At 56.2% G+C, this 57,671-nt stretch carries 53 protein-coding genes and 4 tRNA genes (1 of these 57 running past the window's edge); 42 read left to right on the top strand and 15 right to left on the bottom strand.

Annotated features, from left to right (window positions below; translation table 11 throughout):
* The 7 genes from wecF to QSK07_RS19420 form a co-directional block, all read left to right on the top strand.
* On the top strand, positions 1-1,026 hold the 3' portion of the coding sequence (wecF, locus tag QSK07_RS19450; protein ID WP_285722432.1) for a TDP-N-acetylfucosamine:lipid II N-acetylfucosaminyltransferase. It extends 42 nt beyond the left edge of the window; only the last 1,026 of its 1,068 coding nucleotides appear in the window; its start codon lies off the left edge, out of view; its stop codon occupies positions 1,024-1,026.
* On the top strand, positions 1,023-2,366 hold the full coding sequence (gene wzyE / locus QSK07_RS19445) for an ECA oligosaccharide polymerase (RefSeq protein ID WP_285722430.1): 1,344 nt from the start codon (positions 1,023-1,025) through the stop codon (positions 2,364-2,366). The genes wecF and wzyE overlap by 4 nt, the downstream gene beginning before the upstream one ends.
* Before the next feature lie 25 nt (positions 2,367-2,391).
* Entirely contained in the window at positions 2,392-3,132 is a 741-nt protein-coding gene (wecG, locus tag QSK07_RS19440) for a lipopolysaccharide N-acetylmannosaminouronosyltransferase (protein ID WP_098051861.1), read from the top strand.
* A 158-nt stretch (positions 3,133-3,290) separates the two neighbouring features.
* A tRNA-Arg gene (locus tag QSK07_RS19435) sits at positions 3,291-3,367 on the top strand.
* A 98-nt stretch (positions 3,368-3,465) separates the two neighbouring features.
* Positions 3,466-3,541: transfer RNA gene (locus tag QSK07_RS19430), tRNA-His, on the top strand.
* Between the two features lie 16 nt (positions 3,542-3,557).
* A tRNA-Leu gene (locus QSK07_RS19425) sits at positions 3,558-3,644 on the top strand.
* 20 nt (positions 3,645-3,664) lie between these two features.
* A tRNA-Pro gene (locus QSK07_RS19420) sits at positions 3,665-3,741 on the top strand.
* A 1,016-nt stretch (positions 3,742-4,757) separates the two neighbouring features.
* Here the strand turns inward: QSK07_RS19420 and hemY are convergent.
* From hemY to QSK07_RS19395, 5 genes are read right to left on the bottom strand one after another with little or no spacing between them, the layout of a single operon-like run.
* Positions 4,758-5,954: a protoheme IX biogenesis protein HemY gene (hemY, locus tag QSK07_RS19415; RefSeq protein WP_285722428.1), complete on the bottom strand. Its 1,197-nt coding sequence runs from the start codon at positions 5,952-5,954 to the stop codon at positions 4,758-4,760.
* A 2-nt stretch (positions 5,955-5,956) separates the two neighbouring features.
* Positions 5,957-7,090: a uroporphyrinogen-III C-methyltransferase gene (gene hemX, locus QSK07_RS19410; RefSeq protein ID WP_098051859.1), complete on the bottom strand. Its 1,134-nt coding sequence runs from the start codon at positions 7,088-7,090 to the stop codon at positions 5,957-5,959.
* Positions 7,091-7,115: 25 nt separating this feature from the next.
* Complete coding sequence (gene hemD, locus QSK07_RS19405) at positions 7,116-7,844, bottom strand: uroporphyrinogen-III synthase (protein WP_285722426.1); 729 nt, start codon at positions 7,842-7,844, stop codon at positions 7,116-7,118.
* Positions 7,841-8,782: a hydroxymethylbilane synthase gene (hemC, locus tag QSK07_RS19400; RefSeq protein ID WP_098053107.1), complete on the bottom strand. Its 942-nt coding sequence runs from the start codon at positions 8,780-8,782 to the stop codon at positions 7,841-7,843. Before hemC ends, hemD begins: the two co-directional genes overlap by 4 nt.
* A 4-nt stretch (positions 8,783-8,786) precedes the next feature.
* Positions 8,787-9,077: a hypothetical protein gene (locus tag QSK07_RS19395; protein ID WP_127645034.1), complete on the bottom strand. Its 291-nt coding sequence runs from the start codon at positions 9,075-9,077 to the stop codon at positions 8,787-8,789.
* A 22-nt stretch (positions 9,078-9,099) separates the two neighbouring features.
* Here QSK07_RS19395 and QSK07_RS19390 point away from each other — a divergent pair, with 22 nt between their 5' ends.
* The 10 genes from QSK07_RS19390 (at position 9,100) to QSK07_RS19350 (ending at position 19,898) form a co-directional block, all read left to right on the top strand.
* Entirely contained in the window at positions 9,100-11,658 is a 2,559-nt protein-coding gene (locus QSK07_RS19390; protein WP_098051857.1) for a class I adenylate cyclase, read from the top strand.
* A gap of 147 nt (positions 11,659-11,805) precedes the next feature.
* Positions 11,806-12,006 carry an LPS translocon maturation chaperone LptM gene (gene lptM, locus QSK07_RS19385; protein WP_013359686.1) on the top strand — a complete coding sequence of 67 codons (201 nt, stop codon included), beginning with the start codon at positions 11,806-11,808 and terminating at the stop codon, positions 12,004-12,006.
* A gap of 28 nt (positions 12,007-12,034) precedes the next feature.
* The gene (gene dapF, locus QSK07_RS19380) at positions 12,035-12,859 is read left to right on the top strand and encodes a diaminopimelate epimerase (protein ID WP_098053106.1); all 825 of its coding nucleotides are present in this window, start codon (positions 12,035-12,037) and stop codon (positions 12,857-12,859) included.
* On the top strand, positions 12,856-13,560 hold the full coding sequence (locus QSK07_RS19375; RefSeq protein WP_098051855.1) for a DUF484 domain-containing protein: 705 nt from the start codon (positions 12,856-12,858) through the stop codon (positions 13,558-13,560). The genes dapF and QSK07_RS19375 overlap by 4 nt, the downstream gene beginning before the upstream one ends.
* On the top strand, positions 13,557-14,462 hold the full coding sequence (gene xerC, locus QSK07_RS19370) for a tyrosine recombinase XerC (RefSeq protein WP_098051854.1): 906 nt from the start codon (positions 13,557-13,559) through the stop codon (positions 14,460-14,462). The genes QSK07_RS19375 and xerC overlap by 4 nt, the downstream gene beginning before the upstream one ends.
* A complete protein-coding gene (yigB, locus tag QSK07_RS19365) occupies positions 14,459-15,175 on the top strand; it encodes a 5-amino-6-(5-phospho-D-ribitylamino)uracil phosphatase YigB (protein WP_275222148.1) in 717 nt (238 codons plus the stop codon). The genes xerC and yigB overlap by 4 nt, the downstream gene beginning before the upstream one ends.
* Before the next feature lie 154 nt (positions 15,176-15,329).
* The gene (gene uvrD / locus QSK07_RS19360; RefSeq protein WP_285722420.1) at positions 15,330-17,492 is read left to right on the top strand and encodes a DNA helicase II; all 2,163 of its coding nucleotides are present in this window, start codon (positions 15,330-15,332) and stop codon (positions 17,490-17,492) included.
* 67 nt (positions 17,493-17,559) lie between these two features.
* The gene (ysgD, locus tag QSK07_RS22885; protein WP_352230973.1) at positions 17,560-17,616 is read left to right on the top strand and encodes a YsgD/CorL family protein; all 57 of its coding nucleotides are present in this window, start codon (positions 17,560-17,562) and stop codon (positions 17,614-17,616) included.
* 178 nt (positions 17,617-17,794) lie between these two features.
* On the top strand, positions 17,795-18,748 hold the full coding sequence (gene corA, locus QSK07_RS19355) for a magnesium/cobalt transporter CorA (RefSeq protein WP_013359692.1): 954 nt from the start codon (positions 17,795-17,797) through the stop codon (positions 18,746-18,748).
* 97 nt (positions 18,749-18,845) lie between these two features.
* On the top strand, positions 18,846-19,898 hold the full coding sequence (locus QSK07_RS19350) for an AbrB family transcriptional regulator (protein WP_285722417.1): 1,053 nt from the start codon (positions 18,846-18,848) through the stop codon (positions 19,896-19,898).
* Here the strand turns inward: QSK07_RS19350 and rarD are convergent.
* Together rarD and QSK07_RS19340 are read right to left on the bottom strand one after the other, a co-directional pair.
* The gene (gene rarD, locus QSK07_RS19345) at positions 19,869-20,768 is read right to left on the bottom strand and encodes an EamA family transporter RarD (RefSeq protein WP_285722415.1); all 900 of its coding nucleotides are present in this window, start codon (positions 20,766-20,768) and stop codon (positions 19,869-19,871) included. The genes QSK07_RS19350 and rarD overlap by 30 nt on opposite strands.
* Before the next feature lie 23 nt (positions 20,769-20,791).
* Entirely contained in the window at positions 20,792-21,262 is a 471-nt protein-coding gene (locus tag QSK07_RS19340; RefSeq protein ID WP_098051849.1) for a thioesterase family protein, read from the bottom strand.
* Positions 21,263-21,456: 194 nt separating this feature from the next.
* Here QSK07_RS19340 and pldA point away from each other — a divergent pair, with 194 nt between their 5' ends.
* From pldA to QSK07_RS19320, 4 genes are all read left to right on the top strand, one after another.
* Entirely contained in the window at positions 21,457-22,335 is an 879-nt protein-coding gene (gene pldA, locus QSK07_RS19335; protein WP_285722412.1) for a phospholipase A, read from the top strand.
* Between the two features lie 24 nt (positions 22,336-22,359).
* Positions 22,360-24,189, top strand: coding sequence for an ATP-dependent DNA helicase RecQ (gene recQ / locus QSK07_RS19330; protein ID WP_098051847.1), 1,830 nt, complete (start codon positions 22,360-22,362; stop codon positions 24,187-24,189).
* A gap of 12 nt (positions 24,190-24,201) precedes the next feature.
* A complete protein-coding gene (rhtC, locus tag QSK07_RS19325) occupies positions 24,202-24,825 on the top strand; it encodes a threonine export protein RhtC (protein ID WP_285722409.1) in 624 nt (207 codons plus the stop codon).
* 211 nt (positions 24,826-25,036) lie between these two features.
* Positions 25,037-25,846, top strand: coding sequence for a DUF1460 domain-containing protein (locus QSK07_RS19320; RefSeq protein ID WP_285722588.1), 810 nt, complete (start codon positions 25,037-25,039; stop codon positions 25,844-25,846).
* Positions 25,847-25,891: 45 nt separating this feature from the next.
* On the opposite strand, the gene rhtB is transcribed toward QSK07_RS19320, so the two are convergent.
* Positions 25,892-26,515 carry a homoserine/homoserine lactone efflux protein gene (gene rhtB, locus QSK07_RS19315; RefSeq protein ID WP_010257290.1) on the bottom strand — a complete coding sequence of 208 codons (624 nt, stop codon included), beginning with the start codon at positions 26,513-26,515 and terminating at the stop codon, positions 25,892-25,894.
* 112 nt (positions 26,516-26,627) lie between these two features.
* On the opposite strand from rhtB, the gene pldB reads away from it, so the two are divergent.
* Complete coding sequence (gene pldB, locus QSK07_RS19310) at positions 26,628-27,620, top strand: lysophospholipase L2 (protein WP_285722405.1); 993 nt, start codon at positions 26,628-26,630, stop codon at positions 27,618-27,620.
* Between the two features lie 52 nt (positions 27,621-27,672).
* The gene (gene yigL / locus QSK07_RS19305) at positions 27,673-28,473 is read left to right on the top strand and encodes a sugar/pyridoxal phosphate phosphatase YigL (protein WP_285722587.1); all 801 of its coding nucleotides are present in this window, start codon (positions 27,673-27,675) and stop codon (positions 28,471-28,473) included.
* A gap of 48 nt (positions 28,474-28,521) precedes the next feature.
* On the opposite strand, the gene glpT is transcribed toward yigL, so the two are convergent.
* Positions 28,522-29,862: a glycerol-3-phosphate transporter gene (gene glpT, locus QSK07_RS19300; RefSeq protein ID WP_033734825.1), complete on the bottom strand. Its 1,341-nt coding sequence runs from the start codon at positions 29,860-29,862 to the stop codon at positions 28,522-28,524.
* A 374-nt stretch (positions 29,863-30,236) separates the two neighbouring features.
* Here glpT and QSK07_RS19295 point away from each other — a divergent pair, with 374 nt between their 5' ends.
* Positions 30,237-31,100 carry a carboxylate/amino acid/amine transporter gene (locus QSK07_RS19295; RefSeq protein WP_107320144.1) on the top strand — a complete coding sequence of 288 codons (864 nt, stop codon included), beginning with the start codon at positions 30,237-30,239 and terminating at the stop codon, positions 31,098-31,100.
* 438 nt (positions 31,101-31,538) lie between these two features.
* On the opposite strand, the gene QSK07_RS19290 is transcribed toward QSK07_RS19295, so the two are convergent.
* A complete protein-coding gene (locus QSK07_RS19290) occupies positions 31,539-32,018 on the bottom strand; it encodes a YehS family protein (RefSeq protein ID WP_013359705.1) in 480 nt (159 codons plus the stop codon).
* 83 nt (positions 32,019-32,101) lie between these two features.
* Positions 32,102-33,028 (bottom strand): HTH-type transcriptional regulator MetR, encoded by a 927-nt coding sequence (gene metR, locus QSK07_RS19285; protein ID WP_013359706.1) that lies wholly within the window; start codon positions 33,026-33,028, stop codon positions 32,102-32,104.
* A 144-nt stretch (positions 33,029-33,172) separates the two neighbouring features.
* On the opposite strand from metR, the gene metE reads away from it, so the two are divergent.
* A complete protein-coding gene (gene metE / locus QSK07_RS19280; RefSeq protein ID WP_285722397.1) occupies positions 33,173-35,443 on the top strand; it encodes a 5-methyltetrahydropteroyltriglutamate--homocysteine S-methyltransferase in 2,271 nt (756 codons plus the stop codon).
* A gap of 71 nt (positions 35,444-35,514) precedes the next feature.
* Here metE and QSK07_RS19275 read toward each other — a convergent pair whose 3' ends face one another.
* A complete protein-coding gene (locus QSK07_RS19275; RefSeq protein ID WP_098051842.1) occupies positions 35,515-36,348 on the bottom strand; it encodes a dienelactone hydrolase family protein in 834 nt (277 codons plus the stop codon).
* Between the two features lie 304 nt (positions 36,349-36,652).
* Here QSK07_RS19275 and udp point away from each other — a divergent pair, with 304 nt between their 5' ends.
* The 10 genes from udp (at position 36,653) to tatD (ending at position 46,143) form a co-directional block, all read left to right on the top strand.
* A complete protein-coding gene (gene udp / locus QSK07_RS19270; protein ID WP_033734831.1) occupies positions 36,653-37,414 on the top strand; it encodes a uridine phosphorylase in 762 nt (253 codons plus the stop codon).
* A gap of 92 nt (positions 37,415-37,506) precedes the next feature.
* Positions 37,507-38,775 carry a tetratricopeptide repeat protein gene (locus QSK07_RS19265; protein WP_285722395.1) on the top strand — a complete coding sequence of 423 codons (1,269 nt, stop codon included), beginning with the start codon at positions 37,507-37,509 and terminating at the stop codon, positions 38,773-38,775.
* A gap of 85 nt (positions 38,776-38,860) precedes the next feature.
* Complete coding sequence (rmuC, locus tag QSK07_RS19260) at positions 38,861-40,360, top strand: DNA recombination protein RmuC (protein ID WP_285722393.1); 1,500 nt, start codon at positions 38,861-38,863, stop codon at positions 40,358-40,360.
* Positions 40,361-40,435: 75 nt separating this feature from the next.
* A complete protein-coding gene (ubiE, locus tag QSK07_RS19255; RefSeq protein WP_008926452.1) occupies positions 40,436-41,194 on the top strand; it encodes a bifunctional demethylmenaquinone methyltransferase/2-methoxy-6-polyprenyl-1,4-benzoquinol methylase UbiE in 759 nt (252 codons plus the stop codon).
* Positions 41,195-41,205: 11 nt separating this feature from the next.
* A complete protein-coding gene (gene ubiJ, locus QSK07_RS19250) occupies positions 41,206-41,811 on the top strand; it encodes a ubiquinone biosynthesis protein UbiJ (RefSeq protein WP_285722383.1) in 606 nt (201 codons plus the stop codon).
* Entirely contained in the window at positions 41,808-43,445 is a 1,638-nt protein-coding gene (ubiB, locus tag QSK07_RS19245; protein WP_033734835.1) for a ubiquinone biosynthesis regulatory protein kinase UbiB, read from the top strand. Before ubiJ ends, ubiB begins: the two co-directional genes overlap by 4 nt.
* Positions 43,446-43,554: 109 nt before the next feature.
* Complete coding sequence (tatA, locus tag QSK07_RS19240) at positions 43,555-43,809, top strand: Sec-independent protein translocase subunit TatA (RefSeq protein WP_009088506.1); 255 nt, start codon at positions 43,555-43,557, stop codon at positions 43,807-43,809.
* 3 nt (positions 43,810-43,812) lie between these two features.
* Positions 43,813-44,514 (top strand): Sec-independent protein translocase protein TatB, encoded by a 702-nt coding sequence (tatB, locus tag QSK07_RS19235; RefSeq protein ID WP_285722378.1) that lies wholly within the window; start codon positions 43,813-43,815, stop codon positions 44,512-44,514.
* Complete coding sequence (gene tatC, locus QSK07_RS19230) at positions 44,514-45,272, top strand: Sec-independent protein translocase subunit TatC (protein WP_013359715.1); 759 nt, start codon at positions 44,514-44,516, stop codon at positions 45,270-45,272. The genes tatB and tatC overlap by 1 nt, the downstream gene beginning before the upstream one ends.
* Before the next feature lie 88 nt (positions 45,273-45,360).
* On the top strand, positions 45,361-46,143 hold the full coding sequence (gene tatD, locus QSK07_RS19225) for a 3'-5' ssDNA/RNA exonuclease TatD (protein WP_285722376.1): 783 nt from the start codon (positions 45,361-45,363) through the stop codon (positions 46,141-46,143).
* On the opposite strand, the gene rfaH is transcribed toward tatD, so the two are convergent.
* On the bottom strand, positions 46,140-46,628 hold the full coding sequence (gene rfaH / locus QSK07_RS19220; protein WP_033734838.1) for a transcription/translation regulatory transformer protein RfaH: 489 nt from the start codon (positions 46,626-46,628) through the stop codon (positions 46,140-46,142). The two genes, tatD and rfaH, sit on opposite strands and share 4 nt — an antisense overlap.
* 206 nt (positions 46,629-46,834) lie before the next feature.
* Between rfaH and pepE the strand changes: the two genes are divergently transcribed.
* The 3 genes from pepE (at position 46,835) to fre (ending at position 49,868) form a co-directional block, all read left to right on the top strand.
* Entirely contained in the window at positions 46,835-47,560 is a 726-nt protein-coding gene (gene pepE / locus QSK07_RS19215) for a dipeptidase PepE (RefSeq protein WP_285722374.1), read from the top strand.
* Positions 47,561-47,640: 80 nt separating this feature from the next.
* Positions 47,641-49,125, top strand: coding sequence for a 4-hydroxy-3-polyprenylbenzoate decarboxylase (gene ubiD / locus QSK07_RS19210; RefSeq protein WP_098051835.1), 1,485 nt, complete (start codon positions 47,641-47,643; stop codon positions 49,123-49,125).
* A gap of 41 nt (positions 49,126-49,166) precedes the next feature.
* Positions 49,167-49,868 carry an NAD(P)H-flavin reductase gene (fre, locus tag QSK07_RS19205; RefSeq protein WP_008926461.1) on the top strand — a complete coding sequence of 234 codons (702 nt, stop codon included), beginning with the start codon at positions 49,167-49,169 and terminating at the stop codon, positions 49,866-49,868.
* A 70-nt stretch (positions 49,869-49,938) separates the two neighbouring features.
* Here the strand turns inward: fre and fadA are convergent, their stop codons facing one another.
* The gene (gene fadA, locus QSK07_RS19200; RefSeq protein ID WP_285722370.1) at positions 49,939-51,102 is read right to left on the bottom strand and encodes an acetyl-CoA C-acyltransferase FadA; all 1,164 of its coding nucleotides are present in this window, start codon (positions 51,100-51,102) and stop codon (positions 49,939-49,941) included.
* Positions 51,103-51,112: 10 nt separating this feature from the next.
* Positions 51,113-53,296 carry a fatty acid oxidation complex subunit alpha FadB gene (gene fadB / locus QSK07_RS19195; RefSeq protein ID WP_285722368.1) on the bottom strand — a complete coding sequence of 728 codons (2,184 nt, stop codon included), beginning with the start codon at positions 53,294-53,296 and terminating at the stop codon, positions 51,113-51,115.
* 187 nt (positions 53,297-53,483) lie between these two features.
* On the opposite strand from fadB, the gene pepQ reads away from it, so the two are divergent.
* From pepQ to hemG, 4 genes are read left to right on the top strand one after another with little or no spacing between them, the layout of a single operon-like run.
* Positions 53,484-54,815 (top strand): Xaa-Pro dipeptidase, encoded by a 1,332-nt coding sequence (gene pepQ, locus QSK07_RS19190; RefSeq protein ID WP_285722366.1) that lies wholly within the window; start codon positions 53,484-53,486, stop codon positions 54,813-54,815.
* Complete coding sequence (locus tag QSK07_RS19185) at positions 54,815-55,432, top strand: IMPACT family protein (RefSeq protein WP_285722364.1); 618 nt, start codon at positions 54,815-54,817, stop codon at positions 55,430-55,432. The genes pepQ and QSK07_RS19185 overlap by 1 nt, the downstream gene beginning before the upstream one ends.
* A 32-nt stretch (positions 55,433-55,464) precedes the next feature.
* Entirely contained in the window at positions 55,465-56,916 is a 1,452-nt protein-coding gene (gene trkH / locus QSK07_RS19180) for a Trk system potassium transporter TrkH (RefSeq protein WP_098051830.1), read from the top strand.
* A 17-nt stretch (positions 56,917-56,933) separates the two neighbouring features.
* Positions 56,934-57,467, top strand: coding sequence for a menaquinone-dependent protoporphyrinogen IX dehydrogenase (hemG, locus tag QSK07_RS19175; RefSeq protein WP_275222138.1), 534 nt, complete (start codon positions 56,934-56,936; stop codon positions 57,465-57,467).
* Positions 57,468-57,671 lie beyond the last annotated feature (204 nt).

Below are 57,671 nucleotides of genomic sequence, written 5' to 3'. Positions count from 1 at the left end.
AATCTTACAGTGCTGCGCTTTTTCAACGACGTTCTCAGCGTTGAGCAGCCTGCGGCTTCGCCACGCCATTTTATGGTCGTGACGCAGCAGCCAGAAAGCCTGTCTCCGTTCAGTGCGTTACAGATCGAGTGCTTCGCCAGCAAGAAAGCGCTGGCAGAGGCAGTATTGCAGCGGGCCAGAAATCCGCAGCAGCGTTTCTTCTGCCATGGTCAGTTTAATCCCTGGATCTGGCTGGCATTACTCAGCGGTAGGCTGCGCCGTTCCCAGCTGTTCTGGCATGTCTGGGGCGCCGATCTCTATGAAGATTCGCGCAGCCTGAAGTTCCGCCTGTTCTATCTGATTCGCCGTATAGCGCAGGGACGGGTTGCACAGGTGTTTGCGACCCGTGGCGACCTGCATCACTATCAGCATCGCCATCGCCGGGTGCCTGGTTCACTGCTCTATTTCCCGACCAGAATGCCCGATGCTGCCGTTGAGTCGGCGCCGTCAGAGCTGTTTACGCTGCTGCTGGGCAATTCAGGCGATCCGAGTAATCGGCACATCGAAGGCTTAAAGGCGATTCACGCACAGTTTGGCGAGCAGGTGCGCATCGAAGTCCCATTAGGTTATCCGCCGGGAAATGAGGCTTATATCAGCCAGATTCAGGCCGCAGCAGAGACGCTGTTTCCGAAGGGGCAGGTGAATCTGCTGCGTGAAAATCTGGCGTTTGATGACTACTTAGCCCTGCTGGCGCGCTGCCATGTCGGCTATTTTATGTTTGAACGTCAGCAGGGAGTGGGCACACTTTGCCTGCTGATCCAGGCCAACGTGCCGTTTGTTCTGACCCGAAAAAACCCATTCTGGCGTGATGTGGCAGAGCAGCAGCTTCCGGTACTGTTCAGCGAAGATACGCTGTCGCCTGCAGTAATTGCCGAGGCACGCCGGCAGCTGATGCGCTGTGATAAACAGGCTATCGCCTTCTTTGCGCCGGGTTATCTGGCAGGCTGGCGCGCAGCGTTACAACTCAGCGAAGGGGAGTTGTCATGAGTCTTATGCAGTTTGGCGGCCTGCTGGTGGTCTATTTGCTGTCGCTGGTTTTTATTCTGACGCTGACATGGCGGGAGTTTAAGCGCGTCCGTTTTAACTTCCATCTGTTCTTTACGCTGCTGTTCTTGCTGACTTTTTACTTTGGCTTTCCGCTGACCTCCGTGCTGGTGTTTCGCTTTAACGTGGACGTGATGCCGGTTGAGAATCTGCTTGAGGCACTGCTGTCGGCCACGGCGTTTTACGCCATTTATTACGTCAGCTATAAAGTGCGGCTGAAACCTGCTGGTGCGCCGCCGGCGAAGCCCTGGCTGCAGATGAACAGGGTTGAAACCCACCTGACCTGTGTGATTCTGGCGCTGGTCGCGCTGGGTACCGTGACGGTGTTCTTTATTCACAACGGTTTTCTGCTGTTCCGCCTGACCGCCTACAACCAGATTTTCTCCAGCGAAGTATCGGGAGTAGCGCTTAAACGTTTCTTCTATTTCTTTATTCCGGCGATGCTGACCCCCTACTTTTTACGGCCGACCCGCCGCAACTGGCTGCTGTTTTTGGTCGTGACGGTGGCCTTTGGTTTACTGACTTACGCACTGGTGGGCGGAACCCGCGCCAATATCATTATTGCGTTTGCCCTGTTCCTGTTTATCGGGATTACCCGTGGCTGGATCACATTGTGGATGCTGGCAACGGCGGGTGTGATGGCGATTGGGGGGATGTTCTGGCTGGCGCTGCGCCGCTATAACCTCGACGTGATGGGCGATGAAGCGTTCTATACCTTCCTGTATCTGACGCGTGATACCTTCTCGCCGTGGGAGAATCTCGCCCGGCTGCTGGATAACTACGACAAAATTGAGTTTCAGGGGCTGGCACCACTGTGGCGTGATTTCTACGTGTTTATTCCAACCTGGCTCTGGCCGGATCGGCCGCTGGCGGTGTTGAACAGTGCCAACTACTTCACATGGGAAGTGCTGAATAACCATTCGGGCCTGGCGATTTCACCCACGCTGATCGGCTCCCTGGTGGTAATGGGCGGCGTCTGGGCCATTCCAGCTGGCGCTGTTGCGGTAGGGATGATTATTAAAGCCTTTGATGCGATCTATCAGCGTGGCTGCCTTGAGGCCAACCGGTACACCGGCGCCATCCTGCAAAGCTTCTGTTTTGGCGCAGTGTTTAACATGATCGTACTGGCACGCGAAGGTCTCGATGCGTTCGGCTCACGAGTGGTGTTTTTCTGCCTCATTTTTGCTGCCTGTCTGGGCATGGCTAAATTACTTTTCTGGTTACTGGATCGCGCAGGTTTGATTCGCGACCGCAGCAGGCGGGTGTTGCACAGCCCGCTCTGATTAACCTCTGGGATTGACGGAAGATATGACAACGTTAACTGAGACGCCGCAGTACCGTATTCGCGGCGTTGATTTATATGGTTTCGAAAACATGCCGTCGGCAGTGAATTTTCTGATGCCGCCGCAGAGCGTTCGCAGCGGTATTTTAGTGGCCATCAATGCGGAGAAGATCCTGACCGCTGAGCGGGATGAAGGATTGCGCACGCTGTTAGCGCAGGCGGAATATGCGTATGCCGATGGCATCAGCATCGTGCGTTCGATTCGTAAAAAGTATCCGCAGGCGTCAGTGCAGCGCATTGCGGGGGCCGATTTATGGGAAGCGCTGATGGAGCGCGCCGGGCGGGAAGGGACGCCGGTATTTCTTATCGGCGGTCGCCAGCAGGTGCTGGATGAAACCTGCGATAAGTTACGTCGTCAGTGGAATGTGAATATTGTCGGGGCGCAGGATGGCTATTTTGCGCCAGCCGATCAGGATGCGCTGTTTGCCCGGATTGCGGCCAGCGGTGCGAAGCTGGTGACCGTGGCGCTGGGCTCGCCACGTCAGGAGCTGCTGATGCTGGCGTGCCGTGCATACTGGCCTGATGCCCTCTATATGGGCGTAGGCGGAACCTACGATGTTTTCACCGGCCATGTGAAGCGCGCGCCTAAAATCTGGCAGCGGCTGGGGCTGGAGTGGCTCTATCGTCTGATTCGGCAGCCGAGTCGCCTGCGCAGGCAATTAAAACTGCTTAAATATTTGCGCTATCACTGGCGCGGCGAACTCTGATATTGCTGATAAATGCCGCATTTTCAGGCATCACGAAAGTGGAAGTGTACTATTTGTCGACGAAATGCACAAAGCGTAATCAAACGCGTCTTTTTATTTAAAAAGCACTAGACACGATGGGCGCTTATCTCTAGTATGCACATCCGCAACGGCGCTACGCGCCCGTAGCTCAGCTGGATAGAGCGCTGCCCTCCGGAGGCAGAGGTCTCAGGTTCGAATCCTGTCGGGCGCGCCATATCGTTTGTGCGCATGAGCTTCGGTGGTTGATTTACCGCGGTTGGCAGTAAAGATTTAAATGCTGCAGATTTTAAACCTGTAACATTGAGAATAGTGGTGGCTATAGCTCAGTTGGTAGAGCCCTGGATTGTGATTCCAGTTGTCGTGGGTTCGAGTCCCATTAGCCACCCCAGATTTTGCTGGGAAACGCGAAGGTGGCGGAATTGGTAGACGCGCTAGCTTCAGGTGTTAGTGTCCTAACGGACGTGAGGGTTCAAGTCCCTCTCTTCGCACCAGGCAAAACAGTTAAAAAAATCGGCGAGTAGCGCAGCTTGGTAGCGCAACTGGTTTGGGACCAGTGGGTCGGAGGTTCGAATCCTCTCTCGCCGACCATTTTTAGAAACCTGTCTGAAAAGACAGGTTTTTTTTCGTCTGTAGAAAAGTGGGTGAGGACCTTTGCAGAAGGTTTAGGCAGGTACGGCGAGATAAGTTTGCTGTAAATCTGAGCCTGCGAAGGGAACACGGTCAGATCGGAAAGTCGCTTAAGCCATCCATGGGCGCTCGGCCCACGCCATCCCTGGCGTGGGACGCTTTCCTCCTCTGCCCGTGTTCCCTGCGCATTGAGCTTCTTCATTGCTGTAAACCCTCTGAAGCTTATGTAAGTAGTTAATGCGTCTGCCAGACTTAAAGCGAAGGGAGCATACGCCTGTAGCAAAGCATCGCGGGCCAGGGACGGCACGCGCTGAGCCCGCCAGGGATGGCGTCTTTTGCGTCTTTGCGAAAGGCGTATGCTCCCTGAAGCCCGCACTGTGGTGAGAGCGGGCTGCTTGTTAGCTTATCCTTTGATGCCAGCTTACCCGTTTTGATTTCGCCAGTTGTCAGATAAGATTGCTTAAGCAGGGGTAGCAACGTCGTGAATCGCAGACAAATAAGCCATTGTTATTGTTGAAATCACCGTAAGAATTACCTTGCTGTCTCCATCCAGAGACAGAGAAAATGCCAGCTGTCGCCGGATACCGACACTTCATGCCATATCCCGCTATGATCAGACTTGTCGATCTGTTTAAGACATTGATTTATAGTTATTTTAAAAATAAATCTTAACCTGGCACGGCTTGTGCAATACTTCTGCTGTAGATGCTCATTCCACCTCTTATGTCTGCTGATGCTACATAAACCTGGGAATGATGCAGAGCCAATTTTAGGTACCTGTTGTCTGCCTGCCTGTATCGCGTAAGTCTTACAGGGTTAACAGACACCACGTTGAGTCAGGTACCTCCCGGTTGTCTTACCGACCTGATCTTACACCTGCCAGTGGCAGGTGTTTTTTTTGCCTGCGAAAACAGGATGGCAGATTGCAGGCACAAAAAAGCCGGGCGAGCCCGGCTTTGTCCTGTCTGGAAACAGCATCAGACGTCAGGATTATTCTTCAGCGTCAGCAACAATCCTTCACGGCGCATTTTCGCGGCCTCTTCCGGACGATGCAGACGATCATAGACATCCGCCAGCCACGCATAATCGAACGCATCCGGACGCTGTGCCAGCGCCTGCTGCAGCGCGTCTGCTGCCTGCTGCCATTCACCATGACGCATCAGCAACTGTCCCAGCGTACTGTGCAGCAACGGCGTTGCGCCATGCTGTTTGATTTGCTGGCGTAATGCCTTCTCCAGCGCTTCCGGATTGCCGCTTTTGATGCGCGGCATCAGCAGCACCAGACGATCGTCATAATGACGCTTGAGGCCTTCCAGCACGATCGACTGTGCGGTGTCGTGATCGTTGCATTCAATCAGATGATCCGCCATAGCGACCTGCAGGGTTGTATCCTGACGGGTTTTGCGGCTCAGCGTGCTCCACCAGCGCTTCAGGCCATCGCTGCCCTGATCGGCCATTGCCTGATTCATCAGTCCCAGCCAGGCCTGCTGCTGTAACGCATCACGATGGAGCTCATCGCCAACCTGCGCCTTCTGCATAGCAGGCAGAATATCCAGCAATGCACTCCAGGCACCGGTGCGGATATACGCCTGTTCGGCCAGACGCAGCACTTCAGGGTGACGCGGAGCCACTTCCAGCAGACGGTCAATGCTGTGACGCGCAGCGTGATCTTCGTTACGGGCCAGCTGAATACGAGCGCGGGCAATTTCAACCGGGATGGTATTGCTTTCGGACAGCTCAGCGGCACGTTCAAGATGCTGATTGGCACGAATTTCATCGCCACGCTGCTGGGCGGCTTCCGCGGCCAGCAGATAGTTGGCTACCGGCACATCGGCGTGATCGGCATCTTTAGACAGCAGTTTCTCCACCTGACGGTGATCGCCTTCTGCCAGCTTCATCAGCGCAGACTGAGTATGACGCTGGGCGCGACGGCGCTTACGGCCGGTAAACCAGCCGCGGGTACGCGCCCCGGTGTGCAGCACGCGGCGCAGCAGCCATTCCATCGCCAGAATCACCAGCAGGCTGATGATCAGGATAATCACCAGGCCGGTGACACTGGTTTCGATATTCCAGTTATCGGTCTGAATCAGCACGTAGCCCTGATGACCGGCAATCATCGGTCCCAGTACCACGCCCGCAATCAGCAGGATAAAGAGGATAAATACCTTAAGCATGCTTAGCCTCCCTGCTGATTAGCAGCGGCAGACGGTTGCGCCAACAGGTTCCGCACGCGGGTCTGCATCAGCTGTTCCAGCAACGGCTGACTTTCCAGGTTATCCGGCAGATCCATATTGATGTTCTGCTGGCTCAGCTCATCCAGCTGGGCAAGGAAGGCTTTGGTAGCGGCATCATTGGTGTCGTACCAGGCGCGAACCCAGGCGGACACGGTGTCGATAGATTGTTTATAAATCTCATCCTGATGACGCGGTACGGCCTGCGCAGCGATCAGCAGACGCGAGCGGATATTCTCACGCAGGTAAACATCCTGATTCGGGGCCAGCAGCGGCTGTGCGGTGTTATCGCGGCGGCGGATGGTAATAAAATCATCCATAAAGTTATGCCAGCTTTTCACCAGATTCTGACGCCATTCGCGCACTGAACCTGAGAGTTCGCCGCCATCGCTGTCCATCGGCGCATCATCGCTGTCGTTGTCGGCCAGACGCAGATTATCAACGTTGTTCGACAGCTGATTCAGCTTGAGGATCACGCCGTCGTAGTCAACCTGCGTAACGGAAGAGAGGTTACTGATATCCTGGGTCAGCGCACGACGCACATTCATGACGCTGGGATCGTTCATGTCAGCCAGGCTGGCATCGGCGCTTTTCAGCAATGCCGCGGCGGTAGTGACATCCTGATCGCTCCAGAGTTTGCGGCCAGCCAGTTTCACCAGATAGTCCGCCTGTGCCAGCAGCCAGCTACGCACGTCGTTGCCAGAAATCACAGCCACTTTTTCACGCAGCGTTTCCAGCTCTTTTGCTGACGCGGTCTGCTGCTGCTGTGCCGTCTGCAGGGCTGTTTCAGCGCCACTCAGTTGCTGTGTCAGCTGCTGTTTATCGCTGCTGGCCTGCTGCTGCAACGCGCTTAACTGATCGCTCAGCTTCTGATTGGTTTGTGCCTGTAAATCAGCCTGATGTTTCCCGTTAAGGTATAAACCCGCACCTGTCGCCAGCGCGATGACAATCGCAACGGCACCCAACACCATACCACCATTTTTCGCATTGCGTGATGGCGTGCTGTTGCTGGAAGGAGAGCGGTCGACCGCTGGGGTGGTTTCTTCAACCATGGCGGAGGAGTCTTTTTGTTCCGTCATATGTGGCACATCCCATTGTTAAAGTTCAGCGTAACGCGCGCAGCAGCGCATCGTTATCGGCACCATCGGCTACCTGAATATCCTGCCAACCCAATCCTGCGGCCAGGGTAGCCAAACGTTCACTGACGACTATCAGTCGGCAGTTGAGCAGCCATTCCTCGCGATCAACCGCGGGGAACAGCGAAAAAAGCTGTTGTAACATTTCACCGCTGGTCACCACCAGCACAGAGATGCCGCGATCGCGCCAGCGGCGGCCTTCAACCGGCCCGTCATAATGCTTCTGGCAGCGCTGGTAGCAGGCAGCAAACGTTACCTCAGCACCTCGCCGGGTTAATGTCTCCGCCAGCAATTCACGTCCAGGATCGCCTCGCAGAATCAGCGCACGTTTACCGGCAACCTGCTGAAGCGTGTTTATCCTGATTAATTCCTCACTGGTTTCATGCGCATGAGGCCAAATTACCTGCTGTCCGCTGACGGTGTGAAACGCCAGCGCGGTGCTGCGACCAATTGCATAATAGTCCAGCTCAGTGGGCCATGCTTTAATCGCGTGCTGTGCGTAGTGAATAACCTGCTGAGAAAGAATAAAGACGAGGTCACCAGCACAAAGTCCGGCGAGCCTGTGAGGCAGGGAATCGAGGTCAGCGCCCGGTGCAAATTCGATTAGCGGCAGGCTCCATGCCTGTTTGCCAAGGGCATGCAGGCGTGACACCAGCTCTGCCGCTGCGGGTTCCGGGCGCGTCACCAGGATGGTCATGCCGGCGGCTGCCCCTGGTAGACCTCTTTCAGAATTTCACGCGCGCCGCCATTCAGCAGTTCATCGGCCAGTGAAATGCCCATCTGTTCAGCCTGCGCGCGGGGTCCACGACGTTCACCGCTGACCATAACCCGGCCATCGGGCGCGCCGACCATACCGCGCAGCCAGAGCTCATCGCCTTCCAGCACCGCGAAGCTGCCGATGGGCACCTGACAGCCACCCTCTAAGCGCGTATTCATGGCGCGTTCCGCTCTGACACAGACTTCAGTGTCATCGTGATTCAGCGCCTGTAACAGGCTGATTAAGGTAGTGTCGTCCAGACGGCATTCAATGCCCACCGCGCCCTGACCCACGGCGGGCAGGGAAACGTCGGCAGGCAATGCCTGGCGAATGCGATCTTCCAGCCCCAGACGCTTCAGCCCGGCGACGGCAAGAATAATCGCATCATAATCGCCGGCATCAAGTTTGCCGAGGCGGGTGCCGACGTTGCCACGCAGCGAGCGGATCACCAGATCCGGACGGCGCGCGCTAATCTGGCACTGACGACGGAGGCTGGAGGTGCCGACAACGGCACCCTGTGGCAGCGCGTCAATAGAATCATAATGATGAGAAACGAACGCATCGCGCGGATCGTCGCGCTCGCAGATGGTCACCAGGCCCAGACCTTCAGGGAAACTGACCGGCACATCTTTCATAGAGTGCACCGCCATATCGGCACGGCCATCCTGCATTGCCAGCTCAAGCTCTTTGACAAACAGCCCTTTGCCACCGACTTTTGCCAGCGGCGTATCAAGGATAATGTCACCTTTGGTGACCATAGGCACCAGCTCAACGCGCAGTCCCGGATGGGCACTCATGAGTCGCTGCTGTACATAATGTGCCTGCCATAATGCGAGCGGACTTTGTCTTGTAGCAATTCTGAAAATTTTGTCTAACATGCTGTTAACCATTTTTATCGTTCACTGAATATCCTATCATCTCTGGGTGAATACTGTCAGTTTCAACGGATTGAAAACGGCCTGTGTACGGTTTCAGGCCCGGTTTATCAAGCCATAGCGTGGCAACCAGTGCCGAAAAGGCGGGAAGCTGGTAAGAACGTGCTAAACTGTTAAGTAGCGCAACTTTCTTTACGGTCAATCTGCCGAGTGATAGATTGATCACGTTTCCAGCAATTATCTGCCCACTTTTTACTTTTAATAAGCGGCAGAGCATGGAAACAGGGTGCTTAAACACTGGGACAATCAGGCGAAACGTCTTGTACCTCTACATTGAGACACTGAAACAGAGACTGGATGCAATCAACCAGCTGCGCGTTGATCGTGCGCTGGCTGCCATGGGACCCGCTTTTCAGCGCGTCTACAGTCTGCTGCCAACCTTATTACATTATCAACATCCGCAGATGCCGGGTTACCTTGAAGGTAGCGTTCCACATGGCATCAGCTTCTTCACGCCTGATGAAAATCAACGCCAGCTGCTGGCCGACCTCACCGGCGACAGCGATCTGCGCCATGCCGATGCGCCGAAAGGCGAAATGCCGATCACCGCTATCTACTCTATGGGCAGCACCTCGTCTGTTGGCCAGAACAGCATCTCGGATCTTGATATCTGGGTCTGCCATCAATCCTGGCTCGATAATGAAGAGCGCCTGAATCTGCAGCGCAAATGCACGCTGTTGCAGAAGTGGTGCGTCTCGATGGGCGTGGAAGTCAGTTTCTTCCTGATTGACGAGAACCGCTTCCGTCACAACGAAAGCGGCAGCCTGGGCGGTGAAGATTGCGGTTCAACCCAGCACATTTTATTGCTGGATGAGTTTTACCGTACCGCGGTTCGTATGGCGGGCAAACGCATCCTGTGGAATATGGTGCCGGGCGAAGAAGAGCATCACTACGACGACTACGTGATGTCGCTGTACGCCAAAGGCGTGCTGACGCCCAACGAGTGGCTTGACCTGGGTGGCCTCGGCACGCTGTCGGCGGAAGAGTATTTCGGTGCCAGCCTGTGGCAGCTCTATAAAAGTATCGACTCGCCCTATAAAGCCGTACTGAAAACGCTGCTGCTCGAAGCCTACAGCTGGGAATACCCGAACACGCAACTGCTGGCGCTGGATATCAAACAGCGCCTGCACGACGGCGAAATCATCTGCTTCGGCCTCGATCCTTATTGCATGATGCTGGAGCGCGTCACGCACTACCTGACCAGCGTTGACGATCAGCCGCGTCTTGACCTGGTGCGTCGCTGCTTCTATCTCAAAGTCTGTGAAAAGCTCAGCACCGACGATCATCAGCAACGCACTGGCTGGCGTCGTGAGATCTTATCGCAGCTGGTGAAAGAGTGGGGCTGGAACGAAGAGAAGATCGCCATTCTGGACAACCGTGCCGGGTGGAAAATCGAGCGGGTGCGCGAAGCCCATAACGAATTGCTGGATGCGATGATGCAGAGTTATCGCAACCTGATCCGCTTTGCCCGTCGCAATAACTTAAGCGTCAGCGCCAGTCCGCAGGATATCGGTGTATTGACCCGTAAACTGTATGCCGCGTTTGAAGCGCTGCCGGGCAAAGTGACGCTGGTGAATCCACAGATTTCTCCCGATCTCTCTGAACCGAATCTGACCTTTATTCATGTACCACCTGGCCGCGCCAACCGTTCCGGCTGGTATCTCTATAACCAGGCACCAGACATGGATTCGATCATCAGCCATCAGCCGCTGGAATATAACCGCTATCTGAACAAGCTGGTGGCGTGGGCGTGGTTTAATGGTCTGCTGACCCGCAAAACCCGGCTGCATATTAAAGGCAATGAGATTTGCGACCTGGCGCGTCTGCAGGAACTGGTCAACGATGTTTCCAGCCACTTCCCGCTGCGTCTGCCAGCACCCACGCCAAAAGCGCTCTACAGCCCGTGCGAAATCCGGCACCTCGCGATCATTGTTAACCTTGAGCACGATCCGACGGCGGCCTTCCGCAATCAGGTGGTGCACTTCGACTTCCGCAAACTGGATGTCTTTAGCTTTGGTCAGCAGCAGCAGTGCCTGATTGGCAGCATCGATCTGCTCTATCGCAACTCCTGGAATGAAGTGCGTACGCTGCACTTCAGCGGGGAACAGGCGATGATTGAAGGGCTGAAAACGATTCTCGGCAAGATGCATCAGGATGCTGCACCGCCGGATACGGTAGAAGTGTTCTGCTACAGCCAGCATCTTCGCGGGCTGATTCGCACGCGCGTCCAGCAGCTGGTCTCTGAATGCATTGAGCTGCGCCTCTCCAGCACGCGTCAGGAGCCGGGCCGATTTAAAGCGCTGCGCATGGCCGGTCAGACCTGGGGACTGTTCTTCGAGCGCATGAGCGTCTCGGTGCAGAAGCTGGAAAATGCCGTAGAATTTTATGGCGCGATTTCCAATAACAAGCTGCATGGGTTGTCGATCAAAGTCGAAACGAATCAGACGCCGCTGCCACCGGTGGTGAACGGCTATGCCAGCGAAGGCATCATTCAGTTCTTCTTTGAAAACACCACGGATGAGCGCGGCTTCAACATCTATATCCTCGATGAGAGCAATCGGGTTGAGGTTTATCATCACTGTGAAGGCAGCAAAGAGGAGCTGGTGCGCGACGTCAGCCGCTTCTACTCCTCGTCACACGATCGCTTTACCTATGGTTCGAGCTTTATCAACTTCAACCTGCCGCAGTTCTACCAGATTGTGAACACCGGTGAGCGATTCCAGGTGATCCCGTTCCGGAGTCAGACGCTTACGCAGCTCTGTACAACACAGCCTGACAACGACAACAGCGACTATCAACCGCGCTATCAGGTGCATTGATGCTGACGGGCTGCCTGCGCTATGCAGGTGGCCGCTATCTTCCTGGCCTGTCACCCGGTTCACGCTATTTGCGGGGATTTCCTGTTGCTTTTCCACCTTCAACTGCGATGATAAGCATCCAGGTAAAGGACATTAAGAGCATAAAGAATGAAGAAAGTAATAAGCCTGTTGGCCATGACACTGGCAGTAATCAGCCTTGCAGGTTGTGGTCTGAAAGGACCGCTCTACTTCCCGCCGAAGGACCAGCCGAAGAAACAACAAGCCCCAACCGAACGCCAGAAAGCGGATGCCACTAAAGCCGATGTCGGCGGGCTGGTGACCGGCAATTCAGGCGTAAAAGCGAACTAATCTGATGGCTTATCCGGCGGAGCAAAAAATGCAGTTCTCCAAAATGCACGGTCTCGGCAACGATTTTATGGTTGTAGATGCGGTGACACAAAACGTCTTCTTTTCGCCGGAGTTGATCCGCCGGCTGGCCGATCGTCATCTGGGGATCGGTTTTGATCAGCTGCTGATTGTTGAACCGCCCTACGATCCCGATCTCGATTTTCACTATCGCATTTTCAACGCTGACGGCAGCGAAGTCGCCCAGTGCGGTAACGGTGCGCGCTGTTTTGCCCGCTTTGTTCAGCTGAAAGGGCTGACCAACAAAAGCGATATCCGGGTCAGTACCCAGAATGGTCGCATGGTGTTAACCGTGACGCCTGATGACCACGTGCGCGTGAATATGGGCGAGCCCAACTTTGAGCCACAGCAGGTGCCGTTCCGCGCCAATAAAGCCGAAAATCTCTATCTGCTGCGCGTGGCCGAGCAGACGGTGATGCTGGGTGCGGTGTCGATGGGAAATCCCCACTGCGTCATTCAGGTGGAAAGCGTTAGAACCGCGCAGGTTGAACTGCTTGGCCCGATTCTGGAGAGTCATGAGCGCTTTCCGGATCGCGTCAATGTTGGTTTTATGGAGATCATTAATCCCGAACATATCCGACTGCGCGTCTACGAACGCGGAGCGGGGGAAACGCAGGCGTGCGGCAGCGGCGCCTGTGCTGCCGTTGCATGCGGCATTCAGCAGGGCATTCTGGCACCGAAAGTGCGTGTCGATCTGCCTGGCGGGACGCTGCATATCTCCTGGAAAGGCGCCGGTCAGCCGCTTTATATGACCGGGCCTGCGACACACGTCTACGATGGGTTTATTCATCTATGAAAAATATCGAAGAGCAGGCTGACAGTACGGTTCTGCTGGACGATCAGGCCGTCAGTGATTATCTGCGGCAGAATCCCGATTTCTTTATCCGCAATGCCCGCGAAGTTGAACAGATGGCGGTGCCGCATCCGGTGCGCGGCAGCGTATCACTGGTCGAGTGGCATATGGCGCGGCAACGCAACCACATTCAGCGGCTGGAAGAAGAGATCACACTGCTGATGGAGCAGGCCAGCGCGAACCATGAGCTGTTTGACCGTCTGCTGTCGCTGGAAAGTCATCTGGCCGCGGCTGATTCGCTGCAGGATATGCTCAACCGTCTGCATCGCTGGGCACGTGAGCTGGGCCTGGCGGGCGCCAATGTGCGGCTGTTCAGCGACAAATGGCTGCTGGGTGCCCCCTCCGATTTCTTCCAGCTGAGCCTGTCGCGTCAGGCGTTTGAGCCGCTGCGTATTCAGCGTTTCGGCAACCAGCACCACTATCTCGGTAATATCAATGGGCCGGAACTGCTGCTGCTGCTGCCACAGGCCAAAGCAATTGGCTCGGTGGCGATGTCGCTGATGGGCGAAGAGGGCGATCTCGGCGTGCTGGTATTCAGCAGCCGTGACAGCCAGCACTATCAGTCGGGCATGGGGACGTTGCTGTTGCAGCACCTGTCACAGATGATGCCTGGCCTGCTTTCCCGCTGGGTTGAGCGCGCATGAGCAGCGGACTGCAGGAGGCCGTAGACGGATTTCTGCGCTACCTGAAAGTGGAGCGCCAGCTCAGTCCATTAACCCAGAGCAGCTATGCGCGCCAGCTTGTCGCGCTGGTGGCGATTGCGGATGAGATGAAGCTTGGCAGCTGGGCACAGCTGGAACCGGCGCAGGTGCGCAGTATGGCGGCACGCAGCCGTCGCGCCGGACTCTCAGCCAGCAGCCTTGCGCTGCGCCTCTCTGCCCTGCGCAGTTTTCTCGACTGGCAGGTGAGCCAGGGTTTTCTCTCCGCCAATCCGGCCAAAGGGGTAATGACGCCACGTAAAGCGCGCCATCTGCCTAAAAATATCGATGTGGATGAAGTGAATCAGCTGCTGGAGATCGACCTTAACGATCCGCTGGCGGTGCGCGATCGCGCGATGCTGGAAGTGATGTATGGCGGCGGTCTGCGTCTCTCCGAGCTGGTGAATATGGATTGCCGCCACGTCGACCTCGATTCCGGCGAAGTGTGGGTCGTGGGTAAGGGCAGCAAAGAGCGCCGGGTGCCGATTGGCCGCACGGCGGTCACCTGGATCCAGCACTGGCTGCCGCTGCGTGAAACCTTTGGCGGCCAGGATGATGCGCTGTTCCTGTCGACGCGCGGCAACCGCATATCGCCACGTAACGTGCAGAAACGCTTTGCCGAGTGGGGCATCAGGCAGGGTGTGGCGAGCCATATCCATCCGCATAAGCTGCGGCACTCTTTTGCCACGCATCTGCTGGAATCCAGCGGCGACCTGCGCGCCGTGCAGGAGTTGCTGGGCCATGCGAACCTCTCGACGACCCAGATCTACACCCATCTCGACTTCCAGCATCTGGCTTCGGTGTATGACGCTGCGCATCCCCGCGCCAAACGAGGAAAGAACGAATGAAGTTTTATCGTCCGCTATCGGCCATTAAAGCCATGACCTTCGACCTTGATGACACGCTCTACGATAACTACCCGGTGATCCGTCGCACCACGCTGGAGTCTCACGCCGCTTTGCAGGCTTTTCATCCGGCGCTGCGTCACTTCACGCCGCAGGATTATCAGCAGCTGCGCGATCAACTGCTGCAGCGCGAGCCTGATATCTATCATGATGTTTCGGAGTGGCGACGCCGTTCGGTAGAGCTGGCGATGCTCAATATCGGCCTCTCTGCTGCGGAAGCCACCGCGGGCGCCACAGAGGTGATGGCGGTATTCCATCAATGGCGGAGTCAGGTCGAGATGCCGGATGAGACGCATCAGACGCTGAAGGCGCTGGCGGAAAAAATCCCGCTGGTGGCGGTCACCAACGGCAACGCCTGCCCGGAAAAAATGGGCATTGCGAAATACTTTCAGTTCACGCTGCGGGCCGGACCCGACGGGCGCGCCAAGCCGTGGCAGGATATGTATCAGCTTGCCGCGCAACGCCTTGATATCGCGCCACAACACATTCTGCATGTGGGCGACGACCTGACTACTGATGTCGCCGGCTCACTGCGCTGTGGCATGCAGGCCTGCTGGATTAACCTGCGGCAGGGCAGCCTGATGCATATCCCGGATGCGCGCCTGTTGCCGCATGTCGAAATTTCGCGGTTGGCATCACTCACCTCACTGCTATAATGGCTGTAAATTTATCCAGTCGTCTCCCTTTTTTCTGCCAGGCCGCTGTGCTTTATCCGGCGTCCGTGACGCAGCCTGACTGGCCGCGACAATGCCTTACGGCAGGCGCAGTAAACAGCGCGGCGACGGCGTTTTTCTCTGGTAAACGGTGCTTATGGACGTTTCTGAACTGCTCGACGGTTTGAATGACAATCAGCGCGCGGCCGTTGCGGCTCCGCGCAGTAACCTGCTGGTGCTGGCAGGCGCGGGCAGTGGTAAAACGCGGGTGCTGGTGCATCGCATCGCGTGGCTGATGTCAGTAGAGAACTGCTCACCCTATTCGATTATGGCGGTGACGTTTACTAACAAAGCGGCAGCAGAGATGCGTCACCGTATCGAACATCTGATCGGCACCAGTCAGGGCGGGATGTGGATCGGAACTTTCCACGGTCTGGCGCACCGCTTACTGCGTGCCCACCATCTTGACGCCGGTCTGCCGCAGGATTTTCAGATCCTCGACAGCGAAGACCAGCTGCGTCTGCTCAAGCGCCTGATCAAATCGATGAACCTTGATGACAAGCAGTGGCCTGCGCGCCAGGGCATGTGGTACATCAACGGCAAAAAAGATGAAGGCCTGCGGCCAAAGCACATTGAAAGTTATGGCAATCCGATTGAGCAGACCTGGCTGCGCATCTATCAGGCCTATCAGGAAGCCTGTGACCGTGCCGGTTTAGTCGACTTCGCCGAGCTGTTGCTGCGCGCCCATGAACTCTGGCTCAACAAGCCGCACATCCTGAATCACTACCGCGAACGCTTTACCAACGTGCTGGTGGATGAGTTTCAGGATACCAACAACATTCAGTACGCCTGGATTCGGATGCTGGCGGGCGACAGCGGCCGGGTGATCATCGTGGGCGATGATGACCAGTCGATCTACGGCTGGCGCGGTGCACAGGTCGAGAATATTCAGCGCTTCCTGCAGGATTTTCCTGGTGCAGAAACGATCCGTCTGGAGCAGAACTACCGCTCAACCAATAACATCCTGAAAGCGGCCAACGCCCTGATCGCCAACAACAATGGCCGTCTGGGTAAAGAGCTCTGGACCGAAGGCAGCGATGGCGAACCGATCGCTATCTACTGCGCCTTTAATGAGCTGGATGAAGCGCGCTTTGTGGTCAACCGCATCAAGGTCTGGATGGAGAACGGCGGTGCGCTTAACGACTGCGCCATTCTCTATCGCAGTAACGCCCAGTCGCGCGTGCTGGAAGAGGCGCTGCTGCAGAGCAGCATGCCTTACCGTATATATGGCGGCATGCGCTTCTTTGAACGCCAGGAGATCAAAGATGCGCTCTCCTACCTGCGTCTGATGGCGAACCGCAATGACGACGCCGCCTTTGAACGCGTGGTGAATACCCCGACCCGTGGTGTGGGCGATCGCACGCTCGACGTGGTGCGTCAGACGGCGCGTGAACGTCAGATGACGTTGTGGCAGGCCACGCGCGAACTGCTGCAAAGTCGCGCTCTGGCGGGCCGCGCCGCGTCTGCGCTGCAACGCTTCTGTGAGCTGGTCGATTCACTGGCTACCGAAACCGCCGAATTACCGCTGCATGTTCAGACCGATCGGGTTATCAAAGACTCAGGCCTGTGGCTGATGTATGAGCAGGAAAAAGGCGAAAAGGGTCAGGCGCGTATCGAAAACCTTGAGGAGCTGGTGACGGCAACCCGTCAGTTCAGCTATCAGGATGAAGATGAAGATCTGATGCCGCTGCAGGCCTTCTTATCTCATGCGGCGCTGGAAGCGGGCGAAGGTCAGGCGGACAAATGGCAGGATGCGGTTCAGCTGATGACGCTGCACTCGGCCAAAGGGCTGGAGTTCAGTCAGGTCTTTATCGTCGGTATGGAAGAGGGGATGTTCCCAAGCCAGATGTCACTGGATGAAGGTGGCCGGCTGGAAGAGGAGCGTCGTCTGGCGTATGTCGGTGTGACCCGCGCGATGCTTAAGCTGACGCTGACCTACGCTGAAACCCGCCGACTCTATGGTAAGGAAGTGTATCACCGGCCTTCCCGTTTTATCGGCGAACTGCCCGAGACCTGCATTGAAGAAGTGCGTCTGCGCGCCAGCGTCAGCCGTCCGGTCAGCCATCAGCGGATGGGTGCGCCGGTGACCAAAAATGACAGTGGATTCGCGCTGGGCCAGCGTGTTCATCATGCAAAATTTGGCGAAGGCACCATCATTAATCTGGAAGGCAGCGGTGAGCACAGCCGCCTGCAGGTGGCGTTCCAGGGGCAGGGAATCAAGTGGCTGGTGGCGGCTTACGCGAAGCTGGAAACGCTTTAGCGCGCGGTTGACGGCTTTTTCGTCTCAGCGTAACATGCGCCCACTATTATCATGAGAGGACAATGCCTTGGACACGCCCAGTCGATGCTGGCTCAATGACCTGGATATCAGGCATAACATCTAAGGCTACCTCTTTACGCGGGTAGCCTTAGCGGTTATCAGCGACCTCCCTTTTTGATTCCGTCGCGCGAGTCAGCACTGATTTATCTTTGAAACTCTGTTTCCGTGTTCAGGCTGCCTGTTCCTTTTAAAGGAACGGCGGACCGCTTTGTCCCATTTAGTCTGCAATGGGGAGTATTGCTATGCTGAGCGCATTTAAACTGGATCACAGCCGCCTGACGCGACTGGAGCTGGAAGACGAAAACGACAAACTGACCACCTCCGTCTGGGTCGATCTGATCGAGCCGGAAGAGGGCGAACGTGACCGGGTGCAAACCGAGCTGGGCCAGAGCCTGGCAACGCGGCCAGAGCTGGAAGATATCGAGGCCTCGGCACGCTTCTTCGAAGATGAAGATGGTCTGCATATCCACTCCTTCTTCTTCTATGAAGATGCTGACGATCACGCCGGTAACTCCACCGTGGCGTTCACCATTCGTGAAGGCCGCCTCTACACGCTGCGTGAACGTGAACTGCCCGCTTTCCGCCTCTATCGTATGCGTGCCCGTAACCAGACCCTGATCGACGGCAACGCCTTTGAGCTGCTGCTGGACCTGTTTGAAACTAAAATCGAACAGCTGGCGGATGAAATCGAGAACATCTACAGCGCGCTGGAGAAACTCAGCCGGGTAATTATGGAAGGTCAGCAGGGCGAAGAGTACGATCAGGCGCTATCGCGGCTCGCAGAACTGGAAGATATCGGCTGGAAGGTACGTCTCTGCCTGATGGATACCCAGCGCGCGCTGAACTTCCTGGTGCGTAAAGCGCGGTTGCCGGGCAATCAGCTGGAGCAGGCGCGGGAAATTCTGCGCGATATCGAATCGCTGCTGCCGCATAACGAATCACTGTTCCAGAAGGTCAACTTCCTGATGCAGGCGGCGATGGGCTTTATCAACATCGAACAGAACCGCATCATCAAGATCTTCTCGGTGGTCTCCGTGGTGTTTCTGCCGCCGACGCTGGTCGCTTCCAGCTACGGGATGAACTTCGAGTTTATGCCGGAACTGAAGTGGAGCTTTGGTTATCCCGCGGCTATCGGCCTGATGATTCTGGCTGGACTGGCGCCTTATCTCTACTTCAAGCGTAAAAACTGGCTTTAAAACACGCGCGGGTCATCTCAGATGGCCCGTTCTGCTGGCTCCCGTTCCCATTTCTGCGTACTCTGACCCTCCTGTTTTTACAAATAATTAACTTCTTATGGATGCTTTTTCGTTGCGTACGCAGTGGACGCTGCTGCTGCTGATCTCCGTGTTACTGGGTGCGGTGCTGCACTATTTTCATGTACCCGCCGCGCTGTTACTGGGACCGATGATGGTGGGTGTGGTGATGGGCCTGTCGGGTGCCACACTGCGGATTGATAAACGGTTCTTCCTGCTTGCCCAGGCGGTACTGGGTTGCATGATTGCCCAGAGCCTCTCGCCTTCGATTCTGACACCGCTGATTCAGGAGTGGCCGATCGTGCTGGCGGTGCTGCTGCTGACGCTGGCGGCCAGCGGCCTGTCCGGCTTTCTGCTGGTGCGCTTCAGCCATCTGCCTGGTCCGACCGGCGCCTGGGGCTCGTCGCCGGGCGGTGCTTCGGCCATGGTGGCGATGGCGGGTGACTTCGGCGCTGATGTACGGCTGGTGGCGTTTATGCAGTATCTGCGGGTGCTGTTTGTCGCCTCGGCGGCCGCGCTGGTCGCGCGTATCGGGCTGGGCGATGAAGCGCACAGCATCTCGCTGCTCTGGTTTCCCACGCTGAATTATGGCTTTGCGATTACGCTGGTGGTGATGCTGACGGGCGCGTGGCTGGGCACACGACTGCGCATCCCCTCTGGCGCATTACTGCTGCCCGCGCTGGCGGGTGCGGTACTGAACAGCAGCGAAATCGCAGTGTTACAGGTGCCGGAATGGCTGCTGGCCCTGGCTTATGCGCTGATTGGCTGGAGCGTGGGTTTACGTTTTACCCGCCCGATTTTTCTGCTGGCACTGCGCACGCTGCCGCAGATGCTGGCCTCAATCTTCGGGCTGATGCTGTTGTGTGGCGGGCTGGCGTGGATACTGACGCGCATGATGGATATCGATCTGATGACGGCCTATCTCGCCACCAGCCCAGGCGGACTGGACACGGTGGCGATTATTGCTGCGGGAACCCAGGTCAACATGGCATTTGTAATGGCAATGCAGACGTTGCGTCTCTTTACCATCCTGCTGACCGGCCCGGCTTTAGCGCGCTTTATTTCACGCTATGCGCGCGCGGGAACGGAATGAAAACGCCACCGCATCGCAGACAAACACCAGCAGCGCCAGCCAGATGAAGCCGAAGGTCACCATCTTGTCTGGCGTGATAGTTTCACCGTAAAACACCACCGCCAGCACAAACATCAGCGTCGGGCCGAGGTACTGGAAGAAACCGACCGTGGAGAGGCGCAGCCGGCTGCAGGCCGCCGCAAACAGCATCAGTGGAATGGTGGTCACAATACCTGCTGCAATCAGTTTCAGGTTGAGACTCAGCGGGTTAGCCGATAAATGACTGGTGGCGCTGTTGGCAAAGCCAAACAGATAAATAGCTGCCAGCGGAAACAGCCACAGGGTCTCAATCAGCATGCCGCTCTGTGCATCGACCTGGATCTTTTTGCGCATCAGACCATAAATGGCAAAGCTCAGGGCCAGGCCGAGTGCGATAATCGGCAACGATCCAAACTGCCATAGCTGTACCAGCACGCCGACGGTTGCCAGCAGCACGGCCAGCCATTGCAGACGGCGAAAACGTTCGCGCAGAAACAGCATGCCGAACACCACGTTGATCAGCGGGTTAATAAAGTAACCCAGACTGGCTTCCAGCATATGCTGATTGTTAACCGCCCAGATAAACAGCAGCCAGTTGCCGCCAATCGTCAGCGCCGTAATCGCCAGCAGCAGCACTTTTTTAGGCTGGCGCAATACGCTGCGAACGCCGGGCCAGCTCCGGCTCAGGGTAATCAGCAACAGCATAAAAAGTGCCGACCAAATCACCCGGTGCGTCATGATTTCTGTGGCGGGAACCTGTTTGACCAGCTTGAAATAGGCGGGCGCAATGCCCCAGATAAAGTAGGCGCCCAGTGCAAAGCCAATGCCCTGGCGGGTTTGTTGCGTATCCATATGCGATCCATTCAGTGGCGTGGTTAGCCGATAAGATAGGTGGCGGTAGCCGTGGCGATATAATCACCCTGTTGATTGTGCAGTTCCACGCGCGCCACGGCGACTTTGTTACCGGCCCGCAGCAGGCTGCTGGTGGCGGTGAAGCGCTCGCCGCGTCCGGGACGCAGATAGTCAACGCGCATGTCGATGGTACCCATGCGGGACAGACGCTGGCGCAGATCCGCTTCGCTGATGCTCTCCTGACGGGCTAACGCATTGCTGACGCAGACCATGCCCGCGGCCACATCGAGGACTGACGCGATAACACCACCGTGCAGAATCTGCTGCGCCTGATTGCCCACCAGCATGGATTTATTATTGAAGCTGATTTCAGCGTAGTCTGCGTCAAGACGCATCAGCTCCAGGCCTAACGCCTGATTAAACGGCATGTGATAAACAAAAATTTCGCCGACCAGCTGGCGAGCGTCCTGCGGTGTCAGCACGGGTGATGACATGATGATATGTCCTGAAAAAATCGGGCCAGAGGGGCGCGCAACATGAATGAGTTGTGTATTCTATGCCGCCTGCGAGGGTGTTTCCAGTTTAAGAAATCAGCACTCATGCTCACTGCCATTTGCGTGTAGAATGGCCTGCTTTTTACAACACCCTTTCAGTTATTCTGATACGCAGCTGCTCACCGGAGAATTTTATGCGTAAGCATCGCGCCTTGCTGGCGGCAATGTTGATATTTCCTGTACTGGCGCAGGCGGATGAAGCCCGGATTAAAGAGGTTCATGACGCGCCACAGGTTCAGGGCAGCATTATTGCTAACCTGCTGGAGAAGCATGATAACCCGTTTGTTCTCTATCCTTACGAGAACAACTATCTGCTCTACACCTATACCAGCGACCTCAATAAAGAGGCGATCTCCTCCTATAACTGGGGTGAAAACGCTCGCAAAGATGAAGTGAAATTCCAGCTCAGCCTGGCGTTTCCGCTGTGGCGCGGTATTCTGGGCGACAACTCGGTGCTGGCAGCCTCTTATACCCAGCGTTCCTGGTGGCAGCTGTCGAATAGTGCTGAGTCATCACCTTTCCGTGAGACCAACTATGAGCCACAGATTTTTCTCGGCTGGGCGACCGACTACTCGCTGGGTGACTGGACGCTGCGTGATATTGAACTGGGTCTGAATCACCAATCTAACGGACGAAGTGACCCGACCTCACGCAGCTGGAACCGTGTCTATGCGCGTCTGATGGCGGAGAACGGTAACTTCCTGGCGGAAATTAAACCCTGGTATCGCATCCCTGAAGGAGCGAGCAGCGATGATAATCCCGACATCACCAAATATATGGGTTACTACCGCACCCGGCTGGGCTATAAGTTCGGCGACAGTATCTTCAGCGTAGAGGGCAACTATAACTGGAACAGCGGTTATGGCGGCGCGACAATGGGCTGGAGCTACCCTATCAGCGAGCACGTCCGCTTCTATACTCAGGTGTTTAGCGGCTACGGTGAATCACTGATCGATTACAACCATCGCCAGACGCGTCTGGGTGTGGGTGTAACGCTTAACGACTTGTTCTAATCCCTAACGTAAGACAGGAATCGCGTGGCAACCTCGGCAGTTCTTAATCAGGAAGCGCTGGCTCAGCAGGTATTGCAGGATACCTTCGGCTACCAGCAGTTTCGTCCCGGTCAGCAGACGATCATTAATCAGGCGCTGAGCGGACGCGACTGTCTGGTGGTGATGCCCACCGGCGGCGGTAAATCGCTCTGTTATCAGATCCCGGCGCTGGTGCGCGAAGGGCTGACACTGGTGGTATCGCCGCTGATCTCACTGATGAAAGATCAGGTCGATCAGCTGCTGGCGAACGGCGTGGCGGCAGCCTGTCTCAACTCCACCATGACGCGCGATCAGCAGCAGACGGTGATGGCTGACTGCCGTACCGGCCGGGTTAAGCTGCTCTACATCGCGCCTGAACGCCTGATGATGGATAACTTCCTGGACAGTCTGGCGCACTGGCAACCGGCGATGCTGGCGGTAGATGAGGCGCACTGTATTTCACAGTGGGGCCACGATTTCCGTCCGGAATATGGTGCACTCGGGAAGATGCGTCAGCGCTTCCCGGAATTACCGGTCATGGCATTGACGGCAACTGCGGACGAAACCACCCGCAACGACATCGTTAACCTGCTGCACATGCAGGATCCGCTGATTCAGATCAGCAGCTTTGACCGCCCCAATATTCGCTACACGCTGGTGGAAAAATTCAAACCCACCGATCAGCTGCTGCGCTACGTTCAGGATCAGCGCGGCAAATGCGGCATTATCTACTGCAACAGCCGGGCGAAGGTGGAAGACACCGCCGCGCGACTGCAAAGCCGGGGTTTCAGTGTCGGGGCGTATCATGCCGGCATCGACAGCGAACAACGTGCCCGCGTGCAGGAAGCGTTCCAGCGTGACGATCTGCAAATCGTAGTGGCGACCGTGGCTTTTGGCATGGGCATCAACAAGCCCAACGTCCGTTTTGTGGTCCACTTCGATATTCCGCGCAACATCGAGTCCTACTATCAGGAAACCGGGCGAGCCGGACGTGATGGTCTGCCCGCCGAAGCGATGATGCTCTACGATCCAGCCGATATGGCCTGGCTGCGTAAATGCCTGGAAGAGAAAGTGCCGGGGCCCTTGCAGGATATTGAGCGCCACAAGCTCAACGCCATGGGCGCGTTTGCTGAAGCGCAGACCTGCCGCCGCCTGGTGCTGCTGAATTACTTTGGCGAGGGTCGCCAGCAGCCGTGCGACAACTGCGATATCTGTCTTGATCCGCCGAAACGGTATGACGGGCTGGTTGAAGCGCAAAAAGCGCTCTCCGGCATTTATCGCGTGGGCCAGCGGTTCGGTATGGGCTATATCGTTGAGGTGCTGCGCGGGTCCAACAACCAGCGCATCCGTGAACAGGGTCATGACAAGCTGCCGGTTTATGGACTGGGCAAAGATCAGAGCCACGAACACTGGGTCAGCGTGTTACGTCAGTTAATCCATCTGGGGCTGGTGACGCAGAACATCGCTATGCACTCGGCACTGCAACTGACCGAAGCAGCGCGGCCGGTGCTGCGCGGTGAAGTGCCACTGATGCTGGCAGTGCCGCGTTTAATCACCGCGAAAACAAAGAGCAGTGGTCCGGCGAAGTTTCACGGTGGCAACTACGATCGCAAACTGTTCGCTAAGCTGCGTAAGCTGCGAAAAGCGATTGCCGACGAAGAGAATATTCCACCTTATGTGGTGTTTAATGACGCCACACTGATAGAGATGGCAGAACAGATGCCGGTCAGCGCATCCGGGATGCTTAGCGTCAACGGCGTGGGTCACCGCAAACTGGAGCGCTTTGGCAAACCCTTCCTGGTGATGATCAAAGAGCATCTTGATGATGAAGAGTAAAGGACACGAATCATGCTGATGTTATTCGCAACCGTGGCGCTGGTACATCTGGTGGCGCTGATGAGCCCCGGTCCCGATTTCTTTTTCGTGTCACAGACTGCCGCCAGCCGTTCGCGTAAAGAGGCGATGATGGGTGTGCTGGGCATTACCCTGGGTATCGTGGTCTGGGCAGGCGTGGCGCTGATGGGTCTGCATCTGATCCTGGAAAAAATGGCCTGGCTGCATCAGATTATTATGGTCGGTGGTGGCCTCTATCTGCTCTGGATGGGCTGGCAGCTGATGCGCTCAGCGCGTCAGCGTCATAAACAGCCGCAGCAGGATGAACCGGTGGTAGAGCTGCCGAAACGCGGCATGAGCTTTCTTAAGGGCCTGCTGACCAACCTGTCGAATCCTAAAGCGATTATCTACTTCGGCAGCGTCTTCTCGCTATTTGTGGGTGACGATGTTGGCTCAGCAGAGCGCTGGGGTCTGTTCCTGCTGATTGTTGGTGAAACCTTTGCGTGGTTTACGCTGGTGGCGGCTATCTTTGCGCTGCCATGGATCCGCGCGAAGTATCAGCGGCTGGCGAAGTGGGTGGATGGTATGGCTGGCGTGCTGTTCGCCGGTTTTGGTATCCACCTGATTATATCGTGTTAAGCCCTCATGCCGGAGAGCGCGCTGCGCATCCGGCAGTCATTTCACCTCCTGTTGCCTCTTTCTGAACTTCACCTGAGTGAGGGCTACCAAAATCCAGGCCTGCTGACGTCTTTCTGCTGTCATCGCTGACAAACAGTCACCCTTCGTTAATTAATGAAACCCTCACCTCCGGTATGGTCGTATCGACGGACTATTTTTCATGGAGAGGATGATGCGAGTAAAACCCCTTTTACTATTGTTTATCGCGGCCTGTATCAGCGCCTGCGCTTCCCCTGATGCTGCCCATAATCGCGTCTCTGAAACGGCAGAAGTAGATAGCGTGTCGGCTATCCTGTCGCAGGCACGCCCGGCGTCAGAGCAGCCGCAGGGCGAAAGGATTAGCCAGATTTCCGCCGCGTTTCTCGGGACACCTTACCAGGCGCATACGCTGATCGGCTCGCCTGATATCCCGGAAGCGCTGATGATCAATTTCAACGGGGTGGATTGTTTCACACTGCTTGATTATGTCCAGGCGCTGAGCCGCAGCCACGACCGCGCCAGTTTTGAGGCTAACCTGATTCGGACCCGCTACGCTGGCGGTGAGGTCAGCTTTCTGAAGCGTCGCCACTTCTTTTCCGACTGGTTCGCTGAGAACCCGCGCAATGCCGATGATGTCACCGGCACCCTCAGCCCGGATGCGGTGACGGTAGTGAAGCAGCTCAATCATCAGGCTCGTGGAAAAGAACAGGTGCCCGGTCTGGGTATCATTCCTCGCCGCGTCACCTACATTCCGGCCCGGGCGATCACACCAACGGTGCTGGCGCAGATCCAGGCCGGCGATTACATCGGGGTTTACACCCCCGCGCAGGGGCTGGATGTCACGCATGCCGGAATAGCCGTCCGGCATGATGGCCGGTTATGGTTCAGGAACGCCTCATCGCTGCCCGTTAATCGCAGGGTTGTCGATACGCCGTTCAGGGAATATATGCAGTCGAAGCCGGGCATCATTGTGTTGCGAGCGGTGCCACTGACTGCGCCGTAGCAGCGGTAAGAAAGAAATTGCGCGCCGGACTCGGCGCGTCAGGCATTAAGCGATTTTTCTGGCGCTGGCCAGCAGCGCGCCCACCGCCATAAACAGCCCACCGAAAATGCGGTTCATTAACTTCATCTGCTTTGGCCCTTTAATCCAGCCAGCAATGCGCGTTGCCAGCGTGGCGTAGCCAATCATCACGATGATATCGACCACTACCGTGGTCACACCCAGCACCAGATACTGCATAAACAGCGGCTGATGTGGCTGGATAAACTGCGGGAACAGCGCCGCCAGAAAAACGATACTTTTCGGGTTGGTAAGGTTAACCAGCACGGCACGTTTGAACAGGCGACGACGCGGCATCGCTCTGGCGACCGCATCCAGATCGATGCCGCCCGCTGAGCGCCACTGCTGAATACCCAGCCAGACCAGATAGGCTGCACCGGCCCATTTCAGAATTTCAAACGCCAGCAGCGACTGCGAAAACAGCGCGCCCAGACCGATACCGACCAGCACGATATGCAACGCCAGGCCGACCTGCAGACCAGAGATAGAGGCCACCGTGCCGCGATAGCCGTGGCTGATACCGGTACTCATGGTATTGATTGCGCCGGAACCCGGCGACAGGCTGAGAATTGTGGTGGTAAGCAGGTAGGTCAGCCACCATTCGATGGTCATGGGTCAGGCTCTCTTTAGTCGCGGATTTGTGACACAATACGCCAGAAATAAGCGCGGCGCTACGGCCCGCGCAGGGCGTTAAGGACTCTGTATCCGGTCATCAGGAGGGCGAATGAATCAACATAGAGCCAGCTGGCTGCGGCGGGAAAAAGCCTTTGCTGCCTTCGCCACCGGGCCGCTGCTCGATTTCTGGCACCGTCGTGAGGAGCTTGAGTTTACCGGCGTCGGCAATCTGACGTTGCGTTATGTTCGCTTCACATCGCCGCAACACAAGCGTGTGATCCTGATTGTGCCGGGACGCATCGAGAGTTACATAAAATATCCTGAGCTGGCGTACGATCTGTTTCACTGCGGATTTGATGTGGTGATCCTGGACCATCGCGGTCAGGGGCGCTCCGATAGGCTGCTGGAAGATTCACACCGCGGTCACGTGGCAGAATTCACGCATTACGTTGACGATCTTGAAACGCTCTATCTGAAAGAGATCGTCAGCGGTCATTACCAGCAGCGCTATGCGCTGGCTCACTCGATGGGTGGCGCCATCTTAACGCTGTTTCTGGCGCGTCAGCCACAGGCGTTTCATGCTGTCGCGCTGGTGGCACCGATGTTTGGCATCGCCTTACCGTTGCCCTCGTTTCTGGCTCATCGTATCCTGGACTGGGCAGAGAAACGTCCAGCCTTACGCGATGGCTATGCGCTCGGCACCGGACGCTGGCGCGCGCATCCGTTTGGCATTAACCGGCTGACCCATAGCGCCGAACGTTACCGGCGTAACCTGCGTTTTTATGCGGACGATCCGGCGATTCGTGTGGGCGGACCGACCTACCATTGGGTACGCGAAGGCATCCATGCGGGGCGCAACATCATCAGTCAGGTTGATAAGATCACTACGCCGCTGCTGCTGTTACAGGCCAGCGACGATCGGGTGGTCGACAACCGTTCGCAGGACCTGTTTTGTGCCGCGATGGCGGCGGCGGGTCATCTGTGTGAAGGTAATCAGCCACGGGTGATCGACGGCGCGCGTCACGAGATCCTGTTTGAAAAAGATGAGATGCGTGCCGAAGCACTCAATGCAGTGGTCGACTTTTTTTCATCGCACCACTGACGTTATTTATCCGACCGGTAAAAACCGGCAGAACCAGATACCCGAGGTTTACATGTATCACATCGTTGCATCCGATCTGGATGGCACGCTGCTTTCTCCCGAACATCGCCTGACCCCTTTTGCACGTGAAACGCTGCAGCTGCTGGTCGCTAAGGATATTCACTTTGTCTTCGCCACCGGTCGTCATCATATCGATGTCGGACAGATGCGCGATAGCCTGGCAATTCCGGCCTATATGATCACCTCGAATGGCGCGCGCGTGCACAATGCAGAGGGCGAGCTGGTGTTCAGCCATAATCTGGATGAGGATATCGCCAGCGATCTGTTTGGCCTGCAGTATCATCACAGCGATATTCTGACGCACGTTTACCGCGACGATGAGTGGTTTGTCAGCCGTTCAAGCCCGGCTGAGCAGGACTATTTCCGCGAGTCGGTTTTCAACTATCAGGTCTACGAGCCAGGTCTGCTGCCAACCAGCAACATCAGCAAGGTCTTCTTCACCTGCGAAAACCCTGAGCATCTAATCCCGATGGAGCAGGCGATTGAAGCGCGCTGGGGCGATCGGGTTAACGTCAGTTTCTCGCTGCCAACCTGTCTGGAAGTGATGGCGGGCGGCGTGTCGAAAGGACATGCGCTGGAAGCGGTCGCGAAAACGCTGGGTCATTCGCTGGAGAGCTGCATTGCCTTTGGCGACGGTATGAATGATGTGGAGATGCTGAGCATGGCGGGTAAAGGCTATCTTATGCAGAACGCCCATCAGCGCTTAAAAGATACGCTGCCGGAGCTGGATGTGATTGGTTCGAATGCCGATGATGCGGTGCCGCAGACACTGCGCACGCTCTATCTTGCTTAAACAGCCCGCGTTAAAAAGGACCGGATAACCGGTCCTTTTTTATTACCCTCAGGCGAGAGTCTTTTTGTGTTTGTGTTCGCTGACCATGGTCAGTAACAGCAGAATCACCGCCAGCACACAGCCCGCAATCATCACCATAAAGCCGCCGTCCCAGCCGAAATAATCGACGGTGTAACCGACAATGGCGCTGGCCGCGACCGAGCCACCCAGGTAACCAAACAGGCCGGTAAAGCCCGCTGCCGTTCCTGCTGCTTTTTTCGGTGCCAGCTCCAGCGCATGCAGACCAATCAGCATCACCGGACCGTAGATCAGGAAGCCAATCACGATCATGCAGGCCATGTCGACGCCAGGATTGCCCGCCGGGTTGAGCCAGTAGATCACGGTCGCAATGGTCACCAGCGTCATAAAGAATACGCCGGTTGCACCGCGATTACCCCGGAACACTTTGTCCGACATCCAGCCACACAGCAGCGTGCCTGGAATCCCCGCATACTCATACAGGAAGTAGGCCCACGACGATTTATCCAGCGTGAAATGTTTGACTTCGCGCAGATAGGTGGGTGACCAGTCGAGGATGCCGTAGCGCAGCAGATAGACAAAAACGTTGGCCAGCGCGATGTACCACAGCAGCTTGTTTGGCAACACATACTTCATGAAGATCTGTTTTGCCGTCAGCTCCTCTTCGTGGCTGGCATCGTAGTCGGGCGGGTAGTCGTTTTTGTACTCTTCAATCGGTGGCAGGCCACAGGATTGCGGCGTGTCACGCATCAGCGCAAAGGCAATAATCGCAATAGCAATGGCACCAAACGCGGGCATATAGAGTGCCGCTTTCCAGTCGTTGAACCACGCCATGCCGAGCAGGAAGAGCAGTGGCGGAATACCACCGCCCACGTTATGCGCACAGTTCCAGACCGAAACGATCCTGCCGCGCTCCTTCTGCGACCACCAGTGAACCATGGTGCGCCCACAGGGTGGCCAGCCCATGCCCTGGAACCAGCCGCAGATAAACAGCAGTACGAACATCACCATGATGCTGGAGGTCGCCCAGGGGACGAATCCCATGATCAGCATCACTGCTGCGGCCAGAATCAGACCGGCTGGTAAGAAGACGCGCGGGTTTGATCGGTCAGAGACCGAGCCCATGATGAATTTTGAAAAGCCGTAGGCAATGGAGATGCCGGACAGGGCAAACCCGAGATCGCCACGTGAAAAACCCTGCTCGACCAGATAGGGCATGGCGAGTGCGAAGTTTTTTCTGACCAGGTAGTAGGCAGCATAACCAAAGAAGATCCCGATGAAAATTTGCCAGCGCAGACGACGGTAGAGCGGATCAACGTGATCCGCCGCCACCTGCGGCTGACGTGGTGCAGGTTTAAAAATGCTCAGCATCAGTGAGGCCCTCCAGGGCACATTATGGTTTTTCATTCCCGGCAGGCAGGAGCAGGAAAGTGCAGAACAAAATGGATGCAGAATGTTCCATTTCGCGCAAAGAATAGTGTTAGTTGCGCAACGTTACTGTGATGAATGACACATTTGTTACAGTTTTATTACAGTCAGGAGCGGAAGTGATCATCTGATGGATCATTTCGCGCATTTTATCTGGCTGAAAACCTATTCTGTCGATTGATATGTCAGGAAGTGTAAGCAGGCTATCCGGTCGGCTTTTTGATCGCCTGGTTTATAATCAGATGTCAACCAGATTTCACAGCCTGACGGCGGCACATTGTTTACACTGTCGGCCTGTTAATTTCGGGGTCGTTGCCGTGTTTTTATTGATTATTACCACCATTCTGTGGGCCTTTTCGTTCAGCCTGATTGGCGAATACCTCGCCGGGCAGGTGGATAGCTGGTTCTCTGTGCTGATGCGGCTGGCGCTGGCTGCGCTGGTATTTTTGCCTTTCCTGCGCTGGCGGGGTTATCGCCCTTCAACGCTACTGCTGTATATGCTGGTGGGGATGCTGCAACTGGGCGTGATGTATCTGTTGAGCTTCGAAGCCTATCTCTACCTTAGCGTGTCAGAATTCCTGCTGTTTACGGTGATGACGCCGCTCTATGTGACGCTGATTTACGATCTGATCAGCCGTCGTCCGCTGCGCATCGGCTATATCTTCAGTGCGTTACTGGCGGTAGCCGGTGCGGCCATTATTCGTTATGACAAAGTCAGCGATCATTTCTGGTTTGGTCTGCTGTTAGTACAGCTGGCTAACATCTGCTTTGCGGCAGGTATGGTGGGTTATAAGCGTCTGCAGGAGACCCGTCCCATGCCGCAGCACACGGCCTTCTCCTGGTTCTATCTGGGGGCGGTGTTGATTGCCGTGATCGCCTGGTGCGCCTGGGGCAACCCACAGAAGTTACCGACCACCTCATTACAGTGGGGCATTCTGGTGTGGCTGGGCGTTGCGGCTTCCGGTCTCGGCTATTTTATGTGGAACTACGGGGCGACGCAGGTCGATGCCGGTACGCTGGGCATCATGAATAACATGCACGTCCCTGCCGGGCTGCTGGTGAATCTGGCTATCTGGCAGCAGAAACCGCACTGGCCGAGCTTTATTGCGGGCGCGCTGGTGATCATCGCCTCGCTGTGGGTACATAAGCGCTGGGTAGTGGGGCGGGGTGACCGGTCATAAGGTGAAAGGGGTGCGCTGCCACAGACCATAAACAGGCTTTGAAAAGTGGCTGTTGAATGGGTGCCGTCTCCCGGGCTGGGGCGTCCGATCGCGAAGGAATCTCACCTCCCTGTCGATCGGCCGGGCCATCCCTGGCCCGGACGCTTCGCACTTCTGACGCGCCAGCCCATGAGGTGCGACAGCCTCATCGCTGTTAAATGCGTGGCTCAGCGCGAGCATGAAGGAGGGAATGGCGGGCTGAGAAGTAAAGCGTCCGCCGCATGGCTGGCCCGGTGCTGCTCTTGTCAAAGCCCTGATGAAGCGGGAGGGAAGGGGTGGCGCAGCTGAGGAGCAAAGCGTCAGAGCCAAGGATGGCGAGGCCGTACTGCATGGATGCAGGCTTTCTTTGCGATCAGATGCGCCACCTCTGACCACGCAGGGGTCAGAAGCGATCAGAAATTAAGCTGGCTTCTCACTCTTAGGACGCTGAATCATCGCCAGCCCTTTCAGGAAGTTACGCAGAATCTGATCGCCGCACTCGCGATAGTTTTTATGATCGGGCTTGCGGAAAATCGCGCCGACTTCCGCCTGCGAAACGGTAAAGTTTACGCGTTTGAGCACGTCAGGGATGTCGGTGGTTTTTAAATCGAAAGCGATACGCAGTTTTTTCATGAAGATGTTGTTAGTCATTTTGCGTTCAATCGACGGTGCAGGCGCATCTTCACTCTTGCCGCGACGGTAAAAGATCAGGCCATTCAGGAAATAACCCATCAGCACATCGGGGCAGGGACGGAACGCTGCATCGTCATCTTTTTTCAGCCACGCCTGAATATCTGTCTGCGGCACGTCACATTCTGCCAGCGCAAAAATCTCCACCATTTTGGCATCGCTCAGGTTGAGCATGTAGCGCACGCTGCGCAGAATATCATTGTTAGTCATGGTGAGATCTTCTCATGGTCAGTCGACAGGCTGCGCATTATAGGGGATTTTGCCCGCGTTCGCGCAGGTTTGTGCTGGCCGGATTACCGTTGCAACACCGTACCGGGCAGTGCGGCGTCGCGTACAAATGGCAGATGCTCACAGGCGTGCTGACGGGCAAAACGGATAAACGCCTCCAGCACCGGCTGACGCTGCTCACCTTCACGCACGGCGGCATAAAGACGGCTCCACAGACCCTCACCCAGCGTGCGTGTGACGACCAGACCCTGCTTCTCAAAACTCTCCACCACCCAGTGCGGCAGTGCGGCAATCCCCATCCGTGCCGACACCATCTGAATCATCAGCAGGGTGTTGTCCACACTTTTCAGGGCCGGACTGACGCCAGCGGGCTGCAGGAAGTGACGCCAGATATCCAGACGCTGACGCTGCACCGGATAGATCATCAGCACTTCATCGGCTAAATCCTCCGGCGAAATCTGCTCAACCTGCGCCAGCGGGTGATCCGTCGCCAGCACCAGCCGCACTTCATAATCAAACATCGGCGAGTAGAACAGGCCCGAGCGCGCCAGAATGTCGGAGGTCAGCACCACATCCAGCTCACCCTGTTGCAGAGCAGGCTGGGGATCAAAGGTCACACCCGATTTAAAATCCATCACCACCTGCGGCCAGCTTTGCCGGAATTTATCCAGCGCGGGCGTCAGCCACTGAATACAGCTGTGACACTCAATCGCTACCCGCAGCGTGGTCTGATGCGGCTCATGGCAAGCCTGCAACGCCTGCTGAATCTGCGGCAGCACCTGTTCCGCCAGCTGCAGCAGAATATCGCCCTGCGGCGTAAAGCGCAGTGGCTGACTTTTACGAACGAACAGACGGAATCCCAGCCGCTGCTCCAGATCGCTGAACTGGTGAGACAACGCCGATTGCGTCTGATGAAGCTGGGCCGCCGCCGCCGCCAGCGATCCGGTATTGCGCAGAGCCTGAAGCGTCCGCAGGTGCTTGAGTTCGATCATGAGAGTCCTTCACATCGAAAATGAACATATTGCGCTTGAGCAACATACAGTACCCGCAGAGTATAGCAGTGTAAACATCTGGACGGCTAAACATCTTTGGCTGCCCATTTAAGCCAAAGTGAAAGATTATCTGGAGAACAGCATATGACTATCCTGAACCATACCCTCGGCTTTCCCCGTATTGGCCTGCGCCGTGAACTGAAAAAAGCCCTGGAGAGTTACTGGGCGGGCGACAGCACGCAGCAGGCGTTACTGGCAACGGGCCGCGAGCTGCGCGCCCGACACTGGCAACAACAGAAAGAGGCGGGTGTCGATCTGCTGCCGGTCGGCGATTTCGCCTGGTATGATCATGTGCTGACCACCAGCCTGCTGCTGGGCAACGTGCCCGCGCGTCATCAGAACAAAGATGGCACCGTTGATCTCGACACGCTGTTTCGTCTGGGGCGCGGTCGTGCGCCAACTGGCGAGCCTGCGGCGGCGGCAGAAATGACGAAATGGTTTAACACCAACTATCACTACATGGTGCCGGAATTTACTCAGGACCAGACCTTTAAACTGACCTGGACTCAGCTACTGGACGAGGTTGATGAGGCGCTGGCGCTGGGCCACAACATCAAACCGGTGCTGCTGGGACCGGTAACGTATCTGTGGCTGGGTAAAGTTAAAGGTGAGCCGTTTGAACGTCTGTCGCTGCTGGAAAGGATTCTGCCGGTCTATCAGCAGGTGCTGGCAGAACTGACGAAGCGCGGCATCGAATGGGTTCAGATCGATGAACCTGCCCTGGCGCTGGCGCTGCCACAGACGTGGCGCGATGCGTTTAAACCGGCGTATGACGCCCTGCAGGGTCACAGTAAGCTACTGCTGACCACCTATTTTGACAGCATTGGCCAGAACCTTGATGTTATTCGTGAGCTGCCGGTACAGGGTCTGCATGTCGATCTGGTCCATGGCCGCGATAATATTGAGCAGCTGAATCAGCAACTGCCCGCCAGCTGGCTGCTGTCGCTGGGCGTGATTAACGGTCGTAACGTCTGGCGCGCCGATCTGAGCCGCTGGTTCAGCCGTCTGCAACCGCTGATCAAAGCGCGTCAACAGCTGTGGATCGGATCTTCCTGCTCGCTGCTGCACAGCCCAATCGACCTTGGCGTCGAGACCCGTCTGGATGATGAGGTTAAAAGCTGGTTCGCCTTTGCGCTGCAGAAATGTGCTGAGCTTTCACTGCTGAGTCAGGCACTGAATAACAATGATGCGACGCTGCTGGACGCCTGGAGCGCACCGGTGCGCGCCCGTGCTCACTCCCGCCGCGTGCATAATACGGCGGTGGGACAGCGGCTGCAGGCCATTACGCCGCAGCATAGTGAGCGTCAGAACGCCTACCCGGTGCGCGCAGTACTGCAGCGTCAGCGTTTCAATCTGCCCGCCTGGCCCACTACTACCATCGGCTCATTTCCACAGACCACTGAAATTCGCGGCCTGCGCCTCGACTTTAAACAGGGCCGTCTCGACAGCAACCATTACCGTACCGGCATCGCGGAGCACATCAGACAGGCGATTACCGAACAGGAGCGGCTGGGACTGGATGTGCTGGTGCACGGTGAAGCGGAACGTAACGACATGGTTGAGTACTTCGGCGAGCATCTGGAGGGATTTGTCTTTACCCAGAATGGCTGGGTGCAGAGCTACGGTTCCCGCTGTGTGAAACCGCCTGTGATCATCGGCGATGTCAGTCGTCCAGAGGCGATTACCGTTGAGTGGGCGAAGTATGCGCAGTCGCTGACCGACAAGCCGGTAAAAGGAATGCTGACCGGCCCGGTGACGATTCTGTGCTGGTCATTCCCGCGTGAAGATGTGTCACGGGAAACCATCGCGAAGCAGATCGCGCTGGCGCTGCGTGATGAGGTGGAAGATCTGGAGAAAGCAGGCATCGGGATTATTCAGATCGATGAGCCTGCACTGCGTGAAGGTCTGCCACTGCATCAGTCTGAGTGGGCGGACTATCTGAACTGGGCGGTGGAGGCGTTCCGGCTGAGTGCGGCAGTGGCGCGGGATGAAACCCAGATTCATACACATATGTGTTACTGCGAGTTCAACGACATCATGGACGCCATCGCGGCGCTGGATGCGGATGTGATCACGATTGAAACCTCACGGTCTGACATGGACTTACTGGCGTCGTTCGAACACTTCGACTACCCGAATGAAATCGGCCCCGGCGTCTATGACATTCACTCGCCTAACGTTCCCAGCGTGGCGTGGATAGAGGCGCTGTTGCTGAAGGCGGCGAAACGGATTCCGGAAGCGCGTCTGTGGGTGAACCCGGACTGCGGTCTGAAAACGCGTGGCTGGACGGAAACACGTCAGGCGCTGGCGAATATGGTGACGGCGGCAAAGAAACTGCGTGGTGAGACGGCGTAGGAAAGGGACCGGGTGGCAATAAACAGGGGCGCAGAAGCGCCCCTGTTTTCATTTATTTTGAAGCAATACCCTTATTTTGATGCCACGCCATACTGCCTGAACCAGGCCAGCATCCGCTGCCAGCCATCATTGGCTGATTCAGCATGGTAACTCGGACGGTAGTCAGCATTAAACGCATGTCCCGCCTCGGGATAGACGATGATCTCGGCGGTCGCATTGGCGGCATGCAGCGCCTGACGCATCTGCTCGACGCTCTCCAGTGGAATGCCGTCATCCTGACCACCATACAAACCTAACACCGGCGAACTCAGGTCGACCGCAACATCAATTGGATGCTTCTGCTGCTTCAGCGTGCGCTCACCGATTAATCGTCCATACCAGGCAACCGCGGCGCGTAGCTGTGGGTTATGCGCGGCGTAGAGCCAGGTAATACGGCCACCCCAGCAAAAACCGGTGATGCCCATGCGACGGATATCACCGCCGTTACGTGCCGCCCAGTTAGCGGCATGATCGAGATCGGCCAACACCTGCGTGTCCGGCACCTTGCTGACCAGTTCGCTGAACAGCGTCGGGATATCGTTATACTCAGTCGGGTCGCCTTCGCGGAAATAGAGTTCAGGCGCAATCGCCAGATAGCCTTCCAGCGCCAGACGGCGGCAGATGTCCCGGATGTGTTCATGGACGCCAAAGATCTCCTGCACCACCAGCACCACAGGCAATGGGCCTTCCGCTGAGTGCGGTTTTGCAAAAAATGCCGGCATGTTTTCGCCCTGGCTGGGCACTGAGGTTTCACCTGAGTGAATCGCCGGGCTTTCGGTAATAATGGTGGTAGAGGCGGTGGGCTGCACGGCAGGGGCAAAGCCGCCCGTCGCCGGTTTTTGTGCCATATTGTCACTGGGTTTCATTATTCTCTCCGTGCAAGCATTTGCGCAATCACGTAACTATAGCCTGGCCGTAAAGCGTATGCGTCCAGGTGTCGGGTAACAGAATCAGCAGCGAATAAAATCATCCACCTCTTTAACACTGCGCCGACCCTGACACAGCCTCGCTAAGGGCTATCCGGAAGAATAAGACGTAATAGTGTGATTAAAATCACATTTTATCTTCCAGGAAATGTAACTTTCATTTTCTTAAGTGAATGTTGTCACATATTTATCGGGCGTGCTGGCGTAGAGTGGCGCGCTACCTTCCCTTAACAGGAGTCTGAAAATGACACAGTCTGACGTTTTCCATCTTGGCCTGACAAAAGCCGATCTGCAGGGCGCGACCCTGGCGATTGTGCCGGGTGACCCGGAGCGCGTGAAGAAAATTGCCGGACTGATGGAAGATGCCACGCATCTCGCCTCACACCGTGAATTTACCTCCTGGCTGGCAAAACTTGATGGCAAGCCGGTCGTGGTCTGCTCAACAGGCATCGGCGGTCCTTCTACATCGATTGCGGTCGAAGAGCTGGCGCAGCTTGGCGTGCGTACCTTCCTGCGTGTCGGTACCACAGGTGCTATCCAGCCACACATCAACGTCGGCGATGTGCTGGTGACCACCGCGTCCGTTCGCCTGGACGGAGCAAGCCTGCATTTTGCCCCGATGGAATTCCCGGCTGTCGCTGACTTCGCCTGCACCACCGCACTGGTTGCCGCCGCTGAAGCCTGTGGCGCGAAAACCCACATTGGCATCACCGCCTCTTCTGACACCTTTTATCCGGGCCAGGAGCGCTACGACACCGTTTCAGGCCGCGTCGTCAGTCGTTTCAAAGGATCGATGAAAGAGTGGCAGGAGATGGGCGTTCTCAACTATGAGATGGAATCTGCAACGCTGTTAACCATGTGCGCCAGCCAGGGGCTGCGGGCCGGCATGGTCGCGGGCGTGATTGTGAACCGTACTCAGAAAGAGATTCCGGATGCGGTCACCATGAAGCAGACAGAAAGTGACGCAGTGAAGATTGTGGTCGAAGCGGCGCGTCGTTTATTATAACGCCCGCGTCTGGCAGCAGGTTTTTGGTCCAGACTCAAAACCTGTTGCCGGTAGTTAACGGCGCGTAACATCAGTGAAACCTGAGAGTGTTTATGCGCAATACGATTCCTGTCCGACGTCCTGTCCCTGGCGCTAATCCTGCGGCAATCAATGCCCGGCTGGAACGCAGTGCCGAACGTTTTCGCGCTGCCATGCAGCAGGGTGACCACGCGCTGGCTGCCCGGTGCTGCGAAGAAGTCTTGCGCTCAATGCCCAATCAGATGCAGGTGCTGAGCGACTACGCGCTCTGCCTGCTGCGTCTGGGTCAGTACAATAAATCGTACAAAATCTACCAGAAGATTTATCAGTCACCGCCCGCGGTGCAGGCCACGGCTTCTGAAACCTGGCTGGATGGCTTAACCGAAGTGTGCGGCTGGCTGGGCAAAAAGGAAGAGGTGGCACGTTTCGGTCTGGCGTCGCTGATGCGCTCTGATGCGCGTTTCAGTCAGGGGCAACGAACTGCATTTCCCGCGCTGCAACCTGAGCCTGTGGATCTCAGCCAGCCCCATCAGAATGTTATCGCCTTCTGCCTGTATGGCGATCAGCCACGCTATTGCGAAACGCTGATTAAAAACGTTGAGGTGGCACCTGAGTTCTATCCCGGCTGGATTTGCCGCATCTATCTTGATGACAGCGTGCCGCAGCATGTCTGGCAGCGCCTGGACCAGCCACACGTCCAGTTGGTCGATATGTCTCACGAGAAAACGCTGTTTCCGACCCTGTGGCGTTTTCTGGTGCTCGACGATCCTGACGTGAAGCGCTTTATCGTGCGCGATGCCGACTCACTGCTTTCGGAGCGCGAAGCGGCCGCGGTAAACGCCTGGCTGGCGTCGCCTTACTGGTTCCACCATATGCGCGACTACTTCTCTCATACCGAACTGCTGCTGGCGGGAATGTGGGGCGGCTGTCACGGCGTCTTTCACAACGTGGAACAGGCGATGCGTGATTTCATTGCCCGGTATCAGGGTAGTCAGCGCTTCACCGATCAATATTTCCTCAAAGTGGCGTTATGGCCGACAGTGCGTGAAAGCCTCCTGAGCCATGATGAGCTGTTCAGTTTTCATCAGGCCCGGGCGTGGCCTGATCATGCGCCCGTGCGCTGGCAGACGCCGCATTTCCACGTTGGCAGCAATGCCGGCTTTGCCAGTATGACCGGTAAATCCAGCGCCACTAAGGGCAGCAGACAGCGCGTTGCGATCACCTCCGGCGAGACAACCTGGCATTATCTGGCGCAGGTCAAAAACGGCGAGTGGCTATTGCCGATGCCATTCTTCCTGATTGATGAGTGGCAGGCTGGAAAGCTGACGGTAGCGGCCCTGTAAGGCGCTGAATGTCGGTAAATTTGTCTGGACATTCATACAGTGCGACTCTACCTTTTTCCTCAGCAGCCTGAGTCGCGGGGAAATCATGGATCAGCACATCATTATCAGCGCCTGTCTGGCGCTTGCCGGATTGGGGATTGGCTGGATGCTGGCACAGTTACGTGCCGGCCATCAGGTCGCCAGTTTTCAGACCGAGCGCCGTCTGCAGGAAGAGGCGCAACAGCGCCAGCAGCAGCAAATCGAACAGCTTCAGCAGCAGACGCAGCAGCGTGAGCAGGAGCTGCGTCAGCTTCATGGCGCGCTGAGCGGTGCCAATGAGCGCCTGCAACAGCTTGATTACTGGCGCAATGAAAGCGAACAGCTTAATCGTGAACTGCGTAATCAGCTGGAGGTGAACAGCGCGCAGGAAGCAGAGCTGCGCGAAGTGACCATCCGCCTTGAAGAGACCCGTTTTGCCGCTGAAGAGAAACAGCGCCTGCTGACCAACAGCGAACAACGCCTCAGCGCCCAGTTTGAAAACCTCGCCAACCGTATTTTCGAAAACAGCGGCCGTCGCGTAGATGAACAGAACCGCCAGAGTCTGGACGGGCTGATTGGCCCGCTGCGTGAACAGCTGGATGGTTTCCGCCGTCAGGTGCATGAAAGCTTTGGCGCAGAGGCACGTGAACGGCACACCCTGACTCATGAAATCCGGCAGTTACAGCAGCTGAATGCGCAGATGGCACAGGAGGCGCTTAACCTGACCAAAGCGCTCAAGGGCGATAATAAAATCCAGGGTAACTGGGGTGAAGTGGTGCTGAGCCGGGTACTGGAAGCATCCGGGCTGCGTGAAGGCTACGAATATGAAACTCAGGTCAGCATCCAGTCAGAACAGCAGGGCAGGATGCAGCCGGATGTCATTGTGCGTCTGCCGCAGGGCAAAGATGTGGTGGTGGACGCCAAAATGACGCTGGTGGCCTATGAACGCTACTTCAATGCGGATGATGAGATCGAACGTGAGCAGGCGATCCAGGAGCATGTCGCGGCCATGCGGGCGCATATTCGTCTGCTGGGACGAAAAGATTATCAACAATTGCCCGGTTTACGGTCGCTGGATTATGTGTTGATGTTCATTCCGGTCGAGCCGGCCTTTTTGCTGGCGATTGACCGACAGCCTGAGCTGATTGGCGAGGCGCTGCAGCAGAACATCATGCTGGTCAGTCCCACCACGCTGCTGGTGGCGCTGCGTACCATCAACAATCTCTGGCGCTACGAGCATCAGAGCCGCAATGCGCAGCGTATTGCTGACCGGGCCACGCGCCTCTATGACAAGATGCGGCTGTTTGTCGATGACATGAGTGGCATTGGTCACAGCCTGGATAAGGCGCAGAACAGCTATCGCGAGGCGATGAAAAAGCTGGCAGAAGGGCGCGGCAACCTGATTGCGCAGACGGAAGGATTTCGTGCGCTGGGCGTGGAGATTAAACGACCCATCAATCCTCAGCTGGCTGAACGGGCTATGCCGGAAAACCGGGCGGCTGACGACGCAGATGACGACAGGGATGCGGATGAAAGTGAGAGTCGTGTGAGACGCCTCCACGAATAGTATGGGCGCAGCGTGCCTGACTTCCGTGACTCTGATACACTTCGGGAAGTATTGTTTGTGGAGCAGGTAAAACCGATGGCAGATGAATCACAGCAGGAAACTACCCATTTTGGCTTTCAGACGGTCGCCAAAAGCGAAAAAGCTGACAAAGTCGCGGATGTGTTTCACTCCGTAGCAGCAAAATATGACCTGATGAACGATTTGATGTCGTTTGGCGTCCATCGTATCTGGAAGCGTTTTACCATTGACAGCAGCGGCGTACGTCGCGGTCAGCGCGTGTTAGATCTGGCGGGTGGTACCGGCGATCTCACCGCCAAATTCTCTCGCCTGGTGGGCGAAACCGGTCAGGTTGTCCTGGCGGATATCAACAGCTCCATGCTGAAGATGGGCCGCGAAAAACTGCGCAATCAGGGCGTGGTGGGCAACGTGAGTTACGTCCAGGCCAACGCAGAAGCGCTGCCTTTCCCCGATAACTATTTCGACTGCATCACCATCTCCTTTGGTCTGCGCAACGTCACGGAAAAAGAGAAGGCGCTGGCCTCCATGTTCCGCGTCCTTAAGCCGGGCGGACGCCTGCTGGTGCTGGAGTTCTCTAAGCCTGTTCTGGATCCGCTGAGCAAAGCGTATGACGCATACTCGTTCCACATTCTGCCGCGCATCGGACAGCTGGTGGCGCAGGATGCAGAGAGCTATCGCTATCTGGCCGAATCGATCCGCATGCATCCCGATCAGGAGACCCTGAAAGCGATGATGAACGATGTCGGTTTTGAAAATACCACTTACTCCAATATGACCGGCGGCATTGTCGCGCTGCATCGTGGATTTAAGTTCTGAGTGAGATGGTAATGAACCTGACGCCCTTGATTACCGCGGGTCTGGAAACGGCGCTGAACCGTATCCTCTATCGCGATCGTGGCCTGAAAGCGGCGCGGCAACGTCTGAATGGCAAAGTGCTGACGCTGCGCCTGAGTGAGTTTTCGCATCCGCTGGTGCTGGTTTTCAGTGAGCAGCAGCTCGACGTATTAGCAGACTGGCAGGATCGCAGTGACTGCACGGTGATCACCTCGCTGAAAACGCTGCCTAAGCTGCGCGATCGCCAGCAGCTGACGCCGCTGATCCGCAGCGGTGAGCTGCAGGTTGAAGGTGACCTGCAGGTGGTGCAGCAGTTCTCCGCACTGATGGATCTGGCTGAGCTGGATCCGGCAGAATATCTGGCTCCCTGGGTCGGCGATATCGCCGCTCAGGGCATCAGTCAGCGCTCACAACAGGCATTCCGCTTTTTCAAAGTTGAAGTGCAGCGTCGCCAGGATTATCTCGGACAGGCCATTACCGAAGAGTGGCGTGTTGCGCCTGGCTCGCTGGAGTTAGCCTGGTTTTCTGAGGAGGTCGACGCGATGGAACGTTCGCTTGAGGCGCTTGATGCGCGTCTGGCGCAGCTGGAGGCAAAATGAGTTTTGGAGAGATCCGCCGTTTATATTTGATCATGAAGGTCTTTCTGACCTACGGCCTTGATGAACTGATCCCTCAGACACGCCTCACTTTCCTGTTTCGCCTGTGGCGTCGCTCTGTTTTCTGGATCCCGAATCTGTATAAGCATGAACCGATTGGCGCACGCATGCGCATGGCGATGGAGCAACTTGGGCCGGTCTGGATCAAGTTTGGTCAGATGCTGTCGACGCGTCGCGATCTTTTCCCGCCGCTGATCGCCGATCAACTGGCAATCCTGCAGGACCGCGTTGCGCCGTTTGATGGCGTCAAAGCCAAAGCGCAGATTGAAGCCTCAATGGGCGCACCGATTGAAACCTGGTTTGATGATTTTGATATCAAGCCACTGGCGTCGGCATCCATTGCGCAGGTGCACACCGCCACGCTGAAATCGACCGGTAAGAAAGTGGTCATCAAAGTCATTCGCCCCGATATTTTGCCGGTCATCAGAGCGGACATGAAGCTTATCTATCGGCTGGCACGCTGGGTTCCGCGTCTGCTGCCGGATGGCCGTCGTCTGCGTCCGGTCGAGGTGGTGCGCGATTATGAGAAAACCCTGCTTGATGAACTGAATCTGTTACGCGAAGCCGCCAACGCCATTCAGCTGCGCCGGAACTTTGAAGATAGCCGCATGCTCTATGTGCCGGAAGTCTATTCAGATTACTGCAGCGAAACCATGATGGTGATGGAACGCATCTACGGCATTCCGATTTCAGACGTAGCGACGCTGGAGCGTCATGGTGTGAACATGAAGCTGCTGGCAGAGCGTGGCGTGCAGGTCTTCTTCACCCAGGTTTTCCGCGACAGCTTCTTCCATGCGGATATGCATCCGGGCAACATTTTTGTCAGCTATGAGCATCCGGAAGACCCACAATATATCGGCATCGACTGCGGTATCGTGGGTTCGCTGAACAAAGAAGATAAGCGTTATCTGGCGGAAAACTTCATCGCCTTCTTCAACCGTGACTACCGTAAGGTCGCGGAGCTGCACGTTGACTCAGGCTGGGTGCCGCCCGATACCAACGTTGAAGATTTCGAGTTTGCGATCCGTACGGTCTGTGAGCCGATTTTTGAAAAACCACTGGCTGAGATCTCCTTCGGCCATGTGCTGCTGAATCTGTTTAACACCGCACGTCGCTTTAATATGGAAGTGCAGCCGCAACTGGTATTACTGCAAAAAACGCTGCTCTATGTGGAAGGGATTGGCCGTCAGCTCTATCCGCAGCTCGACCTGTGGAAGACGGCTAAGCCGTTCCTGGAAGACTGGATTAAGGATCAGGTCGGTTTGCCCGCTATTATTCGTGCGGTCAAAGAGAAAGCGCCATTCTGGGCTGAAAAGTTACCTGAGTTGCCAGAACTCTTTTACGACAGCATGCGCCAGCACAAACTCTTACGGCACAGCGTCGATAAGTTAGTGGGCGACATGAACGCGCAACGCGTCCGTCACCATCAGGCGCGATACCTGTTTGGCGTCGGTGCAACGTTGCTGTTAAGTGGAACGGCGGTGCTGCTCACCCGACCGGACTGGGACTTCTTCCCGGCAGTGCTGATGGCAGCGGGAATCGTCTCCTGGTTAATCGGCTGGCGTAAGACAAACTGATTGTCACGTCTGTTTAAAAAAAGGTAATGTCGCTGGCTAAAGCCCGGTTAAAAAGGGCACTCTGTCCTGCATTACCTTATCGTTTTCACAGAATATTAGAGGCTATCTCATGGGCGGTATCAGTATCTGGCAATTGTTAATCATTGCCGTGATTGTTGTTCTTCTGTTCGGTACCAACAAATTACGTAATCTGGGTTCAGATTTAGGTTCTTCGATTCGTGGCTTCAAAAAAGCGATGAGTGACGAGGATGACAAAAAGGATCAACCGAAAGAGCAGGACGCTGACTTCGCGGCCAAAACACTGGCGGACAAACAGCAAACGTCGGCTAACAAAGAAGAAGCCAAGAACGACAAGCAGGTGTAAACCGTGTTCGATATTGGTTTTAGTGAACTGGTATTGGTGTTCGTTATCGGGCTGATTGTTCTCGGCCCGCAACGTTTACCGGTTGCGGTGAAAACCGTGGTCGGCTGGATCAGGGCGATTCGCTCGCTGGCAGCCAATGTACAACATGAACTGGCGCAGGAACTCAAGCTGCAGGAATTGCAGGAGAGCCTGAAAAAGGTGGAAGAAGCGGGCCGCGGCACGCTCTCCCCTGAGCTGAAAGAGTCGATGGAAGAGCTGCGTAAAACTGCGGATTCAATGAAACGATCGGTCAGTCAGAGCATCGACATTGAAAAAGAGGAAGACGAGGCAAACACCATTCATTCGGCTCAGCACAGGTCCGCGCATCATGCGGCTTCTGATGCGGTGCAGGCATCTGAACCTGGCCCGGTTGAGCCTTCGGCAACGCCGGCTAGCGCAGAACATCAGGCCAGCGCCCCGGCACAGGCTCCCGCTGCGGTTTCAGATTCAGCTCCGGCCGTGCAACCTTCTGCGGCACCTTCCGCAGTCGCCACGGCTCCGGCACAGGCTCCATCAGCGGTTTCATCCACTCCGGCTGTGCAATCCTCTGCCGCACCTGCCGCTGTGGCCAGCGCTCCGGCACAGGCGCCTGCGAGTGATATTGCCAGACCGGCAGATTCTGCGCGTAATCCCGCAGCCTCCCCTTCTGCAAGTGATGAACGATAATGGCCGTTGAAGATACCCAACCGCTCATCAGTCATCTGATTGAGCTGCGTAAGCGACTACTGAATTGCATTCTCGCTGTATTAGCGATTTTCCTGGTGCTGGTTTACTTCGCCAATGACATCTATCAGCTGGTCGCGGCACCGCTGATCAGCCAGATGCCGGTTGGATCGAGCATGATCGCGACCGATGTGGCCTCACCGTTTTTCACCCCGATTAAGCTGACCATTATTGTGTCGGTGTTTCTTGCGGTGCCGGTGATCCTCTATCAGGTCTGGGCCTTTGTCGCCCCGGCGCTCTACCGGCATGAGCGTAAGCTGGTTATGCCGCTGCTCTTTTCCAGCACCTTCCTGTTCTATTTCGGCGTGGCTTTTGCCTACTTCGTGGTCTTCCCACTGGCATTTGGTTTTTTCACCAAGACCGCACCGATTGGCGTCACCGTCGCAACGGATATCTCTAAATACCTCGATTTTGTCATGACGCTGTTTATGGCATTTGGCGTGGCGTTTGAAGTACCGGTAGCGATTGTGTTGCTGTGCTGGACCGGGATCACCAGTCCGGAAGAGCTGAAGAAGAAGCGCCCCTATATTCTGGTGGGCGCCTTCGTGGTCGGGATGTTGCTCACACCGCCGGATGTTTTTTCCCAAACTTTGCTCGCTATTCCGATGTACTGCCTGTTTGAAGTCGGCGTATTCTTTTCCCGGTACTACGTGGGTAAAGGCCGACGCTTACAGGATGAGGAAGAGAACACCGACGCCTGATGCTGACAGCCTTACCCGCACTGGCGGGAAGCGTTCACTCCAAACCGCCCTGATGGGCGGTTTTTGTTTATAAACAGTGGGAAATATTATGTTTGATATCGGTGTAAACCTGACCAGCACGCAATTCGCCTCCGACCGGCAAAAGGTGGTTAAACGCGCGCGTGATGCGGGCGTCACCGGCATGCTTATTACCGGCACTAACGCGCTGGAGAGCCAGCAGGCTCAGCGACTGGCTGAAGCTCAACCCGGCTTCTGCTGGTCTACCGCGGGCGTTCATCCTCACCATGCCAGCGAATGGTCCACGGAAATCGCCAGTACCCTGCGTCGCCTGGTTGAAAAACCGGAAGTGGTCGCTATCGGTGAGTGCGGGCTCGATTTCAATCGCAACCTGTCGGCACATGAGCAGCAGGAGTATGCGTTTGACGCGCAGCTGGCGCTGGCGGCCGAACTCAACATGCCGGTGTTTCTGCACTGCCGTGAAGCCCATGCCCGTTTCGCTGCGGTACTTGAACCCTGGCTGCCGAAACTGGCTGGTGCGGTGATCCACTGCTTTACCGGCACGCGTGATGAGCTGGAGGCCTGTCTGGCGATGGGATTATCGGTGGGGATTACGGGCTGGGTTTGCGATGAGCGCCGTGGGCTGGAATTACGCGAGTTGCTGCCGCTGATTCCGGCTGACCGGCTGCTGCTGGAAACGGATGCGCCTTATCTGCTGCCACGCGACATACGTCCGCGCCCGACCTCACGCCGGAACGAACCCTGCTTTTTACCGCATATTGTTAATCAGGTGGCGACATGGCGGGGCGAGAGTGCTGAGGAACTGGCGACCCGCATCGATCAGAATGCGCGGACGTTGTTCAGACTGGCTTAAATCTTACGGAACTGCTTGTTGTCGACGCTGCGCATCACCTGCTTATTCAGCAGATTCAGCAACAGAATCGAGCGCGTTTCGCCATCCGGCTCGGCAAAAATGGCGCGCAGTCCTTCAAACGTCCCTTCGGTGATGACGACTTCATCGCCGCTTTGTGGCGTCTCAGGGTCAAGCAGGATTTGCGGAACGTCGGTTTCCAGCGCTTCGATCACTGCCGATGGCACGGTTGCGGGCGTGGTGCCAAAGCGCACGAAGTGACTGACACCGCGTGTGCTGCTAATCGTCGTGGTGTGAATCGCTTCCGGATCGAATTCGATAAACAGATAATTTGGAAATAGTGGCTCACTCACCGTGGTGCGTTTGCCGCGCACGATTTTTTCCAGAGCGATCATTGGACTGAGGCAATGCACTTCCTGCCGCTCCAGATGCTCCTTCGCGCGCAATAGCTGTCCACGTTTGCAATAGAGTAAGTACCAGGATTCCATAACTGCTCCCATTGAATGGACGCTAAGAATAGCAAACCTGCTGCCAGAGTTATAGCGCAGGGGCAGGGTAAAGCGTCCTGCAGCGAAAATAAACTGAGACTTTTCCTAACATCCCGGATGGCAGTAAAAGCATTGATGGGTAATTGACGTCGGCTATTGCTCTGTATCAGACTCGATGACCATCACATCTGCACAAGGATCCTCTGATGGAACTCTTTCTGTTGAGCAATGGCAAGCTGGCCGATGATGCGCCGCTGCTGGGCTATGCGCAGCCACAGCTGCACGCCATGATCGCCCGATGCGCTATCCGCTCGGCGGTACTGATCCCCTACGCAATTATTCGTGGCGACCAGCAGCAACGTGCTGCCGAGCTCAGTGCTTCTCTCGGAATTCAGGTGGAGCGGGTTCAGGCATTCGCTTCGCCAGCTGACGCGATTGCCCAGGCAGAGCTGATTTTAGTCAGCGGTGGCAACACCTGGTTTCTGAATCAGATGCTGCATGAACAGGGTCTGATCGGAGCAATTCAGCGTGCGGTGCGGGAGCGGCAGGTACCCTATGTCGGCTGGAGCGCAGGCTGCAACGTGGCAACACCCTCAATCCGTACCACTAACGATATGCCGGTGCGTAGCAGCGTGGTGTTACCTGCGCTGGGCCTCTTTCCGGTGCAGATCAATCCCCATTATCTGGATGCCAGCGTCAGTGGCCACATGGGCGAAACCCGCGATGAACGTCTGGCGGAGTTCTGTGCAGTTAACCCTGCTGAGTCGGTCATTGCGCTGCGTGAAGGCAGTTTTCTGCATCTGCATGACAATCAGCTGCGTTATCACAGCGTGCGTAACGAAGATTTTAAACTGTTTCGCCACGGCGAGCCGATTCAGGGGCATCACGATGCCCGTGCGTTACAACCGCTGGTTCCCTTTCAGTGCGTATGAAGCGGCCGTATAAACCTCAGCAACTCCGTGTAATCAGACCTATAATGGCCGACTCACTCTGGCCGGAAAGCTAAAGCCGCATGAAATATCACGATTTAAGAGACTTTCTCGCGCTGCTCGAACAGCGCGGTGAGCTAAAGCGCATTACCCAGTCGATCGATCCTGAACTGGAAATGACCGAAATTGCCGACCGCACCCTGCGTGCCGGTGGCCCCGCTCTGCTGTTTGAAAACCCGAAAGGGTACGACATGCCGGTGCTGTGCAATCTGTTCGGCACGCCAAAGCGCGTGGCCATGGGCATGGGCCAGGAAGAAGTCAGCGCACTGCGTGAAGTGGGTAAACTGCTGGCCTTCCTGAAAGAGCCGGAGCCGCCAAAAGGCTTCCGCGATCTGTTCGATAAGATGCCGCAGTTTAAGCAGGTTCTGAACATGCCGACCAAACGTCTGCGCAATGCACCCTGTCAGGAAGAGGTGTTCAGCGGCGATGAAGTCGATCTGACGCGCATTCCGGTGATGAAATGCTGGCCTGGCGATGCGGCACCGCTGATTACCTGGGGACTGACCGTCACGCGTGGCCCGCATAAAGAGCGGCAGAATCTTGGCATTTATCGACAGCAGGTGATCGGCAAAAACCGTCTGATTATGCGCTGGCTGTCGCACCGTGGCGGCGCGCTCGATTATCTGGAGTGGACGAAAGCGCATCCGGGTGAGCGTTTTCCGGTCTCGGTGGCGCTGGGTGCCGATCCCGCCACCATTCTCGGTGCCGTCACGCCGGTGCCGGATACGCTGTCAGAATATGCGTTCGCCGGGTTGCTGCGCGGCAATAAAACCGAAGTGGTAAAGTGCCTGTCGAACGATCTCGAAGTGCCAGCCAGTGCGGAAATCGTACTGGAAGGGTATATCGAAGCGGACGATATGGCGCCAGAAGGACCTTACGGCGACCACACTGGCTACTACAATGAAGTAGATAGCTTCCCGGTGTTTACCGTGACACATATTACGCAGCGCCATAAGCCTATCTATCACTCCACCTACACCGGCCGTCCGCCGGATGAGCCTGCGGTGTTGGGGGTGGCGCTGAATGAAGTGCTGGTGCCAATCCTGGTGAAGCAGTTTCCGGAGATTGTGGACTTCTATCTGCCGCCTGAAGGTTGCTCATACCGGCTGGCGGTCGTGACGATTAAAAAGCAGTACGCCGGGCATGCCAAACGTGTCATGTTTGGCGTCTGGTCATTTTTACGGCAGTTCATGTACACCAAATTTGTTATTGTGTGTGACGATGATGTTAATGCGCGTGACTGGAACGACGTGATCTGGGCCATAACCACCCGTATGGATCCGGCCCGCGATACGGTATTGGTGGAAAATACCCCAATCGATTATCTCGATTTCGCCTCACCCGTTTCCGGGCTGGGGTCGAAAATGGGGATGGATGCGACCAATAAGTGGCCAGGTGAAACGCAGCGTGAATGGGGCACCCCCATCGTTAAAGATCCGGCGGTCACTGCGCGCATTGATGCTATCTGGGATGAGCTAGGTATTTTTGATCAGCCGCCACAGCGTTGATGGCGAGCACAACCATAAAGACGACCCGACAGAGGGAACGCATGACAACGTTAAGCTGTAAAGTAACTTCGGTTGAGGCGATTACCGACACGGTCTATCGCGTTCGCCTGATCCCTGAAGCGGAATTCAGTTTTCGCGCGGGACAGTATCTGATGGTAGTGATGGATGAGCGCGACAAGCGTCCGTTCTCACTGGCCTCAACGCCGATGGAAAAAGATATTATCGAGCTGCATATCGGCGCGTCCGATCTGAACCTCTATGCGATGGCTGTAATGGACCGCATCCGTAACGATCGCCAGATCACGGTTGATATGCCGCATGGCGATGCCTGGTTGCGTGAAGAGAGCACCAAACCGCTGATCCTGATTGCAGGCGGCACCGGTTTCTCCTATGCCCGTTCGATTCTGCTTACCGCACTTGCGGAACAGCCAGAGCGCGACATCGCCATTTACTGGGGCGGACGTGAGCTTAAGCATCTGTACGATATGGATGAGCTGGATGCGCTGGCCGTGAAGCACCCGAACCTGAAGGTGATCCCGGTCGTCGAGCAGCCCGAAGCAGGCTGGCAGGGCCGTTCTGGTACGGTACTGACCGCAGTGATGCAGGACTTCAGCACGCTGAGTGAGCATGAGATCTACATCGCCGGACGTTTTGAGATGGCGAAGATTGCCCGCGATCGTTTCTGTGCCGAGCGTGGCGCAGTGGAATCACAGATGTATGGCGATGCGTTTGCCTTTATCTGATTCCCGGTAGCAGCCAGAAAAAACCCGCCGATCAACGGCGGGTAAATCTGACAAAGTAAGACTCAACGTATTAAAGACGCTCGAATACGGTTGCGATCCCCTGGCCCAGTCCGATGCACATGGTGGCAAGGCCAAAACGGGCATCGCGGCGTTCCATGATGTTCAGTAATGTGGTGCTGATGCGTGCGCCGGAACAGCCCAGCGGATGGCCCAACGCAATCGCGCCGCCATTCAGATTGACCTTCTCATCCATCAGTTCCAGCAAACCTAAGTCTTTAATACAGGGCAGGGTCTGCGCGGCAAAGGCTTCGTTCAGCTCAAACACGTCGATATCACTGACGCTCAGTGCCGCCCGTTTCAATGCCAGTTTGCTGGCCGGAACCGGTCCGTAACCCATGATCGACGGATCACAGCCGACTACCGCCATGCTGCGGATACGTGCGCGTGGCGTTAGCCCAAGCTCACGGGCGCGTGATTCACTCATAATCAGCATGGCGGCCGCGCCATCTGACAACGCCGACGACGTTCCCGCCGTGACGGTGCCATTCACCGGATCGAAGGCGGGTTTAAGTGCCGCCAGCCCTTCGGCGCTGGTCTCCTCGCGGATCACCTCATCGAAATCATAGCGCTTAAGAATGCCCTCGCTGTCGTGGCCATAGGTGGCGACAATCTCCGTTGCGAAGTCCCCGCGCTGGGTGGCCTGCCATGCGCGCTGGTGCGAACGCAGGGCAAACGCATCCTGCTGCTCACGGCTGATATGATGCATACGCGCCAGCATCTCGGCGGTTAAGCCCATCATGCCCGCAGCTTTAGCGACGGTGCGGCCCAGGCCGGGATGAAAGTCGACGCCGTGATTCATCGGCACGTGTCCCATATGCTCCACGCCGCCAATCAGGCAGCACTGCGCATCGCCGACCATAATGGCGCGGGCCGCATCGTGCAGCGCCTGCATTGACGAACCACACAGCCGGTTAACGGTCGTGGCCGGCACCGAGTGCGGGATTTCGGCCAGCAGCGCGGCGTTACGCGCGATATTAAATCCCTGTTCCAGCGTCTGCTGTACGCAGCCCCAGACAATGTCGTCGAGCGATGCCGGATTCACCGCCGGGTTGCGGCTCAGGATTTCGCGCATCAGGTGCGCGGAGAGATCTTCAGCGCGCACGTTCCGAAAGGCTCCACCTTTTGAACGTCCCATTGGCGTGCGCACTGCATCAACAATCACCACATTTTCCATCTTCTTGCCCTCAGGCGCTTTTCAGCGCGGCTTCATCAATCGGTTTGGCGGCGGGATACCAGCTTTCATGCTGATGGGCTTTCTGCACCAGCAGCGCAGGCAGGGCATACAGGCCGCCGAGGCCGCTGTAGCGCCGGGCCTGATCGACCACATTGCTGTTGCCCAGGGTATCGAGGTAGCGGAAAGCGCCGCCACGGAACGGCGGGAAGCCGAGGCCATAGACCAGCGCCATATCTGCCTCTGCCGGTGAGGCGATAATCTTCTCTTCCAGACAGCGCACCACTTCATTCAGCATCGGCAGCATCATGCGATTCAGGATCTCTTCATCACTGAAGACCCGCGCGGGATGACAGACCTGTTGCAGCAGCGTATCCACTTCAGCATCCGGCACTTTCTTCAGCTTGCCCTTTTTATCCTCTTCCCAGCGCCAGAAGCCTTTGCCATTTTTCTGACCAAAACGACCGGCATCAAACAGCAGATCGATCGCATCGCGATAGTCATGCTTCATGCGATCCGGGAAACCATCGGCCATGACGCTTTGCGCGTGGTGTGCGGTATCGATGCCCACCACATCCAGCAGCCATGACGGCCCCATCGGCCATCCGAACTGTTTTTCCATCACGTTATCAATCTGACGGAAATCAGCGCCGTCGCGCAGCAGCAGGCTGAAAGCAGCGAAGTAGGGGAACAGCACACGATTCACAAAGAAGCCAGGGCAGTCATTCACCACGATAGGCGTTTTGCCCATTTTGCTGGCCCATGCCACGACTTTACTCAGTGTGACTTCACTGGTTTTCTCGCCACGAACCACTTCAACCAGCGGCATACGCGGTACCGGATTGAAGAAGTGCATGCCACAGAAATTTTCCGGGCGCTGCAGCGCCTGTGCCAGCTGGGTGATAGGAATGGTTGAGGTATTGGAAGCCAGAATCGCATCCTGACGCAGATGCTGTTCGGTTTCCGCCAGCACTCTGGCCTTGATCAGCGGGTTCTCTACTACGGCTTCCACCACCACATCGGCCTGGTCAAAACCGGCGTAATCCAGGGTGGGCTGAATAGTGGCGATCACACTGGCGAGTTTACTGCCGTCGATTTTGCCGCGCTCCAGCAGTTTATTGAGCAGCTTGCTGGCTTCATTCATCCCCAGCGTTAACGCCTGCGGATTAATGTCTTTCATTCTGACCGGCACGCCTTTCCATGCCGACTGGTAGCTGATGCCGCCACCCATGATACCCGCACCCAGAACGGCTGCCTGAGCCGGTGCGCCGCTTTCGCTGCCGCGCTTTTTCGCCAGGCTTTTCACGTACTGGTCGTTGAGGAAGATGCCGACCAGTGCGCGGGCTTCATCAGACTGCGCCAGCGGCACAAACGCCGCCGTTTCAAGTTTCAGCGCATCATCACGACTCAGGCTGGCTGCCGCTTCAATCGTTTTTACGGCCATTAGCGGAGCGGGATAGTGTTTACCTGCGGTCTGCAGCACCATCGCTTTCGCAATCGTGAAGCTCATCGCCGCTTCAATCGGGCTGAGTTTCAGCGGTGCCAGTTTCGGTGCACGGCGTGCGCGCCAGCTGTCATCTGCGGCAGCAGCCTTAAGCATGGTGATGCCTGCCTCGCGCAGTTTTTCGCGAGCAACCACCGCATCGACCAGCCCGAGTTTCAGGGCGGCATTGCCATCCACATCTTTGCCCGCCGCAATAATTTCCAGTGCACTGTCGGCACCCAGCAGGCGCGGTAACCGCACGCTGCCGCCAAATCCGGGCATGATGCCAAGTTTTGTTTCCGGCAGGCCAATGCGCGCGTCAGCGGTGGCAATACGCAGATCGGTTGCCAGTACGCATTCGCATCCGCCACCCAGCGCATAGCCGTCAATGGCGGCCAGGGTTGGCACCGGTAAATCTTCCAGACGGTTGAAGATGCTGTTGGCGTAGCTCAGCCACTGACTCAGTTTTTCGGTGGGTGCATCAAACAGAGAAAGGAACTCGGTGATATCCGCGCCCACAATAAAAGCAGGTTTAGCGGAGCTCAGCAGCAGGCCGCGCAGTTGTGGCTGCTGTTCCAGCACCGCAATCGCCTCGCCCAGACTGGCGACCGTTTGCGTATCGAGCTTATTGACCGAGCCTGTAGCGTCAAAAACCAGCTCGGCGATGTCATCGTCCAGCCAGTGAAGAGTAAGGTTAGCGCCTTGGTAGAGCATGTGCGTCTCCTGAAACCGCGAAAGGTGATCTGGTCATACCAGATGATCGTGAGTGTGGGAGCGATGTTAATTATTTGCAAACTGCTCTTTGCTTATTTGCTAACAAGATCACAGCTGCGCCGACTTCGGCATCTGCACAAGGGGTATGCTAAACTTGCGGCCATTTCGCGACACTGGAGAGACGTCAATGGATTCACTGAAGACCTTGTATCACGCGCATATCGCCACGTTGCAACAACGGGCGCAGCAGGTGCTGGCACGCAATAAACTGGATGCGATGTTGATCCATTCCGGTGAATTGTTGACGGTGTTTCTGGATGACCACACCTATCCGTTTAAGGTGAATCCGCAGTTCAAGGCCTGGGTGCCGGTAACGCAGGTCCCCAACTGCTGGCTGTGGATTGACGGGGTGAACAAACCGAAACTGTGGTTCTACTCTCCGGTAGATTACTGGCACAACGTTGAACCGTTGCCGGATAGCTTCTGGACCGGGGATGTTGAGGTTATCGGCCTGAAAAATGCCGATGAGATTGCGCAACTGCTGCCTGCACAGCGCGATAACGTCGCCTATATCGGCCCGGTTAACGCGCGTGCGACTCAGCTCGGTATCACTTCCGGCAATATCAATCCGAAAGCGGTGATCGACTTCCTGCATTTCCATCGCAGCATCAAAACAGATTATGAACTTGCCTGCCTGCGCCAGGCACAGAAGCTGGCGGTTGCGGGTCATCGCGCAGCGAAAGAGGCATTCTCCGCAGGCTTAAGCGAGTTCGATATCAACCAGGCCTATCTGACCGCAACCGGGCATCGCGATACTGATGTGCCTTACGGCAATATCATCGCGCTGAATGAACACGCTGCGGTGCTGCACTACACCCGGCTGGATCATCAGCCACCGGCGAAACGCCACAGCTTTTTGATTGATGCCGGTGCTGAGTATCTTGGCTATGCCGCCGATTTAACCCGCAGCTATGCGGCGCAGAGCAGTTCGCTCTATGCCAGAATGGTTGAGGCGATGAACGCCGAAGAGCTGGCGCTGATCGCTACGCTGAAAGCGGGCGTGCGCTACACCGATTATCATCTTCAGATGCACCAGCGTATTGCAAAGATGTTGCTGAAGTTTGAGCTGGTACAGGGGATTAGCGAAGAAGCGCTGGTGGCTGAAGATCTGACTGGTCCGTTTATGCCACACGGTCTGGGGCATCCGCTGGGTCTGCAGGTGCATGACGTGGCTGGTTTTATGCAGGATGATCAGGGCACGCATCTGGCCGCGCCCGCGCAATATCCTTATCTTCGCTGCACCCGCGTGCTGCAACCGGGCATGGTCTTAACCATCGAGCCGGGCTTCTATATTATTGACTCATTACTGGCGCCGCTGCGTGCAGGCCGTTTCAGTCAGCACTTTAACTGGCAGGCTATTGATGCGCTTCGGCCTTTTGGCGGGATTCGTATCGAGGACAATGTGGTGATTCATGCACATCGCGTTGAGAATATGACCCGCGATCTGCATCTGGCCTGATGGACGCTTTTGATATTCCGGCTGTGCCAGTCAGCAGCAGTGAGGAGACGATCAAAAAGAGTCGCTTCATTACGCTACTGGCACACACCGAGGGGGCAGAGGCGGCGCGGGCTTTTGTCCAGCAGGTCAAAAGCGAGCACCCTGCTGCCCGGCATCACTGCTGGGCGTGGGTCGCGGGCGCACCCAATGATTCCCAGCAGCTTGGCTTCTCTGATGATGGGGAACCCTCGGGCACGGCCGGCAAACCGATGCTTGCGCAGCTGATGGGCGCAGATATTGGCGAGATTACCGCCGTGGTGGTGCGTTATTACGGTGGCATCATGCTGGGAACCGGCGGCTTAGTGAAAGCCTATGGCGGTGGAGTCCAGCAGGGGCTTAAGCTGCTGCCACGGCAGCGCAAAGTACCGATGAAGCTATTCACCCTGCACTGCGACTATCCACAGCTCAGTGATATTGAACGGCTGGTTCAGCGTTTCGACGGTAAGGTGACCGACAGTCAGTTTCAGGATCGCATTGCATTGACGCTGGCTGTACCTTACGGACAAATCGACGGATTCAAAAAAAATCTGTCAGACTTTAGTCGGGGCGCGTTATCGCTGATCCCGCTCACACCCTGATGTTCATCTCTATTATTTGAAGGAACGGCTGAATGCACTTTCGCGCCATTACCCGCATAGTCGGTCTGCTGGTGATCCTCTTTTCAGTGACGATGATTTTGCCCGGTCTGGTCGCCCTCATTTATCGCGATGGGGCGGGGCGGGCGTTTAGCCAGACCTTTATGATGGCACTGGTAATTGGCTCGCTGCTGTGGTGGCCGAATCGTAAAAAGAAAACCGAACTCAAACCGCGGGAAGGGTTCCTGATCGTCGTCCTGTTCTGGACGGTGCTGGGCAGCGTAGGGGCCATGCCCTTTATCTTTGCCGAGCAGCCGCATCTTTCGGTGACGGATGCGTTCTTTGAATCGTTCTCGGGCCTGACAACGACCGGTGCCACCACGCTGGTGGGTCTGGACTCGTTGCCTAAGGCGATCCTCTTCTATCGGCAGATGCTCCAGTGGCTGGGCGGTATGGGGATTATCGTGTTAGCGGTGGCGATACTGCCGATTCTGGGCGTCGGGGGCATGCAGCTCTATCGCGCTGAAATGCCGGGTCCGCTGAAAGATAACAAGATGCGGCCACGTATCGCCGAGACGGCCAAGACACTCTGGCTGATCTATGTCCTGCTGACGGTGGCCTGTGCACTGGCGCTGTGGCTGGCGGGCATGCCGGCGTTTGATGCTATCGGCCACAGCTTCTCGACCATCGCCATTGGCGGCTTTTCTACCCACGATGCCAGCCTCGGCTATTTTCACAGTGGCACTATCAATACCATCGTGGCGGTGTTTCTGCTGATCTCTGGCTGTAACTACGGCCTGCACTTTGCCATGTTAAGCGGGCGCAATCTGCGCGTGTACTGGCGTGACCCGGAATTCCGCATGTTTATTGGCGTTCAGCTGACGCTGGTATTGATCTGCACGCTGGTGCTCTGGTTCCACAATGTTTATGACAGTGGCTGGCAGACGCTAAACCAGGCTTTCTTCCAGGTGGTTTCCATGGCGACGACGGCGGGATTCACGACCGACAGCATCGCACGCTGGCCATTGTTCCTGCCGGTGCTGCTGTTGTGCTCCGCCTTTATTGGCGGCTGTGCCGGTTCAACCGGCGGTGGCCTGAAAGTGATTCGCATTCTGCTGTTATGCAAGCAGGGTAACCGTGAGCTTAAACGTCTGGTTCACCCGAATGCGGTCTACACCATTAAGCTGGGTAATCGGGCGCTTCCGGAACGTATCCTTGAAGCCGTCTGGGGATTCTTCTCGGCTTATGCACTGGTGTTTTTGGTCAGCATGCTGGCGATCATCGCCACTGGCGTCGATGACTTCTCGGCTTTTGCTGCGGTTGCCGCGACGCTCAACAACCTCGGGCCGGGTTTAGGGGTAGTGGCTGATAACTTCACTTCAATGAATGACGTGGCGAAATGGATTCTTATTTCTACCATGTTGTTCGGGCGTCTCGAGGTATTTACCTTGCTGGTGCTGTTCACGCCTACTTTCTGGCGCGAATAATTAATAAGGATGCTGACATGAAAGCGCTGATTCTCTATTCCACTCGCGACGGACAAACAAAGAAGATTGCCTCTTCTATTGCTGAGGTGATCCGTCAGCAGCAGCCATGTGATGTGCTGGACATCCAGGATGCTACTCTGCCTGACTGGACGCAGTATGATCGCGTGCTGATTGGCGCCTCGATCCGCTACGGCCATTTCCAGCCGGTCGTCGATAAGTTCGTGAAGCAGCACCTCAGGGAATTGCAGCAGCGTACCAGCGGTTTCTTTTCGGTGAACCTGACGGCGCGTAAACCGGAGAAGCGTTCGCCTGAAACCAACGCCTATACGCAGAAGTTCCTGGCTAACTCGCCGTGGCAACCCGATTGCTGTGCCGTGTTCGCGGGCGCACTTTATTATCCGCGCTATCGCTGGTTCGATCGCGTCATGATTCAGTTGATTATGCGTATGACCGGTGGCGAGACAGATTCAACAAAAGAAGTGGAATACACGGACTGGCAGCAGGTACGCACTTTTGCCAATGATTTTGCACAGTTACCAGGCAAATCGTAGCGAAATAGCGCGATTTGATGAAAATTACTGCGAACGATAATCTTTTCGTAATAAACACTTGTCAGCCCGCGCGAACGCCCTATAATGCGCCTCCATCGACACGGCACACCGGCAACGGGAAACGGGTTGAAAGGCACAGGAGACTGCGCCGCCGGAGAAAAACTTCTGAAATAGAGGTTGACTCTGCAGGAGGAAAGCGTAATA

This window comes from Pantoea sp. QMID4 (assembly GCF_030270445.1).
GTDB lineage: Bacteria > Pseudomonadota > Gammaproteobacteria > Enterobacterales > Enterobacteriaceae > Pantoea > Pantoea vagans.
The sequence above is the reverse complement of the archived record's forward strand: the minus strand, read 5'-3'. Positions and strand labels throughout refer to the sequence as shown.

Excerpts from the sequence above, each read along its gene's own strand:
- fadA (WP_285722370.1), bottom strand. The coding sequence starts at position 51,102 with ATGGAAAATGTGGTGATTGTTGATGCAGTGCGCACGCCAATGGGACGT.
- udp (WP_033734831.1), top strand. The coding sequence starts at position 36,653 with ATGACACAGTCTGACGTTTTCCATCTTGGCCTGACAAAAGCCGATCTG.
- pldB (WP_285722405.1), top strand. The coding sequence starts at position 26,628 with ATGAATCAACATAGAGCCAGCTGGCTGCGGCGGGAAAAAGCCTTTGCT.
- QSK07_RS19265 (WP_285722395.1), top strand. The coding sequence starts at position 37,507 with ATGCGCAATACGATTCCTGTCCGACGTCCTGTCCCTGGCGCTAATCCT.
- metR (WP_013359706.1), bottom strand. The coding sequence starts at position 33,028 with ATGATCGAACTCAAGCACCTGCGGACGCTTCAGGCTCTGCGCAATACC.
- yigB (WP_275222148.1), top strand. The coding sequence starts at position 14,459 with ATGAAGTTTTATCGTCCGCTATCGGCCATTAAAGCCATGACCTTCGAC.
- tatC (WP_013359715.1), top strand. The coding sequence starts at position 44,514 with ATGGCCGTTGAAGATACCCAACCGCTCATCAGTCATCTGATTGAGCTG.
- QSK07_RS19185 (WP_285722364.1), top strand. The coding sequence starts at position 54,815 with ATGGACGCTTTTGATATTCCGGCTGTGCCAGTCAGCAGCAGTGAGGAG.
- wzyE (WP_285722430.1), top strand. The coding sequence starts at position 1,023 with ATGAGTCTTATGCAGTTTGGCGGCCTGCTGGTGGTCTATTTGCTGTCG.
- hemD (WP_285722426.1), bottom strand. The coding sequence starts at position 7,844 with ATGACCATCCTGGTGACGCGCCCGGAACCCGCAGCGGCAGAGCTGGTG.
- rhtB (WP_010257290.1), bottom strand. The coding sequence starts at position 26,515 with ATGACCATCGAATGGTGGCTGACCTACCTGCTTACCACCACAATTCTC.
- xerC (WP_098051854.1), top strand. The coding sequence starts at position 13,557 with ATGAGCAGCGGACTGCAGGAGGCCGTAGACGGATTTCTGCGCTACCTG.
- tatD (WP_285722376.1), top strand. The coding sequence starts at position 45,361 with ATGTTTGATATCGGTGTAAACCTGACCAGCACGCAATTCGCCTCCGAC.
- QSK07_RS19290 (WP_013359705.1), bottom strand. The coding sequence starts at position 32,018 with ATGACTAACAATGATATTCTGCGCAGCGTGCGCTACATGCTCAACCTG.
- ubiJ (WP_285722383.1), top strand. The coding sequence starts at position 41,206 with ATGAACCTGACGCCCTTGATTACCGCGGGTCTGGAAACGGCGCTGAAC.
- yigL (WP_285722587.1), top strand. The coding sequence starts at position 27,673 with ATGTATCACATCGTTGCATCCGATCTGGATGGCACGCTGCTTTCTCCC.
- rhtC (WP_285722409.1), top strand. The coding sequence starts at position 24,202 with ATGCTGATGTTATTCGCAACCGTGGCGCTGGTACATCTGGTGGCGCTG.
- corA (WP_013359692.1), top strand. The coding sequence starts at position 17,795 with ATGCTGAGCGCATTTAAACTGGATCACAGCCGCCTGACGCGACTGGAG.
- tatA (WP_009088506.1), top strand. The coding sequence starts at position 43,555 with ATGGGCGGTATCAGTATCTGGCAATTGTTAATCATTGCCGTGATTGTT.
- lptM (WP_013359686.1), top strand. The coding sequence starts at position 11,806 with ATGAAGAAAGTAATAAGCCTGTTGGCCATGACACTGGCAGTAATCAGC.
- hemY (WP_285722428.1), bottom strand. The coding sequence starts at position 5,954 with ATGCTTAAGGTATTTATCCTCTTTATCCTGCTGATTGCGGGCGTGGTA.
- dapF (WP_098053106.1), top strand. The coding sequence starts at position 12,035 with ATGCAGTTCTCCAAAATGCACGGTCTCGGCAACGATTTTATGGTTGTA.
- ubiE (WP_008926452.1), top strand. The coding sequence starts at position 40,436 with ATGGCAGATGAATCACAGCAGGAAACTACCCATTTTGGCTTTCAGACG.
- pldA (WP_285722412.1), top strand. The coding sequence starts at position 21,457 with ATGCGTAAGCATCGCGCCTTGCTGGCGGCAATGTTGATATTTCCTGTA.
- fre (WP_008926461.1), top strand. The coding sequence starts at position 49,167 with ATGACAACGTTAAGCTGTAAAGTAACTTCGGTTGAGGCGATTACCGAC.
- hemG (WP_275222138.1), top strand. The coding sequence starts at position 56,934 with ATGAAAGCGCTGATTCTCTATTCCACTCGCGACGGACAAACAAAGAAG.
- QSK07_RS19340 (WP_098051849.1), bottom strand. The coding sequence starts at position 21,262 with ATGTCATCACCCGTGCTGACACCGCAGGACGCTCGCCAGCTGGTCGGC.
- QSK07_RS19320 (WP_285722588.1), top strand. The coding sequence starts at position 25,037 with ATGCGAGTAAAACCCCTTTTACTATTGTTTATCGCGGCCTGTATCAGC.
- trkH (WP_098051830.1), top strand. The coding sequence starts at position 55,465 with ATGCACTTTCGCGCCATTACCCGCATAGTCGGTCTGCTGGTGATCCTC.
- uvrD (WP_285722420.1), top strand. The coding sequence starts at position 15,330 with ATGGACGTTTCTGAACTGCTCGACGGTTTGAATGACAATCAGCGCGCG.
- rarD (WP_285722415.1), bottom strand. The coding sequence starts at position 20,768 with ATGGATACGCAACAAACCCGCCAGGGCATTGGCTTTGCACTGGGCGCC.
- pepQ (WP_285722366.1), top strand. The coding sequence starts at position 53,484 with ATGGATTCACTGAAGACCTTGTATCACGCGCATATCGCCACGTTGCAA.
- rfaH (WP_033734838.1), bottom strand. The coding sequence starts at position 46,628 with ATGGAATCCTGGTACTTACTCTATTGCAAACGTGGACAGCTATTGCGC.
- fadB (WP_285722368.1), bottom strand. The coding sequence starts at position 53,296 with ATGCTCTACCAAGGCGCTAACCTTACTCTTCACTGGCTGGACGATGAC.
- hemC (WP_098053107.1), bottom strand. The coding sequence starts at position 8,782 with ATGTTAGACAAAATTTTCAGAATTGCTACAAGACAAAGTCCGCTCGCA.
- glpT (WP_033734825.1), bottom strand. The coding sequence starts at position 29,862 with ATGCTGAGCATTTTTAAACCTGCACCACGTCAGCCGCAGGTGGCGGCG.
- QSK07_RS19350 (WP_285722417.1), top strand. The coding sequence starts at position 18,846 with ATGGATGCTTTTTCGTTGCGTACGCAGTGGACGCTGCTGCTGCTGATC.
- rmuC (WP_285722393.1), top strand. The coding sequence starts at position 38,861 with ATGGATCAGCACATCATTATCAGCGCCTGTCTGGCGCTTGCCGGATTG.
- QSK07_RS19275 (WP_098051842.1), bottom strand. The coding sequence starts at position 36,348 with ATGAAACCCAGTGACAATATGGCACAAAAACCGGCGACGGGCGGCTTT.
- ubiB (WP_033734835.1), top strand. The coding sequence starts at position 41,808 with ATGAGTTTTGGAGAGATCCGCCGTTTATATTTGATCATGAAGGTCTTT.
- pepE (WP_285722374.1), top strand. The coding sequence starts at position 46,835 with ATGGAACTCTTTCTGTTGAGCAATGGCAAGCTGGCCGATGATGCGCCG.
- ubiD (WP_098051835.1), top strand. The coding sequence starts at position 47,641 with ATGAAATATCACGATTTAAGAGACTTTCTCGCGCTGCTCGAACAGCGC.
- hemX (WP_098051859.1), bottom strand. The coding sequence starts at position 7,090 with ATGACGGAACAAAAAGACTCCTCCGCCATGGTTGAAGAAACCACCCCA.
- QSK07_RS19375 (WP_098051855.1), top strand. The coding sequence starts at position 12,856 with ATGAAAAATATCGAAGAGCAGGCTGACAGTACGGTTCTGCTGGACGAT.
- wecG (WP_098051861.1), top strand. The coding sequence starts at position 2,392 with ATGACAACGTTAACTGAGACGCCGCAGTACCGTATTCGCGGCGTTGAT.
- metE (WP_285722397.1), top strand. The coding sequence starts at position 33,173 with ATGACTATCCTGAACCATACCCTCGGCTTTCCCCGTATTGGCCTGCGC.